General features: G+C 52.6%; 54 protein-coding genes. 24 read left to right on the top strand and 30 right to left on the bottom strand.

Features of this window, described 5'->3' with window-relative positions:
- Positions 1 to 19 precede the first annotated feature (19 nt).
- The 10 genes from J8X26_RS07315 to rhtA form a co-directional block, all read right to left on the bottom strand.
- Entirely contained in the window at positions 20 to 727 is a 708-nt protein-coding gene (locus J8X26_RS07315) for a hypothetical protein (RefSeq protein WP_280118824.1), read from the bottom strand.
- 49 nt (positions 728 to 776) lie between these two features.
- On the bottom strand, positions 777 to 1,073 hold the full coding sequence (locus J8X26_RS27885; RefSeq protein WP_208950547.1) for a glycosyltransferase: 297 nt from the start codon (positions 1,071 to 1,073) through the stop codon (positions 777 to 779).
- Complete coding sequence (locus tag J8X26_RS07305; protein ID WP_152324275.1) at positions 1,066 to 2,172, bottom strand: Stealth CR1 domain-containing protein; 1,107 nt, start codon at positions 2,170 to 2,172, stop codon at positions 1,066 to 1,068. Before J8X26_RS07305 ends, J8X26_RS27885 begins: the two co-directional genes overlap by 8 nt.
- A 108-nt stretch (positions 2,173 to 2,280) precedes the next feature.
- On the bottom strand, positions 2,281 to 2,946 hold the full coding sequence (locus J8X26_RS07300; protein ID WP_152324274.1) for an ABC transporter ATP-binding protein: 666 nt from the start codon (positions 2,944 to 2,946) through the stop codon (positions 2,281 to 2,283).
- Positions 2,943 to 3,719: an ABC transporter permease gene (locus tag J8X26_RS07295; protein WP_208950546.1), complete on the bottom strand. Its 777-nt coding sequence runs from the start codon at positions 3,717 to 3,719 to the stop codon at positions 2,943 to 2,945. The genes J8X26_RS07300 and J8X26_RS07295 overlap by 4 nt, the downstream gene beginning before the upstream one ends.
- Positions 3,720 to 4,359: 640 nt before the next feature.
- Positions 4,360 to 4,863 carry a DNA starvation/stationary phase protection protein Dps gene (gene dps / locus J8X26_RS07290; protein ID WP_015696542.1) on the bottom strand — a complete coding sequence of 168 codons (504 nt, stop codon included), beginning with the start codon at positions 4,861 to 4,863 and terminating at the stop codon, positions 4,360 to 4,362.
- A 415-nt stretch (positions 4,864 to 5,278) separates the two neighbouring features.
- Positions 5,279 to 5,956: an anti-sigma factor domain-containing protein gene (locus tag J8X26_RS07285; protein WP_152324272.1), complete on the bottom strand. Its 678-nt coding sequence runs from the start codon at positions 5,954 to 5,956 to the stop codon at positions 5,279 to 5,281.
- Entirely contained in the window at positions 5,953 to 6,534 is a 582-nt protein-coding gene (locus J8X26_RS07280) for a sigma-70 family RNA polymerase sigma factor (protein WP_208950545.1), read from the bottom strand. The genes J8X26_RS07285 and J8X26_RS07280 overlap by 4 nt, the downstream gene beginning before the upstream one ends.
- Positions 6,535 to 6,598: 64 nt before the next feature.
- Positions 6,599 to 7,162: a fasciclin domain-containing protein gene (locus tag J8X26_RS07275; protein WP_208950544.1), complete on the bottom strand. Its 564-nt coding sequence runs from the start codon at positions 7,160 to 7,162 to the stop codon at positions 6,599 to 6,601.
- A 189-nt stretch (positions 7,163 to 7,351) separates the two neighbouring features.
- Positions 7,352 to 8,326: a threonine/homoserine exporter RhtA gene (gene rhtA / locus J8X26_RS07270; protein ID WP_152324269.1), complete on the bottom strand. Its 975-nt coding sequence runs from the start codon at positions 8,324 to 8,326 to the stop codon at positions 7,352 to 7,354.
- A gap of 397 nt (positions 8,327 to 8,723) precedes the next feature.
- Between rhtA and ompX the strand changes: the two genes are divergently transcribed.
- A complete protein-coding gene (gene ompX / locus J8X26_RS07265; RefSeq protein ID WP_152324268.1) occupies positions 8,724 to 9,257 on the top strand; it encodes an outer membrane protein OmpX in 534 nt (177 codons plus the stop codon).
- Between the two features lie 99 nt (positions 9,258 to 9,356).
- On the opposite strand, the gene J8X26_RS07260 is transcribed toward ompX, so the two are convergent.
- The 6 genes from J8X26_RS07260 to J8X26_RS07235 all read right to left on the bottom strand — a co-directional run bounded on the left by J8X26_RS07260 (position 9,357) and on the right by J8X26_RS07235 (position 13,047).
- Positions 9,357 to 9,842 carry a type VI secretion system tube protein TssD gene (locus J8X26_RS07260; RefSeq protein ID WP_208950543.1) on the bottom strand — a complete coding sequence of 162 codons (486 nt, stop codon included), beginning with the start codon at positions 9,840 to 9,842 and terminating at the stop codon, positions 9,357 to 9,359.
- A gap of 18 nt (positions 9,843 to 9,860) precedes the next feature.
- Positions 9,861 to 10,190, bottom strand: coding sequence for a DUF1493 family protein (locus tag J8X26_RS07255; RefSeq protein ID WP_152324266.1), 330 nt, complete (start codon positions 10,188 to 10,190; stop codon positions 9,861 to 9,863).
- Entirely contained in the window at positions 10,184 to 10,648 is a 465-nt protein-coding gene (locus J8X26_RS07250; protein ID WP_152324265.1) for an STM2901 family protein, read from the bottom strand. The genes J8X26_RS07255 and J8X26_RS07250 overlap by 7 nt, the downstream gene beginning before the upstream one ends.
- Positions 10,649 to 10,998: 350 nt before the next feature.
- Positions 10,999 to 11,763, bottom strand: a complete 765-nt coding sequence (locus J8X26_RS07245) for a molybdopterin-dependent oxidoreductase (protein ID WP_152324264.1) — start codon at positions 11,761 to 11,763, stop codon at positions 10,999 to 11,001.
- Positions 11,756 to 12,397, bottom strand: coding sequence for a cytochrome b/b6 domain-containing protein (locus J8X26_RS07240; protein ID WP_165058161.1), 642 nt, complete (start codon positions 12,395 to 12,397; stop codon positions 11,756 to 11,758). Before J8X26_RS07240 ends, J8X26_RS07245 begins: the two co-directional genes overlap by 8 nt.
- Before the next feature lie 26 nt (positions 12,398 to 12,423).
- Complete coding sequence (locus J8X26_RS07235) at positions 12,424 to 13,047, bottom strand: hypothetical protein (protein WP_208950542.1); 624 nt, start codon at positions 13,045 to 13,047, stop codon at positions 12,424 to 12,426.
- A gap of 212 nt (positions 13,048 to 13,259) precedes the next feature.
- Between J8X26_RS07235 and J8X26_RS07230 the strand changes: the two genes are divergently transcribed.
- The 5 genes from J8X26_RS07230 (at position 13,260) to J8X26_RS07210 (ending at position 19,611) form a co-directional block, all read left to right on the top strand.
- Positions 13,260 to 13,934, top strand: coding sequence for a heavy metal response regulator transcription factor (locus tag J8X26_RS07230; RefSeq protein ID WP_152324261.1), 675 nt, complete (start codon positions 13,260 to 13,262; stop codon positions 13,932 to 13,934).
- Positions 13,927 to 15,384, top strand: a complete 1,458-nt coding sequence (locus tag J8X26_RS07225) for a heavy metal sensor histidine kinase (protein ID WP_244370412.1) — start codon at positions 13,927 to 13,929, stop codon at positions 15,382 to 15,384. The genes J8X26_RS07230 and J8X26_RS07225 overlap by 8 nt, the downstream gene beginning before the upstream one ends.
- A 235-nt stretch (positions 15,385 to 15,619) precedes the next feature.
- Positions 15,620 to 17,296 carry a kdo(2)-lipid A phosphoethanolamine 7''-transferase gene (gene eptB / locus J8X26_RS07220; RefSeq protein WP_208950541.1) on the top strand — a complete coding sequence of 559 codons (1,677 nt, stop codon included), beginning with the start codon at positions 15,620 to 15,622 and terminating at the stop codon, positions 17,294 to 17,296.
- Between the two features lie 256 nt (positions 17,297 to 17,552).
- A complete protein-coding gene (locus J8X26_RS07215) occupies positions 17,553 to 18,674 on the top strand; it encodes an endonuclease/exonuclease/phosphatase family protein (RefSeq protein ID WP_152324259.1) in 1,122 nt (373 codons plus the stop codon).
- Between the two features lie 22 nt (positions 18,675 to 18,696).
- A complete protein-coding gene (locus J8X26_RS07210) occupies positions 18,697 to 19,611 on the top strand; it encodes a LysR substrate-binding domain-containing protein (RefSeq protein ID WP_208950540.1) in 915 nt (304 codons plus the stop codon).
- Positions 19,612 to 19,616: 5 nt separating this feature from the next.
- Here J8X26_RS07210 and leuD read toward each other — a convergent pair whose 3' ends face one another.
- Both leuD and leuC read right to left on the bottom strand, forming a co-directional pair.
- Positions 19,617 to 20,225 carry a 3-isopropylmalate dehydratase small subunit gene (leuD, locus tag J8X26_RS07205; protein WP_152324257.1) on the bottom strand — a complete coding sequence of 203 codons (609 nt, stop codon included), beginning with the start codon at positions 20,223 to 20,225 and terminating at the stop codon, positions 19,617 to 19,619.
- 11 nt (positions 20,226 to 20,236) lie between these two features.
- A complete protein-coding gene (gene leuC, locus J8X26_RS07200) occupies positions 20,237 to 21,643 on the bottom strand; it encodes a 3-isopropylmalate dehydratase large subunit (RefSeq protein ID WP_208950539.1) in 1,407 nt (468 codons plus the stop codon).
- Between the two features lie 171 nt (positions 21,644 to 21,814).
- Here leuC and J8X26_RS07195 point away from each other — a divergent pair, with 171 nt between their 5' ends.
- Positions 21,815 to 22,690 carry an alpha/beta fold hydrolase gene (locus J8X26_RS07195; protein ID WP_208950538.1) on the top strand — a complete coding sequence of 292 codons (876 nt, stop codon included), beginning with the start codon at positions 21,815 to 21,817 and terminating at the stop codon, positions 22,688 to 22,690.
- A gap of 56 nt (positions 22,691 to 22,746) precedes the next feature.
- Here J8X26_RS07195 and J8X26_RS07190 read toward each other — a convergent pair whose 3' ends face one another.
- Positions 22,747 to 24,801 (bottom strand): choline transporter, encoded by a 2,055-nt coding sequence (locus J8X26_RS07190; protein ID WP_208950537.1) that lies wholly within the window; start codon positions 24,799 to 24,801, stop codon positions 22,747 to 22,749.
- A gap of 236 nt (positions 24,802 to 25,037) precedes the next feature.
- Between J8X26_RS07190 and betI the strand changes: the two genes are divergently transcribed.
- The 4 genes from betI to J8X26_RS07170 all read left to right on the top strand — a co-directional run bounded on the left by betI (position 25,038) and on the right by J8X26_RS07170 (position 29,388).
- Entirely contained in the window at positions 25,038 to 25,619 is a 582-nt protein-coding gene (gene betI, locus J8X26_RS07185; RefSeq protein WP_152324253.1) for a transcriptional regulator BetI, read from the top strand.
- A 44-nt stretch (positions 25,620 to 25,663) separates the two neighbouring features.
- Positions 25,664 to 27,133 carry a betaine-aldehyde dehydrogenase gene (betB, locus tag J8X26_RS07180; RefSeq protein ID WP_208950536.1) on the top strand — a complete coding sequence of 490 codons (1,470 nt, stop codon included), beginning with the start codon at positions 25,664 to 25,666 and terminating at the stop codon, positions 27,131 to 27,133.
- Between the two features lie 24 nt (positions 27,134 to 27,157).
- On the top strand, positions 27,158 to 28,843 hold the full coding sequence (betA, locus tag J8X26_RS07175) for a choline dehydrogenase (RefSeq protein ID WP_208950535.1): 1,686 nt from the start codon (positions 27,158 to 27,160) through the stop codon (positions 28,841 to 28,843).
- An 89-nt stretch (positions 28,844 to 28,932) separates the two neighbouring features.
- On the top strand, positions 28,933 to 29,388 hold the full coding sequence (locus tag J8X26_RS07170; RefSeq protein ID WP_152324250.1) for a GNAT family N-acetyltransferase: 456 nt from the start codon (positions 28,933 to 28,935) through the stop codon (positions 29,386 to 29,388).
- Between the two features lie 110 nt (positions 29,389 to 29,498).
- Here J8X26_RS07170 and J8X26_RS07165 read toward each other — a convergent pair whose 3' ends face one another.
- Positions 29,499 to 30,428 (bottom strand): LysR family transcriptional regulator, encoded by a 930-nt coding sequence (locus tag J8X26_RS07165; protein WP_208950534.1) that lies wholly within the window; start codon positions 30,426 to 30,428, stop codon positions 29,499 to 29,501.
- A gap of 116 nt (positions 30,429 to 30,544) precedes the next feature.
- On the opposite strand from J8X26_RS07165, the gene J8X26_RS07160 reads away from it, so the two are divergent.
- Positions 30,545 to 30,979, top strand: a complete 435-nt coding sequence (locus tag J8X26_RS07160) for a DMT family transporter (RefSeq protein ID WP_208950549.1) — start codon at positions 30,545 to 30,547, stop codon at positions 30,977 to 30,979.
- A gap of 3 nt (positions 30,980 to 30,982) precedes the next feature.
- Positions 30,983 to 31,435, top strand: coding sequence for a DMT family transporter (locus tag J8X26_RS07155; RefSeq protein ID WP_208950533.1), 453 nt, complete (start codon positions 30,983 to 30,985; stop codon positions 31,433 to 31,435).
- A gap of 37 nt (positions 31,436 to 31,472) precedes the next feature.
- Here the strand turns inward: J8X26_RS07155 and J8X26_RS07150 are convergent, their stop codons facing one another.
- Both J8X26_RS07150 and J8X26_RS07145 read right to left on the bottom strand, forming a co-directional pair.
- Positions 31,473 to 31,931: an RES family NAD+ phosphorylase gene (locus J8X26_RS07150; protein WP_152324248.1), complete on the bottom strand. Its 459-nt coding sequence runs from the start codon at positions 31,929 to 31,931 to the stop codon at positions 31,473 to 31,475.
- On the bottom strand, positions 31,928 to 32,389 hold the full coding sequence (locus J8X26_RS07145) for an antitoxin Xre/MbcA/ParS toxin-binding domain-containing protein (protein WP_152324247.1): 462 nt from the start codon (positions 32,387 to 32,389) through the stop codon (positions 31,928 to 31,930). Before J8X26_RS07145 ends, J8X26_RS07150 begins: the two co-directional genes overlap by 4 nt.
- A 351-nt stretch (positions 32,390 to 32,740) precedes the next feature.
- On the opposite strand from J8X26_RS07145, the gene J8X26_RS07140 reads away from it, so the two are divergent.
- Positions 32,741 to 33,628 (top strand): nucleoside-specific channel-forming protein Tsx, encoded by an 888-nt coding sequence (locus J8X26_RS07140; RefSeq protein WP_152324246.1) that lies wholly within the window; start codon positions 32,741 to 32,743, stop codon positions 33,626 to 33,628.
- Positions 33,629 to 33,816: 188 nt separating this feature from the next.
- Complete coding sequence (locus J8X26_RS07135) at positions 33,817 to 35,412, top strand: ABC-F family ATPase (protein ID WP_152324245.1); 1,596 nt, start codon at positions 33,817 to 33,819, stop codon at positions 35,410 to 35,412.
- A 75-nt stretch (positions 35,413 to 35,487) separates the two neighbouring features.
- On the opposite strand, the gene moeB is transcribed toward J8X26_RS07135, so the two are convergent.
- Together moeB and moeA are read right to left on the bottom strand one after the other, a co-directional pair.
- Positions 35,488 to 36,249 (bottom strand): molybdopterin-synthase adenylyltransferase MoeB, encoded by a 762-nt coding sequence (moeB, locus tag J8X26_RS07130; RefSeq protein WP_152324244.1) that lies wholly within the window; start codon positions 36,247 to 36,249, stop codon positions 35,488 to 35,490.
- A 2-nt stretch (positions 36,250 to 36,251) separates the two neighbouring features.
- Entirely contained in the window at positions 36,252 to 37,493 is a 1,242-nt protein-coding gene (gene moeA, locus J8X26_RS07125) for a molybdopterin molybdotransferase MoeA (protein WP_208950532.1), read from the bottom strand.
- A gap of 245 nt (positions 37,494 to 37,738) precedes the next feature.
- Here moeA and J8X26_RS07120 point away from each other — a divergent pair, with 245 nt between their 5' ends.
- Positions 37,739 to 37,972: a DeoR family transcriptional regulator gene (locus tag J8X26_RS07120; protein ID WP_101075987.1), complete on the top strand. Its 234-nt coding sequence runs from the start codon at positions 37,739 to 37,741 to the stop codon at positions 37,970 to 37,972.
- 72 nt (positions 37,973 to 38,044) lie between these two features.
- On the opposite strand, the gene tsgA (J8X26_RS07115) is transcribed toward J8X26_RS07120, so the two are convergent.
- Positions 38,045 to 39,241, bottom strand: coding sequence for an MFS transporter TsgA (tsgA, locus tag J8X26_RS07115; RefSeq protein ID WP_152324242.1), 1,197 nt, complete (start codon positions 39,239 to 39,241; stop codon positions 38,045 to 38,047).
- A 9-nt stretch (positions 39,242 to 39,250) separates the two neighbouring features.
- Positions 39,251 to 40,084, bottom strand: a complete 834-nt coding sequence (gene xapA / locus J8X26_RS07110) for a xanthosine phosphorylase (RefSeq protein ID WP_152324241.1) — start codon at positions 40,082 to 40,084, stop codon at positions 39,251 to 39,253.
- A 159-nt stretch (positions 40,085 to 40,243) separates the two neighbouring features.
- On the opposite strand from xapA, the gene J8X26_RS07105 reads away from it, so the two are divergent.
- A complete protein-coding gene (locus J8X26_RS07105) occupies positions 40,244 to 41,152 on the top strand; it encodes a LysR family transcriptional regulator (RefSeq protein WP_152324240.1) in 909 nt (302 codons plus the stop codon).
- Positions 41,153 to 41,242: 90 nt separating this feature from the next.
- Here the strand turns inward: J8X26_RS07105 and tsgA (J8X26_RS07100) are convergent, their stop codons facing one another.
- Positions 41,243 to 42,442 (bottom strand): MFS transporter TsgA, encoded by a 1,200-nt coding sequence (tsgA, locus tag J8X26_RS07100; RefSeq protein WP_152324239.1) that lies wholly within the window; start codon positions 42,440 to 42,442, stop codon positions 41,243 to 41,245.
- Positions 42,443 to 42,724: 282 nt separating this feature from the next.
- Between tsgA (J8X26_RS07100) and J8X26_RS07095 the strand changes: the two genes are divergently transcribed.
- The 5 genes from J8X26_RS07095 (at position 42,725) to gsiD (ending at position 49,173) form a co-directional block, all read left to right on the top strand.
- Positions 42,725 to 43,738 carry an isoaspartyl peptidase/L-asparaginase family protein gene (locus tag J8X26_RS07095; protein WP_152324238.1) on the top strand — a complete coding sequence of 338 codons (1,014 nt, stop codon included), beginning with the start codon at positions 42,725 to 42,727 and terminating at the stop codon, positions 43,736 to 43,738.
- Complete coding sequence (locus J8X26_RS07090) at positions 43,735 to 45,591, top strand: dipeptide ABC transporter ATP-binding protein (protein WP_208950531.1); 1,857 nt, start codon at positions 43,735 to 43,737, stop codon at positions 45,589 to 45,591. Before J8X26_RS07095 ends, J8X26_RS07090 begins: the two co-directional genes overlap by 4 nt.
- 73 nt (positions 45,592 to 45,664) lie before the next feature.
- Positions 45,665 to 47,221, top strand: coding sequence for a glutathione ABC transporter substrate-binding protein GsiB (gene gsiB, locus J8X26_RS07085; RefSeq protein WP_152324236.1), 1,557 nt, complete (start codon positions 45,665 to 45,667; stop codon positions 47,219 to 47,221).
- 108 nt (positions 47,222 to 47,329) lie between these two features.
- A complete protein-coding gene (gene gsiC, locus J8X26_RS07080; RefSeq protein ID WP_208950530.1) occupies positions 47,330 to 48,250 on the top strand; it encodes a glutathione ABC transporter permease GsiC in 921 nt (306 codons plus the stop codon).
- An 8-nt stretch (positions 48,251 to 48,258) separates the two neighbouring features.
- Complete coding sequence (gene gsiD / locus J8X26_RS07075; protein ID WP_152324234.1) at positions 48,259 to 49,173, top strand: glutathione ABC transporter permease GsiD; 915 nt, start codon at positions 48,259 to 48,261, stop codon at positions 49,171 to 49,173.
- Positions 49,174 to 49,385: 212 nt separating this feature from the next.
- On the opposite strand, the gene fghA is transcribed toward gsiD, so the two are convergent.
- From fghA to J8X26_RS07060, 3 genes are read right to left on the bottom strand one after another with little or no spacing between them, the layout of a single operon-like run.
- Complete coding sequence (gene fghA, locus J8X26_RS07070; protein ID WP_244370410.1) at positions 49,386 to 50,243, bottom strand: S-formylglutathione hydrolase; 858 nt, start codon at positions 50,241 to 50,243, stop codon at positions 49,386 to 49,388.
- Between the two features lie 12 nt (positions 50,244 to 50,255).
- The gene (locus J8X26_RS07065) at positions 50,256 to 51,380 is read right to left on the bottom strand and encodes an S-(hydroxymethyl)glutathione dehydrogenase/class III alcohol dehydrogenase (protein ID WP_152324232.1); all 1,125 of its coding nucleotides are present in this window, start codon (positions 51,378 to 51,380) and stop codon (positions 50,256 to 50,258) included.
- Positions 51,381 to 51,424: 44 nt separating this feature from the next.
- On the bottom strand, positions 51,425 to 52,354 hold the full coding sequence (locus tag J8X26_RS07060; protein WP_152324231.1) for a LysR family transcriptional regulator: 930 nt from the start codon (positions 52,352 to 52,354) through the stop codon (positions 51,425 to 51,427).
- Between the two features lie 199 nt (positions 52,355 to 52,553).
- Here J8X26_RS07060 and J8X26_RS07055 point away from each other — a divergent pair, with 199 nt between their 5' ends.
- A complete protein-coding gene (locus J8X26_RS07055; protein WP_208950529.1) occupies positions 52,554 to 53,681 on the top strand; it encodes a YbfB/YjiJ family MFS transporter in 1,128 nt (375 codons plus the stop codon).
- A 125-nt stretch (positions 53,682 to 53,806) separates the two neighbouring features.
- The gene (gene folE, locus J8X26_RS07050; protein ID WP_152324229.1) at positions 53,807 to 54,472 is read left to right on the top strand and encodes a GTP cyclohydrolase I FolE; all 666 of its coding nucleotides are present in this window, start codon (positions 53,807 to 53,809) and stop codon (positions 54,470 to 54,472) included.
- The last annotated feature ends 65 nt before the right edge of the window (positions 54,473 to 54,537 follow it).

The following is a 54,537-nucleotide window of genomic DNA, read 5'->3' as shown; positions in this document are numbered from 1 at the left end:
GTTGCCTGCCATACTTCCCTCAAAAATTGCCATTACTTATTAACTGACAATTCCTTTTGGGATAGGTTCTAAATCTTACTTGTTGTTTCTCAGTCAAAAAAGCAATCTTTTGTGGATGGTTCACAATTGATTTAATATACCAAATTAAATGATAAAGGATGGTAATTTGCACATTTTTTGGAATTTCGCTGGTCAAATCTCTATGTTTTTTTAATATGTCAAGGCATCCATGCTCCAGCACCGAGTCATATAATCCAGGGTGTTCCCAGGCACTATCTAAAGTAGACGTTCCGTCACCTCTTTTTCGGTAGAAGTATTTAGCAGATTTTAGAAATCCAATATTACTTTCTTTGCAATGTATTAAATATTGCGCTACAAAATGGGCATCTTCAAAACTTGGTTTTACCCTTGAGTCGAAGTTTATTTTATTATCCAAGATAACATTGGTTTTGAAAAATGCGGTGCTTGCAGATAATTGCAATTGGTTACCAAGGTTATTTGCAGGGAATAATTTATCACCTTGACTATACCTATATTTTAATGGATGAGTGTCTTTATACAATTTAACTTCGTCAAAATAGAAAATGAAATTGCAAGACACTAAATCAAGATTTTTCTTTTCATTAATTTTTGCAAAACTATCTACTGCTTTGAAATAATTAACATCTAAAAAGTCATCAGGATCAATGAATGTAACCCAATCAGTATTAACATACTGAAGCCCCATATTTCTTGCTGAAGCTTGTCCTCCGTTGCTTTTATAAAGATAGGTGATATTATTGGGATACTTTTTTCCACGATTTTATTATCTCCGCCGATTCATCAGTAGAGCCATCGTCTACTAGAATTAGATTAATATGTTTTTTAAAATCTAGACGTTGTTTAACCATGCTGTTGAAATATTCATCAAGATATCTTCCAACATTATAAACAGCTGTTACAACAGTATACTGATAATTGCCGTTGTATTCTTTAGGTTGTATGCTATTTATTTTTTTCTTCTGCTTCTTCACCATATCAGAGAAAAATAATTTAGGATCGCGAATTAGTTTTTTTACTTTTCTGTTAAGCATTTTCATTCTCTGATTCAAAGTGATATTTAAGTGCAGTACTTAAAAGGAGTTGATAATTGTCAAGCGTAGCTTTTTGCGTATTAAAATCATTTGCACAAAAGGAATGAGGCGAGGCATCGTCCTGTTTCGCTTTCATAAGTGCTTTGAAATAACTTCGCGCCGCTGTTGAACGGATATTAAAGTAGTAGCAAATGTCCCGTGATGGGGTTGCTTTACCTGTAATATAACTTAGCCAGGGTACAAAGAAAGTGGCTAAGTTTATATCCTGATTGGTGCGGAACTTATTAGGCAAAAAACATGTTATTTCAGACTCATATATGCGCCAGGCTTCTTCGAAAATACTTTTTCTGAGCGGTACATAAGTATGAACTAAGGGTGTATCAATAAGGGACTCAAAGTCATCTCTGAAAATCCTACAGGCCCTTTGAGATGCTGATAAGGTGGGGGTGTTGGTGCCCCGCGCCTGCATTGCCGTCAGGCTTTTCTGTGACAAGAACAAAGAAGAAATGCCATTACTTTTGAAGAAGTGTCCTGGTGGAAGTTCTCTTGCGACAAATACGTCATCATTAAAATAAATGAAATGCTCTGCAAGCCCGGATATCTTATGTAAGTTTGCTTCTATGACGTGTGAGTTAAAAGTTGGGAGGTACTTGTTATCGATGATCTCTTTGTGGTCAATGATTTTTATCTTGTCGTTCGACTCACACCAGTTGGGTTTTTGATTATCAGTGATAATAAAAATATTTCTTACCCAGGGGATATAGCGTTCGATGCTTTTTATTGAATAACGCAGTTCATCATGATTACTAAATCGGGCATCATCAGTAGCAAAATTGCCTAAGGTTTCTGCACCAATTTCAGCCTTGTAATGCAAATACTTTTTTTTCCACTGCGGATCTGAGTCATCTACCCATGTAAATACCACATCGATGGGAAAATTAATGTGCAGTAGCTTTTCAATTGCGAGATCATGCCTGATTAAAATATTTTCTTCTAACTCAGGGCACTGAATTTCATTTCTGATAATCGGATATTTTTTGTTAAAATAATCCCGGAAATAAATTCCAGGGCTTTTCATAAATTTTTTGATTTTTTTCATTCGATAAAAAATCCTTAGGGGTAAAGCCCTAACTATTTTCTGCAAGCAATATGCTGTGCAAGTTCGCTCTGACGGGGCTATAACTGGTGATGACAAATAAAACCGGATTCAGATCCCCTCATCATTCTTATAAGTTGTAATAGCTTCATCCACCGATTCGAAGTACTTAACTTTGTTATCCCTGCCTATAAACAAAGCCACATCACAAAACTCTTTTAGCGATCCCAGGCTATGCGATACCATCAAAAAGCTGGCTTCTTTGTGTCGTGCTTTAAACAAGTCAGCGCATTTCTGTTTAAATCTGGCATCACCGACGGCTGTGACTTCATCAACCAGGTAGTAATCAAATTTGAATGCCATGCTCAGGCCAAAACCGAGTCGGGATTTCATACCGGAAGAATAGGTTTTAATCGGCATATCAAAGTACTTGCCGAGTTCGGCAAACTCTTCGACAAAGGCCACTTTTTCACGAAGCTGGTCTGGTGTGGAATAGAGGCGGGCGACGAATTTCACATTCTCCCTTCCGGTCAGGCTCCCCTGAAACCCACCCGCTAAGCCGACAGGCCATGAAATGGTTTTGTCGGTGTGAATGTTGCCGGAATCAGGACGGTCAATTCCGCCGATGACGCGTAATAGCGTTGATTTACCTGCGCCGTTTCGCCCAATCAACGCCACGCTTTTACCGGAGGGCAGTTCAACGTTCAGATCTTTAAAAACGTAATGGCGGCCTTTGGGTGTGCGGTATGATTTTGTCAGGTTTTCAATTTTTATCATGATGTCAGCATTGCCTCTTCACGGTTGCGATAAAGGGCTAACCCAATAAATAAGACTACCAGAGTGCAACCTGCGAGATAATTCAAACTCACGCCTTCGCTGATATAACCCGGCACAACGGATTCACGGCAAAGTTCAACGACATGAACAATTGGGTTCCACAAGAGATATGGCCAGTACTCTTTCGGAATGTTGTGCAGTGAAAACATAATGCAGGAGATAAAATAGAGCGGCTTGATCAGGATAGGCAGGAATTTTTCTGTTTCAGGGAAGCTTTTACCCACGACCATAAAAATTAATCCGACGCCACAAGAGAAGAGGACTAACAAAATCCAGACAAGAACCAGTGTAATCAGTTTAGTCACTTCAAATTCTTCGCCAAGGAGGCCGACAATGGCCATCAGTAAAATATAAACAACGGCGTAGATAAGGGCTTCTAATATGGCACGGGCAATGATGGTATCGATCGGCTTAACAGGGCGGTAATTGAATAACCCCTGATTGGCTTCAATAGCGCCGATCGACCGGTTACTAATATTACTGAATACAAAGAACGGGATAATGCCGTTAATCAGGAATACAGGGAACGAAATATCAGGCATGGTGCGGTGCATGATGTAGCCAAAGATCCCCAGAAGAATCAGCATATGCGCCATCGGTTCCAGCGCTGCCCACAGATACCCTAAACGGTACTTACCAAAACGGGTTTTAATTTCCCTCAAAAAAAGCGCTTTAACGGCTGCTTTTTGTACTTCCAAGCCACTACGTGCCATCAGATTATTCCAGTATTTTTACGTTTTTCCACGCTACCGCCCCTGGCGTACAGCAGCCAATGTGCTTTGAAACTGAGCAGAATGTGAGAAAACAGCAATGCATTACACGTCAGTGATGCTGCCGCAGGGGAGAATCACTTTTGCGCGAGTTTTCGTATTGGGGGTTAACGCCGGATACCATCCCTGAAAACTATCTTCCTTTTAATTTTTAGTGAGTTAGCAAGAAATTATTTTTCACAAAAATGTAAAGGTTGCGAAAAAATATTTCAGCAAGTTTCAGGGGTGATCACAACTATGTAAAATTGCTTTGAACTATTAATTTGCATTAAATCATTCATCACGCCTATTGGTTTAGGATTTCTCTTAGGTAAAAATTAAAAACTCTATTTTTCAGTGAGATAGTGAAACCGGTTCCATCGGTGTAAGTTGCCAATATAGTTGAGCCTGTAACTATTCATTAGCGGCATTATTCAATTTTGATTAAAAGTTACAGAGATAGGGTGTTTTAAGTGAAATTGTCATAAGAGGGTGGGGGCAGGCGTTTGTTATTGCACAAAAAAAGCCAGCGACTCGCGTCACTGGCTTTCTCGCATTAATCACTCAAATCACCGCAGCCTGATCCAGCGGTGCCGGAATTTGATTATTCGATATTAGATTCGATAAACCACAGGAATTTATCCAGGTCGCGGGATGCGGCAGTGAAGATATCTGCGGTGTCTTCATCTTCCACTTCGCTGATGGCTTTGCGGGTATCGTTAGCCACAACAGCATAACGTTCAGCCAGCGCTTTCAGGTGTTCCTGAACGGTGTGGATATTGGTCGGGTAACTTTTCAGCGGGGTTTTATCGTTAACAACCTGCACGGTACCCAGCGCAACGCCACCTAACTGAACGACACGTTCCGCGATAGTGTCCTGATGGTCAATAATTGCGGTGCGGAAGCCGTCGAGCATTTCATGGACCGCAATAAAGTTTGCGCCACGCATGTTCCAGTGTGCCTGTTTGGTGATCAGCGACAAATCGATATATTCAGTCACCAGACGATTAAGCACTTTGATGGTATTGAGTTTAACACTCTCATCTAAATCGTTGCGTGTGTAGATAAGTTCAGAAGATTTCGTTTTGACCAGTTTAGCGGTACTCATATTCATATCTCCTTGTTTCATTAAAATAAACGCTAAATAATGTATTTCTTAACTGCATTCAGTATAGCAATAAATCGAAATTTTGCAGGACAGTCGTTCCTATCGTTCTGATAGCGTGTGTCTAAAAGGACTGTCTCGTCGACCTGTTTAACCTATCATACTGATTTCTCAGGTGCATAGGATTCATCCGTAATTGTATTTTTTATTCCGGCATTCATAAGCATTAATAGTGATAATTATTTTCATTTAAGCGTGATAAATATTTGTGAATGTAACTTCTGATGTGAATATATATTCATGATACTCATGTTTAATGGCTGAGAATAACAATCAGATCGGGTAATTATTTATTTTGAATAGAATTAGCAAAACGGCAGAGAAATATCTGCCGTTTTATATAAGTAACTTGAAAGGATTACAGTGCCAGCGTACCGCTATAAAGCACTGCGCCGGTAGGTTGTCCGGTTGGAGAGCCGCCGCGAGGTTCGAGGCTGATCGCCAGCGTATAACCCGGATCCGGCATTTTTGCGGCCAGCGTTAACTGCGTCGGTTGCTGAGTGTTGAGCAAGCCGAGCGAACGCGGTTTACCACCCGGTGGTATCGCCCACAGTTCCAGACTGCGGTCTGCCGCAAGATCCGGTGCGCTGAGCGGTGTCAGCAACAGGCTGCGCGTGCTCATATCGACGCTGACCACCCATTGCCCGTTTTGCTGCCCTGCGCTGCTGGCCAGAATGGCGACCGGCGTTGGCGCAGCGGGTTGTACCAGAAGGTGAGGGATCAGCAACAACGCGGCCAGCCCGGCGGCCAGCGCCCAGCCAATGTATCCGCGCACCGGTCTTTTCGCCGGAGCAGGGCGCTTATCGGGTTGTAACGTCAGATTGTGCTGAATGCGCTTCCAGACTGACGCGGGTGGGATCACCGGGATAATCTGGTTATCGAGTTGCGTAAACGCCTCCTGCCAGCGGGCGACTTCAGCCGCTAGCCCCGGGTCATCGTGCATCTTGCGCTCAAACTGAATCCGCGCCGCGCCGCGCAAGGTGCCGAGTGCATATTCGGCTGCGAGGGCAGCCTGATAATGGCTTCTGCTTTTCATAGTCCGACGCAGCTCTTAAGGTGATCCAGGGCGCGACGGATCCAACTTTTTATCGTCCCCAGGGGTTGTTGTAAATGTGAGGAAACCTCGCCGTGAGACAGGCCCTGATAATAGGCAAGGATCAGGCTCTGTCGTTGTTCTGCGGGAAGGTGCGCCAGGCAGGCCGCCAGAATTTTGGCATCGCTGTCCTGTTGCAGCCGTTGCAAAGGCTCATCAATGTCGCTGGCGTCGCTGTTCATGACGTCGTCATCCAGCTCATCGAGCTGATTGTCGCTCCCGCGCATCCAGTCGATGGCGCGGTTGCGGACAATGTGTGTCAGCCAGGTCATCGGGGAACTGAGCGCCGGATTATACGAACCGGCGCGGTTCCACGCGGTGATGTAGCTGTCGTGCAAAACTTCTTCTGCCCAGGCGTGCCGGCGCAACATGCGTAATGCGACGGCAAACAACCGGGGGGACGTCAGACGGTATAACTGCTCAAATGCCTGTCGATCGCCAACGGCCATGGCGCTCATCAGTTCACGCTGTACTTCCAGCGCATTCTCTGGTGTTGGCTTAACTAAAAAATTGTCATGCATTCGCCCGTCCTGACATGCTGAGGTGCTGTTTCATAAAGAAATCATGCCCTCAGTATAGTCGGTATTATTTTGGCATCAGGACGGTATCAATGACGTCGATCACACCGTTCTTCTGCTGGACGTCATAAGTGCTGATATTGGCGATATTCCCTTTGCCATCTTTAAGCTGAATATTGTGCGGGCCGTTATTGAGGATCCACAGTGGCTGGCCGTTTACGGTTTTAAGCTCTGCGGTGCCGTTGCCTTTTTTCAGCAGTTTTTCGAGATCTTTCATTTCATATTTACCTGCAACCACGTGATACGTAAGGATACTGGTCAGCGTGGCTTTGTTTTCCGGTTTTACCAGGTTATCAACGGTGCCTGCTGGTAATTTTGCGAAGGCGGCATTGGTTGGGGCAAACACGGTGAACGGGCCCTTGCCTTGTAAGGTATCGACCAGACCTGCGGCTTTGACGGCAGCCACCAGCGTGGTGTGATCTTTAGAGTTCAGGGCATTTTCTACGATATTTTTAGACGGATACATTTCAGCGCCACCGACCATGGTGGTGTTTTGAGACATCATTGCAGCCATTGACGCAGTGCTCAGCAGAAGAGAAGCACAGATAGCAGTACGGAGTAATGTTTTCATGATGGTGTCCTTCGCAGGTTAAGTAGGTAAGGTCTTGCCTCACATCTATACATACGAATGACCCCCTGCTTTTGGATGCAGGAAAAGATGAAATAAAATGAAAAAGGCGAAAGTATTTTTCAACATATTGATAGAAAAGAAAAAAGCCACATCGTGATGACGTGGCTTTTTTGAAGATTCGGGATGAATTTACTTCCCTGAAGGATTATTGCCCGGAATATCGACCGTTTCTATTTTGGCTTTGCGTTGGAGCGTCAGCGTTGAACCGGCAGATGCCGCAATAATCGCGGCCAGCCCCAGCCACTGCGAGGCCGTCAGGAACTCACCCAGGAAAATAATCCCGGAAAGTGCCGCCATGGCGGGTTCCATGCTCATCAGCGTGCCGAAGGTTTTCGCCGGAAGCCTGGTCAGCGCCATCATTTCCAGCGAATAAGGTATGGCCGAGGTCAGCAGGGCAATCAGCAAACCTAGCGGCAAAATCTCCCAGCTGAAAATTGAGGTATGCGCCTGAATCGCACCAATCGGGAAGAATATCAGTGCGGCAATCAGTGAACCCATCGCCGCCGTGCCCGGGCCATAACTGCTGCCGGCCCGCTGTCCTGCGAGGATATAAATCGCCCAGCAGGCACCGGCAATCAGCGCAAAACAGGCACCTTTCAGGTCCACACCGCCCGCGCTTTGCCCCAGCGGCAGCAGGAACAATAACCCGGCGACGGCCAGCACGACCCAGATGAAATCGACCGGACGGCGCGAGGAAAACATCGCAACGGCCAGCGGCCCGGTGAATTCGAGTGCAACAGCGATCCCTAACGGCACGGTACGTAGCGCCAGATAAAAGCTGTAGTTCATGCAACCGAGCGCGAGGCCGTACATCAGCAGCGCGCGGAAATTACCGCCGCGCATTTTAAGCCGCCACGGTCGGAAATAGAGAAGTAACAGAACAGAACCGATGCCCAGACGCAGTGCAGTCACCCCTTGCGGCCCGACGACCGGAAACAGCGTTTTGGCCAGCGACGCGCCACCCTGTAATGAGAGCATCGCCACGAGTAATAAAAGGATGGCGATCAGCGGTGAAGCTTTCCGGGGTAACGCGGGAAGTGGCGGGCCATTATTATGTGCCGCGTCCTGAGAGTCCTGCGGCTGATTTTGTTCTGACTGTGACATCCATTGCGCCTTTTGAGGTGATCCCATGAATCCAGAATCTTCAGATTTATAGTTTTGAAAAGAAAGGTAAAGCACAGTCAGTGTAGTGGGAAATCACGCGAGAAAAAATCCTCAAAAAAAGTTTTTTCAGAATGAGTTTCTTAAAAAATTGTCAAAAAGTGGCGTTTTTTTGCCCAAAAATTTAGGAATTATCTGCTAATTCCAAAAAGTTCAATAAGTTTATCTTATAGTTTTAGTGACGAAAATCTCAATAAATTTAGATAGATACTAAGCACTGGAAACTTCCTGTTACACCATATGATGCTTTGGACATCTTAATTGAGGCAGAGTTTCACACTGGTTTTTGTTATATTTTGGAACGTGAAGGTTACTTTGGTTTCTCTTTTTGAGGTGGTTTATGAAAAAAATTGCATGTCTTTCCGCATTAGCTTGCGTCGTAGCACTGGGTGTTTCCTCTAGCGCATTCGCTGGTACCAGCACCGTTTCTGCTGGCTACGCTCAGGGTGACGCACAAGGCGTTGTAAACAAAGCAAACGGCTTCAACCTGAAGTACCGTTACGAGCAAGATAACAACCCACTGGGCGTTATCGGCTCTTTCACTTACATTCAGGACGACAGCAACCCAACTTCTGGTGACTACCGTAAAGCAGAATACTACGGCATCACTGCGGGTCCTGCTTACCGCATCAACGACTGGGTTTCTGCTTACGGCGTGATCGGTGTGGGCTACGGTAAATTCCAGTACAACGAAAACGTGGCTTCTACTGCTAACCGTGAAAAATCAGACACCAGCGATTATGGTTTCTCTTACGGTGCTGGTCTGCAGTTCAACCCAATCCAGAACGTTGCTCTGGACGTTTCCTACGAACAGTCCCGCATCCGCAGTGTTGATGTTGGCACCTGGATCGCAGGCGTGGGTTACAGCTTCTAATTCTTCGCCCTGTGTAACGCTTGCCGTTACCCTATCGCGAAAACAAAAACCGCTCGAAAGAGCGGTTTTTTTATGTCTGTGATTCAACGTATTTTACTCTCACACGGTTGCACGTTCATTCCACGCGTCGGCGAACTGAATATTTCCATCTCTATACTTCCAGGTGATTTTTTCATAGCGCAGGGCAACGCTTTCCATGTGGCCCGTTCCCGTACATTCGCGGGTATCATGCATTAACGGTGAAATCGATATCACTTTGACTTCTTCAAGCAGGATATTGAAATATTCAACTTCTTGCCCCGCGTCGCTGATGCAGTACCATCTGATTTCTGCCGATTTTAACGTTTGGCCTGTTGCGGCAGCTTTGTACAAATAAGGAGATGCGCTATCAATTTCTTTTTCAAACTGAAATGGAGCATGTTGACGGGTGCCGGTCAGTTTTCCTGTTGTACCGTCGGTGGGAATGCTCAGGTTATGATGAATTCCTCTCAATTCTATGCTGCCTTCACGCCCCCTGACATCGGAAGAGCCGCGGATTGCCGCGCCGCCATCATCTTTAAGCCATAAGTGAACAGGTACAGCCATCGTTAAAACTCCTTTTTATTAATCGTATAACCAGCGGCCCGCTTTGGCCGATTCTATTAACATTCCGATAGTGAAATCAGGAGTGTCAACCACATGTTTTTTAAATGGATTCCATGAAAAAATTACATCTGGGTAATAGGTTTCAATTTTAAACTCGCCTCTTTCAACGTTGAATTCTGAAAAGTAATCCTCCATCAACTCTTCAACATCATCCTGATCAAGCTTTACATCAAACTGAATGTTTGAGTCTGCTGTGTAAGTGTCATACTTTTTTTTCTTAAAAAGATAAACTCCACTTTTTCGAGTCACTAGTGCGATTATGCGTTGTTCAATGTTGTCAGTTACCATATTTTATCATTGCCTCTGGCTATGATGTTATAGTCGCGTATCGACCGGTAAAGGATTTGGGAAATATCAGAGAGAATAATAAGTTCACCGATTAATGGTATGGTTCGACCTACAAATGTTCCAATTTTAGCTACCATCCTCCTTTGTACAGTCCAGGGGGTATAGCCTCCAATCCAGGTAGGGAGTTGTATACCAAAAGGGAACTTTACTTGATTGAACACTTCTCTTACTTTTTTCGAAGCGCGAGACGTACCTTCAATCGCAGTTCGGGGTTTCCCTCTCGTTGTCTGGTTATTCATTCCACTGTATAACGCGACGACAGCACCAAAATCTGCGATACCCAAGCCAAATTGATCTACCGTGTTCTCACAAAAAATCATAAACAGGAGTTCACCCGCAGTCAGGTTGGACTTCCCTGCATAGAAGTAGGTTCCTTTTAGCTCTTCAACCGTATCCATACTTTCTCTTAATGGCGTGTTTATGAATCCTTGTATATTACGCGGGCCGAAATTCAGCAATATAGAGGAAGTGGACTCTGTCGTTAAAAAGCCTGTTTGTTGATCTGGGTTATATATTATGTGTTATTTTGCAGGGTTTTAAAAATATAATGGATGAGCCGTTAACTATTTCACTAATCAGTCTGGCTTAAATGAAGGGAGAGCTTTTTAAGACGAGTAATTTAAATAATGAAGTTGAAATTATGCCTTTCCGGCAGGGATGACTGGAAATGCCCTTTATTATTGATCCGGATAATGAATTCTACTTATTGAATTTTAGCCGGAATATAGAATAAAGGGCTAAGGTATTATCAAATCCCGCTAAACCAGTTATAACCCTGGTCTTCCCAGTAACCGCCCGGATTAGTATTGGTGACGAAAATCGCGCCGATATGTTTGGCGTTTTTGAAACCTAGCTTCGTAGGCATTCTCAGCCGCAGCGGGTATCCGAAATCCGGAGGCAGTGGTTTGCCGCCAAAATCCAGTGCCAGAATGGTTTGCGGATGCAGCGCGGTGGCCATATCGATGCTTGAGTAATAGCGATCATCGCATTTAAACCCGACATATTTAGCCGTCAGATCGGCTCCGACGTGTTGAAGAAATGTTTTGAGCGGCACGCCTTTCCACTGCCCGATAGCGCTCCAGCCTTCAATGCAAATCAGCCGGGTGATCTGGCTTTCCTGCGGCAGGCGCTGAAGTTGTTCCAGCGTCCACGAGGCTTTCTTTTGCACAAGTCCGGACACTTCCAGCCGGTAGTTCGGGATGTCGATTTCCGGCACATTGTATTCGGGGTAATACGCGTTGAAGCGAAACGGTGTTGTAATCTGGTCGGCGCGGTAAGTTTGCGCCAGTTTCTGCCCGCCAAATAACCAGCCCTGAACGCGATCATTCCAGCGCGACATCGCCCACAGCACTTTGTCGACTTCGTCGCCGTCCTGCAAATTACAGCCGGTCAGCATGGAAACGGCACCGAGCGTTAATCCTGAGCGCAGCAGTAGACGGCGCTGGATATTCACCAGCTGCTTGCGCTGATCGGGCTCCAGAATGATTTTTGGCCGTTGCGATTTTTCACTCATCGGCACTTTCCTCTTTATTCATTACCTTGCCGCCGGTAATCATCGCCACAAATGTTTTCGGCACCAGCAGCACCATCAGGACATGAATGACCACAAACAGCATCACGCCACTCATCGCAAAAAAGTGTACATATCGGGCAATATCAAACCCGCCGAACAGCCATACCAGCCCGCTGAACTGCACCGGTTTCCAGATGGATAAGCCGGAAAGCACCAGCAATACGCCGAGCAGCAAAACGCCGCTGTACATCAGTTTTTGCACGGCGTTGTACTGGCCGAGTTTATGGGGCAGATGGAAGGTCAGGGCACGAACGGTATCGCGCCAGACGCTGCGGGCTGAAAACGGGAAAAAGTCCCGTTTAAAATGGCCGCTGAAAACGCCCCACAGCAGATAAAAGAGAGCGTTAGCCGCCAGCAGCCACATCACGGCGAGATGCCAGGCGATGTTGCCGCCCAGCCAGCCGCCGAGTGTGGTGTTTTGCGGAAACGTAAAGGTAAACAGGGGATCCGCGTTATAAATCCCCCAGCCGCTCATCACCATACCAATCATTGCCAGAAGATTAATCCAGTGGCTGATACGCACCGGCCAGGAATGGATCCTGCGTTTTCGAACTGAAGAGGGCTGAGGTTTCACGGTAAATCTCCTGTTAAACAGCCTGATTACATCGGTGGCGCGACGCCGTCTTTACCGGCGGCGATGCCACGGGCAACCAGCGCACCTTTGTCATCTTTCATGGCGAACAGCACGATTTTAGTGCCCGGTTTCAGCAGGCTGCGGTCGCCCGGTGCCAGCAGAACCACAGGAACGTCGTCAGGAACAACAACTGTTTTCTCAGCATCGTGATACTTCACGGTCAGCGTGCGGCCATTGCTGTTGACCAGTTTGCCAACGGTACCGTTGGTCATGGTATTGATTTTCCCGTCAGCAGATTCAAACGGGTTGAAGCCTTCACCGCTGCCGCGCAGGCTTGGTGCGAAGACGTGGACTTCCAGCGCTTTCAGCGTGCCGTTAGCCTGCGGAACTGCGGCGGTACCGATGAAACTGTCGGGTTTGATATCACTGATCTGGCCTTTGGTAACGGCGTTGATCTTGGTCTGGTCAGTCAGCTTCACATCGAGCTTTTCACCCTGACGTGTGGTGATTTGCACCGATGAGTCATTAACTGAATCAATGGTTCCGCGCGTCGGTTTAATCACGTTATCGGCCGCAAAGGCGGATGTCATTCCGCTGCACATCAGCAGGGAACCCAGTAATAAACCGGCAAGGCGTGTAGGTGTGTTCATGATTAACTCTCCATTTTCTAGCGTTATTTCATTCTGTTAGATGAATCACTGAACCGGCCAGTGATGAATAACTTCATTAAGAGTGGACGATAAACCGGGATTGGTTGATGACAAGTTGATGACAAAATTGTCATCAAAGGTGTCTGATGAAACTGATAAACTTCCTCTGAATCATTCTTTGGGAGAATGATCTTGCGGCGCCGAGGGCCTGAATGCGGATACTGGTGATAGAAGATGATGTCAGCACAGGCGACTACCTGAAAAAAGGGCTGACGGAGGCGGGTTACAGCGTGGATCTGGCGCGCAACGGCGCAGACGGTCTGTTTCTGGCGCTGGAAGAGGGTTATGACACCGTGATCCTCGACGTCATGCTGCCCGGCCTTGATGGCTGGCAGGTGATGGAAGTGCTGCGTAAAAAAAGTGACGTGCCGGTGCTGTTTCTGACGGCGCGTGACGAAGTGCAGGATCGCATTCACGGGCTGGAACTCGGCGCGGATGATTATCTGATTAAACCGTTTTCATTTACCGAGCTGGTGCTGCGGATCCGCACCTTACTGCGCCGCCCGACGGCACGCGAGCCGGACACGTTTTCAGTCGCCGATCTGAATCTCGATGTGCTGCGCCGCCGCGTCACCCGACAGGATCAGACCATCGCGCTGACCAATAAAGAGTTTATGTTGCTGGAGCTGCTGATGCGCCGGGAAGGCGAAGTGCTGTCGCGCACCATGATCGCCTCGCAGGTCTGGGACATGAATTTTGACAGTGATACCAACGTTGTGGATGTGGCGATTAAGCGCCTGCGCGCCAAGGTGGATCGCGCCTTTGAGGTGAAACTGATCCATACCGTGCGTGGCATTGGCTACGTTTGTGAAGTGCGCAATGACTAACGTGATGAAAGAAACTGCCCGTCCGTCCGCCTCAAAACGAGCGATGTCGCTGACCTTGCGGGCGACATTACTGTTTGCGCTGATTGCCTCGCTGGTGGTCAGCGCTGTCGGTTTTTATCTCTATTATTCGATGGATAAAGAGCTGGTGCGCCGTGCGGATTATCAGGTCAGCGGGCGCGTGCAGTATTTCCGCCATCTGCTGGCGAATGAATTTCCGTTATCACAGCTGAGCCGTAATCCCGGTTTGTTTGAAAATATGCTCGGCAACGAGCGCGATATTCTGACTTTTCGTCTCGAAGGCGAGCCGCCACTGATTAACGTTAATCCCTCGCAGCTGATCTTACCGCCGGTTGCGCCCGTGCCCGACGGCCAGCCGCTCACCCTGGAGACCGTGCATCACCTGATGGCACCGGACGGAACGCCGGTGCGCTTTGCCCGTGCAAGTGTGCAGATTGAGGATGGCAGAACGGTAGAAATTACCGGCGCGCATTTCATGACGGAAGAATCGCGTCTGCTGGAGACATTTCGCTGGGAAATCATTGGCGCCGTGCTGTTCGCCTATTTGCTGATTGCCGCACTCGGTTATGTTGTGATCCGCAGAGGCTTAAAACCTTTACGCAACATGGCACAGGAGGCGACGCAAATTCATCCGTCCAGCCTCTCGACCCGGCTAAGCACGGAGAATGCGCCGCAGGAATTGCAGCAACTTATCTATTCTTTCAACGACATGCTGGAAAGGCTTTCGGAGGGCTATCAGCGCCTGACCCAGTTTTCAGCCGATCTGGCGCATGAGATCCGCACGCCGGTGGGCGCCCTGATGGGGCATTGCCAGGTGGCGTTGTACCAGCCGCGCACGGTGGAAGAGTATGAAACGCTGCTGGCAAACAATATGGAAGAGCTGGAACGTATTTCCCGCATGGTGGAAAACATCCTTTTTCTTGCCCGCGCCACCGACGCGCGGTCTGTTTTAACCATCACCGGTATTGATGTTTCCTCTGAAATTACCCGTATTCAGGAATATTTTGAAGGGCTGGCGGAAGAGCGTGAAATGGAGTTGTACGGCGAAGGGCAGGGGATTTTGTACGCGGACGCTATCTTGTTTCAGCGCGCGATCAGCAATCTTGTCGCCAACGCCGTGCGTTACGGTCATGACGGCAGCACCATCACGATCAGCGCACAACCGCAGGGTAAAGGCATGGAGATTCATGTGACCAGCCAGGGCAATCCGATCCCGCCGGAAAAACTGGGCAAACTCTTTGACCGTTTCTACCGGGCCGATGCATCACGCAGTGAAGGCGGCAGCTCCAGCGGTCTCGGTTTATCGATAGTTCAGGCGATTATGGCGCTGCATCAGGGAAGCGTTCGGGTAACGAGTTCGCCGCAGGGCGAAACCCGGTTCACGCTGTCATTTCCGGGGCCATTATCCGATCCGGATCACAGGCTTTCTTAATAATTCTTCAACAGCTCGGAAAAATTTCAGAAAATCTTAAAGAAAATTCATTTTTTACTTATTGAAAAGTAAGGGTTTGGTTAATTTGGTTACATTATCACAATGGCAGAAACCTTTGCATTTGAACAAAAATGCTTGTCCCGGGGTCTGAATAGTCCTAAGGAGTGGGTTCCATCCTCCGGTTCGAACGGTCAGTACGACGTAAACAGACTCACAAAAGAGCCATTTATTACTAATGCATAAAATACGTTCACTTTCGCTGCAGAGCATTTCTGTTTTCATTGCGCTTTATCTTGGGATCCTGTTAAACCTTCCGATTTTCATCCGCCGTTACAGCCAGCTGCATTATGACAATATGCTGTCGATCGTGGTCGAGATGGTGGCGTGTGTTGCCCTGGTTTACTTCCTTTGTATGCTGCTCTCCTATACCGGCAAAACGGTTTTCCGTGTGCTGATGACTGCCATTGTGATTTCCTCGGCGGCGGCAAGTTATTACATGATCCTGTTCAACGTCGATATCGGCTACGGGATTTTGGCGGCAGCGCTGGCCTCAGACTCCATTGATTTATCGAAAGAATCTGTCGGTACGCATTTTGTGGCCTGGACGGCGCTCGTCAGCCTGATCCCGGTATTTTTGATGTGGCTCAGCACCCTGCCGGGCGCGGCACTCAAACAAACCACCTTCAAAAAAGTGGCGGTGAAAACCGGCCTGCTGGTGATCTCCGGTCTGCTTTGTTACATGCCGCTCCGCCTGATGGGCAAAGTGCAGGATCGTCATGACAAAGAAAGTAACCGCATGATGGCAAGCTACGGCGGCGTCGTGGCAGGAACTTATTCTCCGTCCAACTGGTTGTCCGCGCTGGGCTTGTACTCCTACAGCAGCTACAGCCAGGCCGAAGACACCAAAAATCTTTACGATCCGGCGAAACATTTCACCTACACCGCACCGGCAGATGCCAAAGATATGTACGTGGTATTCGTTATCGGTGAGAGTGCACGTCGTGACCACATGGGCCTTTACGGCTATGACCGCGATAACACGCCGAACCTCGACAAAGAGAAAAATCTGGTCGCGTTGCAGGGCTATTCCTGCGATACCGCCACCAAACTTTCCCTGCGCTGCATGTTTGTGCGTGAGGGCGGCGCTTCGGAAGCGCCACAGCGTACCCTGAAAGAGATGAACGTTTTTTCCGTGCTGAAAAGCAACGGCTGGAGCTCTGAGCTGTATTCCATGCAAAGTGAAGCCTGGTTCTACAACAAAACCCGCGCCGATGATTATTCATTGCGTGAAAACATCGCCTCTGAAAAACGTAACGCAGGCAAGCCGGTCGATGACATGCTGCTGGTCGATGAAATGAAAGATTCGATGGCTAATCATCCGCAGGGAAAACACCTGATTATTCTGCATACCAAGGGTTCGCATTACCTGTATTCAGACCGTTATCCACGTTCATTTGCCAAATATCAGCCGGAATGTATGGGCATCGATGACTCCTGTTCAACGCAGGAAATGATCAACGCTTACGACAACACGCTGCTCTATACCGATTACTTCCTGTCGCAGGTGTTTGATCAGCTGCGCGATAAAAACGCTATTGTTTTCTACGCATCCGATCACGGCGAATCGATTTCCAAAAGCATGCATTTCCACGGTACGCCACGTGATCATGCGCCAGTTGAGCAACGCACTGTGCCGATCATGGTCTGGGCGTCGGACAAGTTCCTGTCTAACGATCAGAACAAGGCAAGCTTTGCACAGTTGCAAAAAATGGCCGCTGAGAAGAAACCGGCATTTCATGAAAAACTGTACGACACCCTTCTCGGCTGTATCGGATACACCTCGCCAAACGGCGGGATTGTAGAGCAGCACAACTGGTGCCATACGCCTGATCCGGCAGCACCGGCGAAGTAACACCGCTAAAATCGCCGTCTTTTTCTGATGAATGAAAAAGGCGGCGACATCCTTCTGGTCGCTCCACCCTTTTTGAGTCACAATCGGCTAACAAAATTCCCGTCATACTTCACGTTGCATGTGCGCTGGCTACGCTTACTCACCCGAATCACTGACTTATGTCAGTGATTCGGGATCCCTCAGCTTGCCGCCTTCCTGCAATGCGAATTATCCAGGGTATTACAAATTGATTTCTCTTTATCAGGGCTGATAACCGATGCAAGCACTCCGAATTATCGTCTGCGTTCTGACGGTCATCATGACCTTACTGACGCTGCTTCCTCTTTCCAAAAATCAGCGCTGGTGGGTGCGTGTGTGGGATTTCCCTCGCCTGCAAATGGTTTCCCTGTGCCTGCTTTTTCTTCTGACTGAACTGCTGATTTTACCGTTTGACGGTGTGCTGACCGGCATTGTGATTATCCTGACGGTCGCCTGCATGGCGTATCAGGGCTGGTGGATCCTGCCTTACACCCGTTTATACCGCGTGCAGGTGAAGAAGACGGTGCCCAACGGCCATTCGCGTATCAAAATCATGAACAGCAATGTGCTCACTACCAACCGGGAGAGCGCGCAGTTACTCAGTCAGATTCAGGAACACAAACCGGACATTATCGTGCTGCTGGAAACCGACCAGTGGTGGGAAGACCAGATGGCTCCGCTGGAGGCCGACTACCCGCACAGCCTTCGCTGCCCGCTGGATAACCTCTACGGCATGCACGTCTATTCGCGTCTGCCAATGCACGGCGAGCAAATTCAGTTTCTGGTGGCGAAAGATATTCCTTCCATGCATTTTCGAGCAGAACTGCCGTCGGGCGAACAGGTGGTGCTTCACTGTCTGCACCCGAGGCCGCCAAGCCCGACCGAAGCGGATGAATCAACCGCCCGTGACGGTGAGCTGATCGCCGTCGGGCATACCGCCGCGAAAGCGCATTTCCCGACCATTGTGACCGGTGATCTGAATGACGTCGCGTGGTCGCGTACCACCCGTTTATTTATGAAAATCAGCGGATTGCTTGACCCGCGCCGCGGTCGGGGAATGTACAATACTTTTCATGCGAGCTATCCGTTTCTGCGCTGGCCGCTGGATCACGTTTTCCACAGCAAAGATTTCACGCTGATTGATCTGAAACGACTGGATTTCATGGGCTCCGATCACTTCCCGATCCTGGTCGAACTGGCGCTGACGCCTTGTCAGGGGAAAGATCAGGAACCGCTGGAAATCGAAAATGACGATCTTGAAGAAGCCAGAGAAAAACTTGAGCTGGCGGGTGTAAAACTCACGGATATCTATCCTGCTAATAAAAAACAGGCCAATAATGAACCGGCCAATAACAAATAACGTGAGGGCCAGGGCGTAATCCATGACAACTGAACGTGACCGCTTGCCGCTGGCTGAAGACTTACGGGTTTTTCTGGCGGTGGTGAACAAGCAAAGCTTTGCCGCGGCGGCGACCGAACTCGGGCAGTCTCCGGCCTATGTCAGTAAGCGTATTCAGATCCTCGAAGAGTCCCTGAACACCCGTTTGCTGCATCGTTCAACCCGCGGCGTTCGCCTGACTGAAGATGGCGAACGGGCGCAACGCTGGGCGCTGCAAATTCTCGACACGTTCGACCAGTTTATTGGTGATGTTTCAGACTCCCGCAGTGAGGTTCGCGGCAACGTGCATATTTGCAGTTCGTTCGGTTTCGGACGTTGCCACGTTGCGCCCGCTGTTGCAGAACTTGCCGAACGTTATCCGCAGCTGAACCTGCGCCTCGACCTGTTCGACAGGGTTGTTGATCTGGTCGCCGAAGGCATTGATCTCGAAATTCTGGTCGGCGATGACATTCCCGAACAACACATCGGTAAAAAGCTGGCGCAGCATCAGCGTATTCTCTGTGCTTCTGCACAGTATCTGGCCACGCACGGCGAACCCGGTTCGCCGGACGACCTGACGCGACATCAGTGTCTGGTGCTCAAAGAGCGCGACAACCCGTTTGGCATCTGGTCGCTGACCGGAGAAGGGCAGGAACAGCGCGTACGGGTCAAAGGCGTGTTGTCATCCAACAGCGGCGAAGTGGTATTGCAGTGGGCGCTGAAACACCACGGAATTATTTTGCGCTCTGAGTGGGATGTCCGGCCTTATATCGACCGCGGTGAACTGGTGCAGGTTTTACCGCAGTTTTCCCAGCCAGCCAGCGTCTGGGCGGTTTACCCCACACGGCTGGCAGATTCTGCAAAACTGCGGGTTTGCGTTGAATTCCTGCATCAGCGCTTTAGCCAGTTACTGCAATAAGGCTTTCACGCCAGCCACGGGTTACGCTGCAAATACGCCTGCTGAAATTCAAGGATTTCATCGCTATATCGCAGCGTATTCCCCACCGCATCCAGCCCGTTGAGCAATGACAGTTTGCTCAGTTCGTCGATGTTGAAAACGATCTCTTTGCCATTGTGCAAACTTATTGTCTGCGCCGGTAAATCGACGGTAATTTCGTTGCTTTCCGCCTGCGTAACCTGTTCAGCCAGCTGTGCCCATTGGTTCGGGGCGAGCTGTACGGTGAGCACGCCGTTGCGCTGGCAGTTGTCGAAAAAGATCCCCGCAAACGTGGTGCCGATTAGCGCCCGTATCCCCAGCAGTTTCAGCCCCCACACCGCATGTTCGCGACTGGAGCCGCAGCCAAAGTTCGGCCCGACCAGCAGGAATTTGGCGTTTTTCCATTCAGGCTGATTGAGGATAAAAGCCGGATCGGGTGAACCGTCTGCCAGAAAGCGCAAATCGAAAAATACCCCGCGGTCTAGCCCGTTGCGGTCGATGCCTTTTAAAAATTGCTTCGGCATGATCACATCGGTATCGACGTTGGCCGCCGGGAAGGGCGCGGCTGCGCCGCTTAACACAGTAAATGCTTGCATGTTTTTTCTCCTCACACTTCGCGAACATCGGTCAGATGACCGCAAATTGCGGCGGCGGCCACCATCGCCGGACTCATCAGATGGGTGCGCGCTCCGGCGCCCTGACGGCCTTCAAAATTACGGTTGGTGCTCGACGCACACCGGTCGCCTGGCGACAGCACGTCGTCGTTCATCGCCAGACACATTGAACAGCCGGACTGCCGCCATTCAAAACCGGCTTCGATGAAAATCTCCGCCAGCCCTTCGGCTTCGGCCTGGGAGCGCACCTGACTCGAGCCGGGAACGATCATTGCGCGTACGGTCGGTGCAACGGTTTTTCCGCGAACCACGTCGGCGGCAGCGCGTAAATCTTCGATGCGCGCATTGGTGCAGGAGCCAATAAAGGCGTGGCTGATGGCGATACTGTTAAGCGGTTGCCCGGCGCGTAATCCCATATAGCTGAGTGCGCGTTGCAGGTCTTTTTGCCGTGCGGGATCCGCTTCGTATTCCGGATCGGGTACGTGTCCGCCAATGGCCACCGCCTGATCCGGGCTGGTTCCCCAGCTCACCATTGGCGCGATTTCTGTGGCGCTCAGTTCGACTTCGCGGTCGAAAACGGCGTCCGCATCGCTGTGTAATTCACGCCAGACATTCACGGCATCCGCCCATTGCTGGCCTTGCGGCGCGCGCGGTTTGTCTTTCAGATAATCAAAAACTTTGTCGTCAGGTGCCATAAATGCACCGCGCGCACCGGCTTCCACCGCCATATTACAAATCGTCATACGGCCTTCCACACTCAGCGCGCCGATGCCTTCACCGCAAAACTCAATGGCGTAGCCGGTGGCACCTGCTGCACCGATTTTTGCCACCAGCGCCATCACCACGTCTTTGGCAGTGATCCCGTTCGCCAGCGCGCCGTTTACGGTGACGCGCATTGTTTTCAGACGTTTATAAATCAGCGTCTGGGTCGCCAGAAGATGCTCGATTTCAGAGGTGCCGATACCAAATCCGAATGCGCCGAGCGCGCCATAAGTGGTGGTGTGGCTGTCACCGGCGGCAATCACCATGCCCGGCAAGATAAAGCCCTGCTCCGGCGCGACAACGTGCTCAATCCCCTGACGACCGTCGAGAATATCAAACAGCTCGATGCCAAATTCTGCGCAGTTCTCGGCCAGATACGAAACCTGGCGCGCGCCACCGGCGTCCCGCATCTGGCGTGTGCGCAAAGGCGCAGTCGGATTGACGTGATCGACCACCGCCAGCGAGGTTTCCGGTCGCCATACCCGGCGGTTCGCTTCACGCAATCCGCTGAAAGCCTGCGGGCTGGTGTACTCGTTAATTACCTGCCGGTCGATGTACAGCAACACGTGCCCTTTGTCGTCCAGCGTGCGGACTGTGTGGCTATCAATGTGCTTTTCATACAGCGTTTTTGGCTTCATTTCATTGCCCTGATGAACGTAATGGATAATGCCAGCGTCGCAAACTTACCCGTTATCGGGCAACGGCCTGAGTGTGGTGTCTCAAAACACAGATCGTGAAGCGGCAATCTTCATTTGTGACCTTGTTGCTCAAAAGCCAGCGACTAAGATGGGTAAAAAAGGAGAAAATCCATGTTTGAACATTTTATCCAAGGCCGGATGGACGTGAACGGCACAGAGATTGCTTACCGGATTGCCGGTCAGGGCGAACCACTGTTATTGCTGCACGGACACCCGCAGACTCAGGCGATCTGGCATAAAGTCGCGCCGTTTCTGACGTCTCAGTTCACCGTCGTTCTGGCTGATTTGCGTGGCTATGGCGACAGCGGCAAACCCGAACCCGACACGGAACATCTGCGCTACAGCAAACGCGAAATGGCGCAAGACCAGCGGGAGTTAATGGCGGCGCTCGGCTTCAGCCGGTTCAGCGTTGTTGCCCATGACCGGGGCGCTCGCGTGGCGCACCGGCTGGCACTGGATCATCCGCAGGCCGTTAAACGCCTGGTGCTGATGGATATCGCGCCGACGCTTTCGATGTATCAGCAAACCAATGAAGCTTTTGCCCGCGCTTACTGGCACTGGTTTTTCCTGATCCGTCCGGCACCGCTGCCGGAAACGCTCATCACCGCCGATCCGGATCAGTATCTGCACAGTGTGATGGGCAGCCGCAGCGCCGGTATGCAGCCTTTCACCGCCGAAGCTTACGCAGATTATTTGCGCTGTCTGCAACAAAATGGAACGGCGCGCGGGATTTGCGAGGACTATCGGGCGTCGGCAAGTATCGACCTGCAACACGACAAAGAAGATCTGGATGCAGCCCGCAAACTGACTTGTCCGTTGCTGGTGCTTTGGGGCGAGAAAGGCACGGTCGGACAATGTTTTGCGCCGCTTGAGGAGTGGAGAAAAGTCGCTGAAGACGTACAGGGTGAAGCGCTGCCTTGCGGGCATTACATCGCCGAAGAGCAACCGGAATTGCTGCTGGAAAAAGTCCTGCCGTTTTTAGGTTAGGCGCACGTTTCTGGACATTAAAAAACCCGCATTACGCGGGTTTTTGTTAATCAGTGTTAAACCGGTTGTTCCGGGAAGGTCAGGGTATTCCCCGGCGCTTCGCGGTTGATGTGCAGGAAGTTAAGATGACGTTCGTACTGGTCCAGAATGTCATTGATCAGCTGATGTTTGGTGAAGTCCATCAGGTCATTGCCTTGCGTGCCTTCGAGCAGGAAGGTTTCCAGCCGGTAATAATGCGATTTCCCGGCGCGGGCGCGGTAGGTAAAAGCAGGAACGGCATAACGCACCGGCCAGATCTGATACACAAAGTTCTGCTCTTCGCCCAGTGCCACCTGTAATTCCAGTGGCCCGATTTTTTCATCTTCCTGCGGCTCATGTTCGTTGAACGTGACTTTTGCACCGCGCAATTCCAGTTCCTGCGCCACTTCCTGCATCGCCGGACGGCACACGGTATCCATCATTTTTTGCGTATGGCGCGTGCCAGGATAATTCATGACCCGTGAAAGCCGCTGCTTCCAGTTTAGCGCAGCATCGCTCGTCGCCGGCAGCGGTGCCAGCGTTTGCTGGGTGCTGGCGCGGCGGTAATCTTCCAGACGCAGGGATTTATACAGCCCGGCCATGATGAAGAAAATCACAAAACTGAACGGCAGCCCCATGATTACCGTGGTGTTTTGCAGCGCAGAAACGCCCTCGGTCATCAGCATGCCGAGCGTCAGCACGCCGATGGTAACTGACCAGAAAATCCGCAGCCAGTTCGGCGCATCGTTGTTAATGTCCGCGAGCTTCGAGGTGAAATTCCCCAGCACCAGCGAACCGGAATCTGCCGAGGTGACGTAAAACAGTAAACCGGTGATGGTCGCGACAGACGCACTGAGCGTAAAGCCCGGATACTGCGCCAGCAGGCTGTAAACGCCGCGTTCAGGGTGCGCGATCACTTCGTTCGCGAAATCCAGATTGCCGTGCAGGATTTGATACAGCGCGCTGTTACCGAAAATCGACAGCCACAGCAGGGTGAAGACGAACGGGATGATCAGCGTACCCAGCACAAACTGGCGGATCGTGCGGCCACGGGAAATACGGGCCAGGAACAGGCCGACAAATGGCGACCACGCTACCCACCAGGCCCAGAAGAACAGGGTCCAGCTGTTCATCCATTCAGTCGGGCGATCAAAGGCAAAGGTATTGAGCGTCATGCCCATAAAGCGGTTGATGTAGTCGCCGATATTGAGCACCAGCGCGTTGAGCAGGAATTCGGTGTTACCAAAGAACAGCAGGAACAGAATCAGCCCCAGCGCCAGCAGCACATTGAGTTCCGACAGAATACGGATGCCTTTATTCACACCGGACGTCACCGAGACGGTTGCCATAATGACCGACAGCAGGATCAGCGCCGCCTGAACAGTCAGGTTCTCCGGAATATGGAACAGCACTTTCAGCCCGTAATTGAGCTGCACCACACCGATACCCAGCGTGGTCGCGATACCAAAGATAGTACCGACCACTGCTGCGATATCTACGCTGTGGCCGATCGGGCCATTAATGCGCTTACCGAAAATCGGGTACAGCGCCGAACGGATGGTCAGCGGCAGGTTATAACGGTAACTGAAATACCCGAGCGCGATACCCATCAGCGCATACATCGCCCAGCCGGTCAGCCCGTAGTGGAACAGCGTCCAGGTCATCGCCTGTCGCGCGGCTTCCAGCGTCTGGCCGTTGCCTTCCGGCGGCAACATGTATTGCGTGACCGGTTCGGCGACCGAGAAGAACATCAGGTCGATGCCGATCCCGGCAGCAAATAACATTGCCGCCCAGCTCATCATGCTGAATTCGGGTTTGGATTGTTCAGGACCAAGTTTGATCGAGCCGAAGCGCGAACAGGCTATGAACACTACAAACACGATGTACAGCGTCGCCGCCAGCATGTAATACCAGCCGAAAGTGGCGGACACCCAGTTGAGGGTCAGGCTGATCCATTTTCCCGATAAATCTGTGAAGAAAATGGTCATCAAAGTGAAGGCTAAAATCAGACCGGCGGAGGTGAAAAATACCACCTTGTTGAGCTGGTCCCGTGGTTTCTCAGGTAATTTTTCTTTCGTATCGGCAATTGCCATCTTTTCCCCTGTCTTGTTAATTATTCACTGTTTTTCAATAAATTGGCGCAAAATTCATCTCAATAATCATACAAAATACTAACGTATTGGTAATAAAATATATGCATTTTTAATTGAACGTTCAATCAAAAAAAAGTTAAATAGGTGACGTCAGAGCGTTAACAAGGTTGGACGAAAGCGTAAAAAAACGGGTTTTTAAGCGCGTCTCAACCCGCTCATTTTCAGGAGCCGGATCCATGCCCAAAGTAGGAATGCAGCCCATCAGACGGCAGCAATTGATTGAGGCAACGCTGGCCGCAGTGAACGAAGTCGGGATGCACGATGCCTCGATTTCGCAAATTGCGCGCCGCGCAGGCGTCTCCAACGGCATCATCAGTCACTATTTTCGTGACAAGAATGGGCTGCTGGAAGCGACTATGCGCTATCTGCTCAGTCATCTGGGGGAAGGGGTGCAGTTGCGGTTAGCGCAGCTGACGGATACCGCACCGACAGCGCGGCTGCATGCGATTGCAGAAGCCAATTTTGACGACAGTCAGACCAACAGCGCGGCGATGAAAACCTGGCTGGCCTTCTGGGCAAGCAGCATGCATCACCCGCAGTTGTACCGGCTGCAACAGGTCAACAGCCGCCGGCTCTATTCAAATTTATGTTCTGAATTCAGGCGTTTTCTGCCCAAAGGTGAAGCGCGGCTCGCGGCGCAAAGTACCGCTGCACTGATTGACGGCCTGTGGCTGCGCGGTGCGCTGAGCGGTAAGGAATTTAACCGCGCCGAGGCGATGCAAATTACCCGCCGCCACATTGAGTCGCAGCTCACCTGAGCGCAGCAGAAAACCTTCAGACCGCACAGACCGAGGAGAGATTTATGTCCCGCTACGGCACGCAAAAACTTTATATCAACGGACGTTTTCAGGACAGCACCGGTGATGAAACCTTCGACGCAGTTAATCCGGCCAATGGCGACGTGATTGCGCATTTGCAATCCGCCACGCACACAGACGTGGATCTGGCGGTGAAAGCCGCGCAAAAAGGTCAGAAAGTTTGGGCGGCGATGACAGCCATGAGCCGTTCGCGCATCCTGCGCCGTGCGGTAGATATCTTGCGCGACCGCAACGATGAGCTGGCCGCGATAGAAACTGCCGATACCGGCAAACCGCTGTCGGAAACGCTGGCAGTCGATATTGTCACCGGCGCAGACGTGCTGGAATATTACGCCGGTCTTATCCCTGCCATTGAAGGCCAGCAAATACCGCTGCGCGATTCTTCCTTCGTTTATACCCGCCGCGAACCGCTGGGCGTGGTGGCCGGTATCGGCGCGTGGAACTACCCGATTCAGATTGCCCTGTGGAAATCCGCACCTGCGCTGGCAGCCGGTAATGCGATGATCTTTAAACCAAGCGAAAACACCTCGCTCACCGCCCTGAAACTGGCTGAAATCTACACCGAAGCGGGCGTGCCGGACGGCGTGTTCAGTGTGGTGACCGGCGCGGCCAGTGTCGGGCAGGCGTTAACCGATCATCCGGATATCGCTAAAGTCTCGTTCACCGGCGGCATCAAAACCGGTAAGAAAGTGATGGCCAGCGCGTCAGCATCCACATTGAAAGAAGTCACCATGGAACTCGGCGGCAAATCACCGCTGATCGTCTTTGAAGACGCGGATCTCGATAAAGCCGCGGACATCGCCATGATGGCGAACTTCTACAGTTCCGGTCAGGTATGCACCAACGGCACCCGCGTGTTTATTCCCAAAGCACTGCATAAAGCGTTTGAAGCCAAAGTGCTGGAACGTGTGAAGCGTATCCGTCTGGGCGATCCGACTGACGAAAACGTAAATTTTGGCCCGCTTGTCAGCTTCGCGCACATGGAATCTGTGCTGCGTTACATTGAAAGCGGCAAGCGTGAAGGCGCAACATTGCTGACCGGCGGCGAGCGCGTCACCACCGGCGAATACGCAAAAGGCGCTTATGTGGCACCGACCGTGTTTACTGACTGCCGCGATGACATGCTGATCGTTCGCGAAGAAATCTTCGGACCGGTGATGAGCATTCTGACCTATGAAAGTGAAGAGGAAGTGATCCGCCGCGCCAACGATACCGAATACGGTCTGGCGGCCGGGCTGGTGACGCAGGATCTCAACCGGGCACATCGCGTTATTCACAAACTCGAAGCCGGGATTTGCTGGGTCAATACCTGGGGCGAATCAGCGGCTGAAATGCCGGTCGGCGGCTATAAACATTCCGGTGTTGGCCGCGAAAACGGCGTCAGCACACTCGAGCATTACACCCAAATCAAATCCGTGCAGGTCGAACTGGGCGAATTCAGCTCAGTCTTTTAATCCGCGGCATCAGAGGAGATTTTAATGGATTACGATTACATCATTATTGGTGCCGGTTCTGCCGGCAACGTACTCGCCACCCGACTGACTGAAGACAGCGCCATCAATGTGCTGCTGCTCGAAGCCGGTGGCCCGGATTATCGTCTGGATTTCCGCACGCAGATGCCTGCCGCGCTGGCTTTCCCGTTGCAGGGACGCCGTTACAACTGGGCGTATGAAACCGACCCCGAGCCACACATGAATAACCGCCGTATGGAATGCGGACGAGGTAAAGGTCTGGGCGGTTCGTCGCTGATCAATGGCATGTGTTACATCCGCGGTAACGCGATGGATTTCGATAACTGGGCGAAAGCGCCGGGTCTGGAAGACTGGACTTATCTGGACTGCCTGCCGTATTTCCGCAAGGCAGAAACCCGCGATATAGGCCCGAATGATTTCCACGGTGGCGATGGCCCGGTGAGCGTCACGACGCCTAAAAAAGGCAATAATCCGCTGTTCCACGCGATGATTGAAGCGGGCGTTCAGGCCGGTTATCCGCGCACTGACGATCTGAACGGGTATCAGCAGGAAGGTTTTGGCCCGATGGACCGGACCGTTACGCCGAAAGGTCGCCGCGCCAGTACCGCTCGCGGTTATCTGGATCAGGCAAAACCGCGCGCGAATCTGACCATCGTCACGCACGCCATGACTGACAAAATCCTCTTTGAGGGCAAGCGCGCCGTGGGCGTCAGCTATTTCAAAGGTGACGGCGATAAAGCGGTAAAGGCCAAAGCGAAGCGGGAAGTGTTGTTGTGCAGCGGCGCGATTGCCTCTCCGCAAATTCTGCAACGTTCGGGCGTTGGCCCGGCAGAATTGCTCAATAAGCTGGATATTCCGGTGGTGCATAATTTGCCGGGCGTTGGCGAGAATTTGCAGGATCATCTGGAAATGTATCTGCAATACAGCTGTACCCAGCCGGTTTCGTTGTATCCGGCGTTGCAGATGCACAATCAGCCCGCGATCGGCGCGGAATGGCTGTTCAAAGGCACCGGCGTCGGCGCGAGCAATCAGTTCGAAGCGGGCGGTTTTATCCGCAGCCGTGAAGAATTTGCGTGGCCAAATATTCAGTATCACTTCCTGCCGGTGGCGATTAATTACAACGGCAGTAACGCGGTGAAAGAGCATGGTTTCCAGGCGCACGTAGGCTCGATGCGTTCGCCAAGCCGCGGACGCGTGCAGGTGAAATCGAAAGATCCGCATCAGCATCCGAGCATTCTGTTTAACTATATGTCGACGGAACAGGACTGGCAGGAATTCCGCGATGCCATTCGTCTCACGCGTGAAATCATGAATCAGCCGGCGCTGGATCCTTATCGTGGCCGCGAAATCAGTCCGGGTGAAAACGTGCAAACGGATGAAGAGCTGGATGCCTTTATCCGCGAACACGCGGAAACGGCTTTCCACCCGTCCTGTTCGTGCAAAATGGGCACCGACGAAATGGCGGTAGTGGACGGAGAAGGGCGCGTTCACGGCTTGCAAAGCCTGCGCGTGGTGGATGCCTCCATCATGCCGCAGATCATAACCGGTAACCTGAACGCGACAACAATTATGATCGCCGAAAAGATTGCCGATAAAATCCGTGGTCGCCAGCCGTTACCGCGCAGCACGGCGGATTACTACACCGCAGGCGATGCGCCGGTTCGCACATCACCGCTGAAAAAATCTGCCTGACAAATTGGCTGTAAAACGTATGTTAAAAAGAGATATTCTCAGGAATATCTCTTTTTTTTGGCTTACAGACGCAGGCAGGGCACTTATTCATGACTGAAAAATCATCACTTCACTGGCAGGATTATCATCACAGCGAACTGAACACGGCGCAGATTTACGCCATTCTGGCACTGCGCAACGAAGTCTTTGTGGTCGAGCAAAACTGCGTGTATCAGGATATCGACGGGCAGGATCTGAGCGGAGAAAATCGTCATATCGTCGCCTGGCTGGACGGGAAACCGGCGGCGTACGCGCGTATTTTGCGGCATGAAGATGACGTCGCCATCGGACGTGTGATCGTCGCGCCTTCCGCCCGCGGCCTGAAACTGGGGTATCAGCTGATGGAACAGGCGCTGGCCGCCTGCCAGAAACACTGGCCGGGCGAGCGGATTGCGATTTCCGCGCAGGCGCACTTACAACAGTTTTACGGCAGACTGGGATTTGTGGCGTATACGGAGATTTATGATGAAGACGGGATCGCGCATGTCGGGATGGAGTTGAGGTAAAGGGTTAGCCTTTAGCGTCAACGTCAAAACCATGGGTGGCAAACCAAGGCTTTGAACCGGGAATCCGAAATTTTCCCGGACTAATCGAAAGAGCCCTCAGTGCAACTGACTCACTCCCAGTATGCCGGGCTCCCGAATTTCTCCACCAGATAATCAATCACCACCCGCACCTTAACTGAAGCCTTGCGGACATTTGGATACAACGCCGAGATAGTCTGTGGTTCCGGCGACGTGGAAACCTGGTACTCAGGCAACACGCTCACCAGCGTTCCGGCGCGCAATGCATCGCCAATCAGCCAGGTTGGAAAAACCACTAACCCCATTCCGCCGATGGCTGCCTGCGTCAGGGTTTCTGCATTATTGCTGGTCAGAACGCCGCGCAGATTCCAGGAGCGCCATTCCTTTTCCGGCTGGCGGAAGTACCAGCGCTGGGAACCGGCAAACCCTTTAAAAACCAGGCAACTGTGATTAGAAAGATCGTCCGGCGTGGCCGGTTTGCCTGCGCGGGTAAGATACGCCGGGCTGGCGGCGAGACGGAAGTTCTGGTGGCCGAGCGTTCGTGCCTGAAGGGTGGAATCGGCCATGACGCCAATCCGGATCAGCAGATCGACGCTGTCCTGCAACGGATCGATAAAATCATCGGTCTGCATCAGTTCAATATTCAGCCGGGGAAAACGCGTACTCAGTTCCGGTAGCCAGGGCGCAACATGACGCTGACCAAAAACCACCGGTGCATTAATTCGTACCAGTCCGCCCGGTTCACTGCTTTGTTCCTGCAAATCCTGCTCGGCGAGATCCAGCTGTGTCAGCACCTGACGCGCATGCTCCGCCAGTAACTTTCCGGATTCAGTCGGGCTGACCGCCCGCGTGTTGCGGTACAGCAATTGCGTTTGTAATGCCTGCTCCAGTTGAGCAATAACGCGCGAAACCGTTGAAGGGGACATCGCTTCGCGCCGCGCCACTTCGGAGAAATTCCCCTGATCGAGTACCGCCACAAACAGGCGCAAAGACTGAATGTTGATCTGATTGAAGCTTTTCATCTGTGCGATTCCTGCAAAGGTATTTTCCTGATTGTGCTGTTTTTCGCATAGCGTTGTCACGCTATAGTCGCCGCTTCTTAAGTACCGGCAGTAAAAATAATGAGAACAGGGCAATGATGAATCTGATGTTAATTCCGCTGGTCGTTCTGGCGGGGATGGGGCTTTCACTGGAGGCGGGGCTTATCGGCCCGCTGGGAACAGAAGTCGGGCACTTGTGGGCGACGCTCAGCATTTTTGGCGTCGGCGCGGTGCTGACCGGTTTACTGGTACTGTTTTTCAGCCCGCGGAATGCGCCTTCTTATACTGAGCAACCCGGCTGGCAACTGCTCGGCGGTGTGCTGGGGCCGGTGTATGTCGTGGTGCTGACTATTGCGACGCCAGTGATTGGTATCGGGATGACGATGATTGCAATTTTGTCCGGGCAGGTAGCGAAAAGTGTTCTGATTGACCATTTCGGCTGGTTTGGTACGCCGCATAAAAAAGTGGGCAGTGAACGCCTGCTGGCGCTGGTGTTTATTGTTGCTGCACTTGTTCTGATTGCCTGGGGTTAACCAATGACTGAAATGATTATGATTGTCCTGGCTATCGTGGCCGGTGCGGCGCTGAGTATGCAGGCGGCGGTAAACGGGCAACTGGGCGAAAAGGTTGGCGTACTGAAAAGCGCATTTCTGACGTTCAGCGTCGGCGCGGCCATCACGGCAGTGCTGATTCTGTTTTTGCAAACACCGCAGCAGGCAACGCTGCTCACCGTACCCAAATGGCAGCTGATGGGCGCGTTATTTGGTGTGCCTTACATCATTGTGATGGTGACAGCCGTGCCGCGGGTAGGGACGGCGGTCGCTACAGTCGCCGTGATTTTAGGGCAACTGACGATGGGAATGCTCATCGACAATTTCGGCTGGCTGGATAATCCGCAAATCGCGCTGTCATGGCACCGTCTTGCGGCGATCCCTTGTCTGATTATCGCGCTGGCGCTGATTTACCGGAGCAACCGGAAAGCAGCATAAGTGAGGGCTGTTTGCTTCATGCCATAGGGCGGGAAAATTATTGCAGACGCGGGTCAAACATCATGGGCTCGCGTTCTACGGAATCCAGCAACTGCGCGAAATCCGGATGCTGCGGGTTGAGCAGCACATTATATTCCGTCGGGACAATCACCGACGGAACCCTCAGCCCGACATGTTCACCTTCTGCCAGCCACGCTTCGCCCTGACGCTGCGTGCTGTCCGGCGGGGAAGGGCTGCGCCAGTCCGCTGCCAGCTCATCGACCTCGAGCGTATCGAGCAGCGCATCGGACACCTCAATACTGAGCAGTGTGTATGAGCGCATCAGCATGCTGTTTTGCAAATGCACCAGCATCTCGAGGATCGCCAGCGAGATGCTGGTAGTCACATACACGACCGGCCTGCCGGGCGGGTTCCAGCGGCCACCGTAAATCTGGGCTCCGGCACCCGTCCATGCGGTGGCTAAATGTTGGGTCTGAATAATGCGAAACAGCTTCAACTGAATACCCCGTGCTGAAGACGGCCAATCAGCCGGTTCACTTCCACCGCACCCGCTTCTGAAGACAACAACTCCAGCGGCCTTGAACCTGCCAGCGCCGGAGCAGGGCGGGTTATCCAGTCCAGCGCCGCGATGCGGTCGCCTTCAAACAGATCCGTCGCCGCATCGATGGTGCGCACCAGCCGCGCCACGCGCTCGCTTTCATCGCTTTTCAGTAATCCGTTTCCGGCTTTACGCCGCGCATAATTGCGCTCGTTAATTCCCATTATTTCCAGCAAAACCATTTTCGGCCACCCCAGCTCTGTGTTCAGGCGGTTGATGCTATCAACCGGAAAACCTTTCTGTATGGCATTTAACAAACTGATTCCGCTGCCTGCGGGAAGCCCCGCAGATTCCCACAGCGGCGTTACAGGCTCTTTCATTTGTCTGGAAGACAGCCCGGTAATTTTTGAAGTCATGATGTCGGTCTCCGCACCGTTAATTGTCATAACTATAGCATGACAATTAACGGTGCGGTGAATTTGTGTACACCCTTTGTTTTGCCCGGATGACATGCGGATGAAATCGCCATGAAACATAAGTGTGATCAATGTCACGTTGAGCATGTATCAGGATGAAACAGAAATTGACAAACCTTGACCAAATCTATTTATTAGCTAAGAAAAGTTAACTCTTGTAGGAAGTGACTGGAAATTGCATGTTTATTGCACTATGTGCAGCAATCGGTTGCGGATCACAGTTTTAGGGTTCTATTTATGCAACGTCTGAAAGTGGCAAGGCGTTGTCCCACCCCCGCTTCTGGTAAAAATATGAAAAATAAAATTATTGCAGCAGGCGCTTTGATGGCTTTGTCCTACAGCGCGACCGTGCTCGCTGATGATAGCAAGGGCGAATTTGTTTCTGACTGGTGGCACCAGAGTGTTAACGTTGTTGGCAGCGCCGACACCCGCTTCGGGCCTACTCTGCGTAACGATGTTTATCTTGAATATGAAGCGTTTGCGCACAAAGACTGGTTTGATTTCTACGGCTATATCGATATTCCTAAAACCTTCGGTGCGGGTAACGGCAACGATACCGGTATCTGGGATAAGAACGGTTCTCCGCTGTTTATGGAAATCGAACCACGTTTCTCTATCGATAAGCTGACCGGCACTGACCTGAGCTTTGGTCCGTTCAAAGAATGGTACTTCGCGAACAACTATATCTACGATATGGGCCCGGACAGCGATAACCGTCAGAACACCTGGTATATGGGTCTGGGTACCGACATTGATACCCATCTGCCGATGAGCCTGTCTCTGAACGTGTATGCAAAATACCAGTGGGAAAACTACGGTGCAGCGAACGAAAACAGCTGGGACGGCTACCGTTTCAAAGTGAAATACTTCGTTCCTCTGACGCAGCTGTGGGGCGGTAACCTGAGCTACATCGGGTTCACCAACTTTGACTGGGGCTCAACACTGGGCGATGACGATTTCCGTGACCTGAACGGCAACAAAGCGCGTTCTAATAACTCGATTGCGTCCAGCCACATCCTCTCGCTGAACTACACACACTGGCATTACTCGTTCGTGGCACGTTATTTCCACAACGGCGGCCAGTGGGCCGACGGCGCTGAGCTGAACTTCGGTAACGGTAATTTCGACGTGAAATCTACCGGCTGGGGTTACTACGGCGTGATCGGTTACAACTTCTGATTTCAGTGGTTAACCTAAAAAAACCCGGCTGATGCCGGGTTTTTTGCATTTCTGACCCTCTGATAATCCTGCGCATAACACACTTTTTTAGCTATTGAGTGAAAAATGAACACAACTACAGGCGATCCCATCGCGCCGTTGTGGCATAATGCGCGCCAAATCACATTTCCCAATGAAGAGCGAGCGTTGTGCTAAGTACTTACAACATCACCATGCAATTCGGCAGCAAGCCGTTATTTGAAAACATTAACGTCAAATTTGGCGGCGGTAACCGCTATGGCCTGATTGGCGCGAACGGTTGTGGTAAATCCACTTTCATGAAAATCCTCGGTGGCGATTTAGTGCCATCAGGCGGCAACGTGGTCCTCGACCCGAACGAGCGTCTGGGTAAACTGCGCCAGGATCAGTTCGCATTCGAACAGTTCAGCGTGCTGGACACCGTGATCATGGGCCACACCGAATTGTGGGAAGTGAAGGAAGAGCGCGACCGCATTTATGCAATGGCAGAAATGAGCGAAGAAGACGGCTACAAAGTGGCTGATCTGGAAGTCGCTTACGGCGAAATGGACGGCTACAGCGCCGAATCCCGCGCCGGTGAACTGCTGCTGGGCGTTGGTATTCCCGTTGAGCAACATTACGGCCCGATGAGCGAAATCGCACCGGGCTTTAAACTGCGCGTATTGCTGGCTCAGGCGCTGTTCTCTGACCCGGAAATTCTGCTGCTCGATGAACCGACGAACAACCTGGACATCGATACAATTCGCTGGCTGGAACAGGTGCTGAACGAGCGTAACAGCACCATGATCATCATTTCGCATGACCGTCACTTCCTGAACATGGTCTGTACGCACATGGCGGATCTGGACTACGGCGAGCTGCGCGTTTATCCGGGCAACTACGACGAATACATGACGGCGGCAACGCAGGCTCGTGAACTTCTGAGTGCCAATAACGCCAAGAAAAAAGCGCAAATAGCCGAGCTGCAATCGTTCGTCAGCCGCTTCAGCGCCAACGCCTCCAAATCTAAACAGGCAACTTCCCGTGCCCGTCAGATTGATAAAATTCAGCTCGACGAAATCAAAGCGTCCAGCCGCCAGAACCCATACATGCGTTTTGAGCAGGACAAGAAATTGTTCCGTAATGCGCTGGAAGTGGAAAAAATCACTAAAGGTTTCGACAACGGTCCGCTGTTTAAAAACCTGGGTCTGATGCTGGAAGTCGGCGAGAAAGTCGCGATTCTGGGCGCCAACGGTATCGGTAAATCCACCCTGCTGAAAACGCTGGTGGGTGAGCATGAGCCGGAAAGCGGTTCAGTTAAATGGTCTGAAAACTCAAAAATCGGTTACTACGCGCAGGATCACGAATACGAATTCGACGATACCCTGAACGTTTTCGACTGGATGAGTCAGTGGAAATCCGAGAAAGACGACGAGCAGGCTGTGCGCGGTGTTCTCGGGCGTCTGCTGTTCGGTCAGGACGACATCAAGAAGAAAGTGAAAGTGCTTTCCGGTGGTGAGAAAGGTCGTATGTTATTCGGGAAACTGATGATGCAGCGTCCGAACATCCTGATCATGGATGAACCAACCAACCACCTGGATATGGAATCTATCGAGTCACTGAACATGGCGCTGGAAATGTACGAAGGCACGCTGATCTTTGTTTCCCACGACCGTGAATTCGTCAGCTCGCTGGCGACGCGTATTCTGGAAATGACACCGACCCGTGTCATCGACTTCTCCGGTAACTATGAAGATTACCTACGTAGTCAGGGTATCAATACGTAATCGTTGATTCTGATAAAAAAGTCCGCAAATTTGCGGACTTTTTTTTACCTGAATTTCAGCGACAGACTCTGAGAATCAGCAATCCCCGCATACCTCGCAACCCGGATCTTTCATCAGGTTCATCTGGCGAAATTGCAGCGTCATGGCGTCGTACATCAGCAGTTTTCCGCGTGGCGTTTCGCCGAAGTGCGTCAGCAGCTTGATGGTTTCCATGGCCTGCAAACTGCCGATGGTGCCGACCAGCGGTGACATGACGCCGGCTTCGACGCACGTCAGCGCGTTTTCACCAAACAGACGGCTGAGGCAGCGATAGCACGGCTCGCCGGGCTGCCATGTAAACACGCTGAGCTGGCCTTCCATGCGGATGGCAGCACCCGAGACCAGCGGTTTTTTCTGCGTAAAACATTGCTGATTGAGCTGATTTCGCGTCGTGACGTTGTCAGTGCAATCGACCACCACGTCGCAGGCGGCAATCAGTTCGTGCAGCATTTCGTCATCCGCCTGAGCATCAACCTGATTCAGCTGAATGTGCGGGTTAATTGCCGCCAGCGCCAGCGCGGCGGATCCCACTTTCGACATGCCGATTCTGGCATCGGTGTGCAGCGTCTGACGTTGCAGGTTTGAGAGCGAAACCGTATCGAAATCCAGCAAGGTCAGCGTGCCTGTTCCGGCGGCTGCCAGATATTGCGCCGCCGCACAGCCCAGACCACCCAGACCGACAATCAGCGCGTGGCTGGCTTTCAGCTTTTCCTGCGCATCAAAATCAAACCCTTTCAGCACGATCTGGCGGTTATAACGCAGGGTTTCAGCATCCGTCAGTTCCGGCAGCGTCGCCATGATCAGCTCCTAAGCAGGGCGTTGAAAGGTTCGATTTCTACGATTTCGCCTGCGGCGACGTTTTCGCGCTCACGTTCAAGCACCACAAAACAGTTTGCGAGACTGAACGAACTAAAGACGTGCGAGCCCTGATGGCCGGTGGTGCGTACTTCGAGCTGGCCTTCGGCATTTGTGCTGAAAATACCGCGCTGGAAATCCAGGCGTCCGGCGGATTTCTTTAGCGGTGTCACGGCTTTAGCTTTCAGGCGCGGCGGGAACTTCCAGGCGGTGTGGCCGGAAAGCTGAGCGATAAACGGTTGCACCAGTTGATAAAACGTCAGTGCAGCAGAAACCGGATTACCCGGCAGACCGCAGAACCAGCTGTTTTTCAGTTTTCCGAATGCAAACGGTTTACCCGGTTTCATCGCCAGTTTCCAGAAACCAATTTCGCCCAGTTCATCGAGCATTTGCTTGGTGTAATCCGCTTCGCCCACGGACACGCCACCGCTGGAAATCACCAGATCGGCAAAGGCATTGGCTTCTTCAAAGGCTGTGCGCAGCGCCTGCGGATTATCGCGGATTATCCCTAAATCCAGTACGGTGCAGCCGAGCTGTTCGAGCATCAGACGCACGGCGAAACGGTTGGTGTCGTAAATCTGGCCTTCCTCTAACGGCGTCCCGACGGGTTGCAGTTCGTCCCCGGTCGAAAACACCGCGACTTTCAGCGCCTTCCAGACGTTAACTTCCGTCACGCCTAGAGAAGCCAGCAGTGGCAATTCAGCTGCGCCGAGACGCACACCGGCAGGCAGCACGCTGTCGCCTTGTTTGATGTCGTCGCCGGTCAGACGGATATTCTGGCCTTTATGCACTTCTGCGGTAAACCGCACGCCCGCTTCTGACACGTCGGCCTGTTCCTGCATGATCACCGCGTCGGCACCTTGCGGAACCGGCGCGCCGGTCATGATGCGGATACAGGTTCCGGCAGGCCATTCACCGTGGAAAGGCGCACCGGCAAAGGCTTTACCTGCCACAGGCAGAACGGCGTCTGTGTGCAAATCGGCGCAGCGCACGGCGTAACCGTCCATCGCGGAATTATCAAAAGGCGGGACGAAAACCGGGGATTTCACCGGCGTGGCGGTAATGCGGCCTGCGGCGGCAGCGAGCGGGAGAGATTCGGTATCTTTCGCTGTTTTGGACGGGACATAAGCGCGCATTTTTTCCAGCGCTTCTTCCAGCGAGATCAGACCGGCAGTATTGAATTCCATGAAAATTCCTTTGAGGTTCATCCCGGCGGGACGGGTGTTTTCACCGGAACCGGGCGGGGATTTGGAGCATGCGCATAGTATGACAGAGAAACGCGGCGAACCAAAAATTGCGGAAGGCGTAAAAACTTCGTGGGGATTCCTGAAAAATTGAGATCGATCCCAAAATTAACAATGTAACGCAGGTATGATGGTTTCCGTTATTTGTGACATGGGTCACACAACTGTCAAATATACAGGAATAACCGGTGCTTAAAAAAAATCGCCATCAGGCCATCCTTCAGTTGGTAGAACAGCATGAAGTGTTACAGGTAAGCGAACTGGCACAATCGCTGGATGTAAGTCTTGAAACCATTCGTCGTGACCTGAGTGAAATGCAGGATAAAGGATTGATTCTGCGACGTCACGGTCGAGCCCGTCGTCTGGTTGCTCAGCCTGAAACATCCTGGCTCAACAGTTTGCAGCGCTGCCCCCAGCTTTAATCGTGGCAGTGAAATAAGAAAAGGGAAGGCTCCGCAGAGTCTTCCCTTTTTTATGCACAATATTTAAGAAAATCAGTGCGACGGTTGTTGCTCCAGCGCTTCGGCTTTGCTGTTGACCGAGGCAAAAATCAGCGCCGCCAGCAGGAAGACGTAAGCGATGGTCGCAGTATTCAGTGCCCAGAATAACCCGTACTGGCTGTACACCAGCGACGACAACGTGGAGAAGATCAGCGTCCCGATGGTGCCGATAGTCAGCAAGGCTGACGTCAGCGTTGGCGGCGAATTTCTGACCTGCAAACTGCCGTAGCTCATGATGCCTGAGAACAGGCCGGAATTGCAGAAGCCAAACAGACCAGCGCAAATCAGGATAAGCATCGGGTTCCCGCTGTTGGCCGCCACGGCCAGGCTCACCAGCCCGACACCCGCTGAAATCAGCAGATACGTGCGCAGTTTCACGAAGCGAACGGTGAACTGATTCACAAACAGGCCGATGGATTTCACGGTCCAGTAGGTCGTGATGTAGAACGCCGCGCGGTCAGCCGCCATCCCGAAATGCTCTTTCAGCCAGCTTGGCAGCCACATGGTGAACACCGGTTCCGCCAGCAGGAAAGCAAACAGCGCGAAGCACAACACCCACACCGAAACGCCCCAGCGGTCGTGCTGCTGGCCGGTTGATGATTCTTTCTCAACAGCCTGCGGAATCGACGGGAATTTCTGCCCGGCGCACAGCACGATCATCATCAGGCTCAGCACCGCCATGACGCCGTACATCGCCAGCCAGCTTGCGCCATGCTGGAACAAATATCCCAGCAGCAGCGACAGAATCACCCCCGCCAGTGCAAAGAAGAAATCGGTGAGAATCAGGTTCGCCGAGCGTTTCTTCGGATCTTCATTGATGCGTACGACCAGATAGCTGCCGATGGACATCATGATGCCGGACGCCGCGCCAATCAGGAAAACGCCGATACCGAACATGGTGATGGTCGGCATCAGGAACAGCGCGATGCAGGTCAGTACAGAGACGGTTGAGCCGGTAATCAGCTGTTTGCCCAGATTGAATTTGCGCATCAGCACGCCGCTTATCATGATCGGCAGGAACAGGCCGATGTTCATCAGCGTAAACATCTGTCCGATAAATCCGGGGTCTTTGCCAAACGCCTGCGACACCGGGCCGATTACGATCCCGAGCGTTGAAACCAGCGCACCGGTGAAGAAATAACTCAGCCAGGAAATCATATTGATCCGCTGGCGGTTGAATGCCTGTTCCATAGAAGTCCCTTATTTCCCAGCCGCTGACAGGTCGGCGAAGAACGCGCGGATCAGTCGGGTGAAATCACCCACCGCCAGTTTTGCGCAGCTCAGGGTTTGTTCGTGGGAAAGCGGGGTGTCGGATAGACCTTCGGCAAAGTTAGTCATGGCAGAAACCGCCAGCACTTTGAGGCCGCAGTGTCGCGCGGAAATTACTTCCGGCACGATAGACATGCCGACGACGTCGCAGCCGAGGGTTTGCATCATGCGGATTTCCGCAGGCGTTTCGAAGTTCGGGCCGGTGTAGGCGGCGAATACGCCTTCTGCCACGTCGATATCCAGTTTGCCGGCGACAGCGTGAAGCTGCGCGCGCAGATCTTTGTCATAGGCGTTCGCGAGGCTGAAGAAGCGCGGGCCGAAACGGTCGTCATTCGGGCCAGCCAGCGGGGATTCCGGCATAAAGCTGACGTGGTCGGTGAGCGCAACCAAACGACCCGGCGCGACTTCTTTGCGCATGGATCCGGCGGCGTTAGTCGCCAGCAGGAATTCACAGCCCAACAGTTTGAAAGTGCGGACGGCGCTGGTCATTACCGACATACCGTGGCCTTCATACATATGGCCGCGGCCTTTCATGCACATTACCGGTACACCTTCGAGATGGCCCAGAACCAGTTCACCGGCGTGGCCGACGACGCTGCTTTGAGGGAACCCCGGCAGGTCGTGATAAGGAATGGTAATCGCACCGGACATATCGTCACACAGCGTGCCGAGGCCGGAACCTAAAATAAGCGCGGCGCGTGGGATAAAGCCCGGGGCACGCTGGCGGATAATTGCTGCACAGTCAAACGCGTTGTTATTGAGCATGATCACTTCTCTCATTATTGACAGTAGGGTTGAGTTGAAGGCAATGCTAGGGTGAGCGGCCTGTGGCGTCTAATACCGTTCGCCGCCGGGATTTATAGTCAAAATCTATAAATCCAATACGCTAATATTTAAGGGAAAATAAATGTTGCTGGAGAAAATGTGACGCGACCATTCACCGATTCAGTTTTCGATCTCGGCCAGATTAATCTCCGCCTGCTGCACTACTTTCGCGTCGTGGCCGAGGAACTGAGTTTCAGCAAAGCGGCGGTGCGGCTCAATATGTCGCAGCCGCCGCTGAGCCTGCATATCAAAGAGCTGGAACATCTTCTCGGTACTCCGCTATTTCTGCGTACCACCCGTTCCGTGTCGCTGACACCGGCGGGCGCGGCGCTGATGCGTGAAGCAGGGCTGATGCTCGACAGCATCAACCGTTCCTTGCATCAGGTACGTAAGATTGGCCGGGGGGAAATCGGGCATATTCAGTTTGGTACGGTGGGCACTGCCGCCTGGGGGCCGCTGATGCCCGTGCTGAACAATTTCGGCAGGCATGCGCCGGAAATCAGCTGGTCGATTACCGAACTTACGCCGGTTCAGCAAATCGACGCGTTGCAGCTGCAAAGGATTGATATCGGTATCTGGCGAGAGGCCAAGCTGGCGCTGCCGCAGGGGTTATCGAGCAAGCTGATGGGGCGTGAGAACGTGGCCGTGGCGCTGTCAGAGAATCATCCGCTGGCGATCAGAAACAGTGTGGCGTTCAGCCAGCTGGCGAATGAGGATTTTATTCTGATGCCGATGAACACGTCGAGTCTGGGCAGTTATTTATATTCGATGTGCCGTCAGCACGGTTTTCTGCCGCAGGTGAAACAGCAGGTGAATGAGCCGCAGACTGCGCTGGCACTGGTGGCGAACGGTTACGGAATTACGTTATTGCCGGAAAGTTATGCACGGATCCACTGGCCGGGTGTGCGATTTTGCGCGCTGACGGAAATGCTGCCTGCCGATCTCTACGCAATTTATCAGGCGGATTCGGTGACACCGGCGACGGCGCGGTTTCTTGATCTGCTCTGATTCATTTTGCTTCTGACAATTCTCAGCCAAAAAATAAAGCCGCAGGAACTTTGAACTTTCCCGCGGCTTTTTCACCACTCAGTCTGTCATTCAGCCGACAGACATTTCGCGATGAATCTTTTCTGCTTTACTGCGGATACCGGCAATGATCACCGCCAGCACCAGAAGCACGTAAGAAACGGTGGCGATATTCAGCGCCCAGAACAGGCCGTATTCGCGGTAAATGAACGAAGAGAATGACGCGAAAATCAGCGTGCCGACTGACGCGGTGGTCAGCAGGGCAGAGGTCAGCGTTGGCGGTGAGTTTTTCACCTGCAGGCTGCCGTAGCTCATCAGGCCGGAGAACATCCCTGAGTTACAGAACCCGAACACGCCCACCGCAGCCATTACCAGCGCCGTGTTTTCGCTGTGCGTCACGACGCACAGGCTGATTAAGCCGACAATCGCGGAGGCAAAAAGGAACGTACGCAGTTTGACGAAACGCACGGTGAACTGGTTAAGGAACAGGCCAATCGCTTTCACCATCCAGTAGGTGGTGATGTAAATCGCTGCGCGGTCAGTGTCCAGACCAAAGTGTTCATGCAACCAGCTTGGCATCCACAGGGTGAACACCAGTTCGCTGAAGACGAAGGCAAACAGTGCAAAACACAGCACATACGCGGCAAAGCCCCACGGCTCTTTCGCTTCACGATCTTGTTTTGCCACGGCGTCCGGTTTAGCGACAACCGGAAATTTCTGGCCCACGCACAGCAAAATCATCAGCACGCTCAGGGTGCCCATAATGCCGTACATCGCCAGCCAGCTTGCGCCGTGTTTGAACAGGAAACCGAGCACCAGCGACAGCGTCATGCCAGAAAGCGCAAAGAAGAAGTCGGTGAAAATCAGGTTAGCAGAACGCTTTTTCGGGTCATCGTTGATGCGCACAACCAGATAGCTGCCGATAGACATCATCAGGCCCGCTGTCGCACCAATCAGGAATACCCCAACGCCGAACAGTGTGATGGACGGCATCACGAACAGCGCGATACAGGTCAGAATAGTGATAATTGAACCAGTAATCAGCTGCTTACCGAGATCGAACTTACGCATCAGAATGCCGCTTATCATGATCGGCAGGAACAAACCGATGTTCATCAGCGAGAACATCAGGCCGATAAATGCAGGCTCTTTATTGAAAGCGGTCGCCACCGGGCCGATGACAATCCCTAAAGTGGAAACCAGCCCACCGGTAAAGAAGTAACTTAGCCACGAGATCACGTTGATCCGACGGCGGTTATAAACAGTTTCCATAACTGATTTCCTAAAAATAAAAAATATAAGAAGGCCACAGTAAGCTTTGCCAGAGGTGCTTATATCTGCGGTTAGGACGATTATTATTCCTGTTCTTTTACGGTTTGTCTTGGACGTTTATTCAATCTTCGTATTTGATTTTCTTAAACAATCTAAGCAATTAGCGCGTTTTTGTAGTTTTACATTTCTGCTTTACATACTGTAGCGGGCTAAATATAGTCAAAAAACAGGGCAACATCACTTTCTGTATACATAAATACAACAACTCAGGGTGCAGTTCTAATGAGTTCTTCTACTGATAATTCAGCGAGTTCCGTTTCGGACAAGAAGCGTCCGGTCATTGCCATTCACGGCGGTGCCGGGGCGATTACCCGCGCAGCAATGAGTCGTGAAAAAGAACAACATTATTTAGCCGAGCTGGAACGTATTGTTGCCAGCGGGCAGGCCATTCTGGCGGCGGGCGGCAGCGCACTGGATGCGGTGACTGAAGCGGTGCGTTTACTGGAAGAATGCCCGTTATTTAATGCCGGAAAAGGTGCCGTTTTCACGCATCAGGGCACGCATGAGCTGGATGCCTGCATCATGGATGGCCGTACGCTGGAGGCCGGTGCCATCAGCTGCGTTAATCATATCCGCAACCCGATTCTGACCGCGCGCAAGGTGCTGGAAAACAGCCCGCATGTCATGTTTACCGGCGCGGGTGCGGAAGCGTTTGCCCGCGAGCACGGGCAGGAAATGGTAGAGCCGGAATTCTTCTACACCCAGGAACGTTTCGAACAGTTGCAGCGCGCGATTGCGGCAGACGGCGGCGTGATGCTCGATCACGACGGGGCGTCCCTGAATGCTCAGCCGTCTGGCGACCCGATCGATCCGGAACATAAATTTGGCACCGTCGGCGCGGTGGCGATGGACGGGCAGGGCAACCTGGCGGCGGCGACGTCCACCGGCGGCATGACCAACAAACAGGCCGGACGCGTCGGCGACAGCCCGATTATTGGTGCAGGCTGCTACGCCAGCAATAACACCGTGGCGATTTCCAGCACCGGCACCGGCGAAGTCTTTATGCGCACGGTCGCGGCGTATGACGTTGCGGCATTGATTGAATACGCCGGTTTAACGCTCGAAGAGGCCACGCACAAAGTGGTGCAGGAAAAACTGCTGCCGATGGGCGGGAGCGGAGGAATGATTGCTGTGGATAAATTTGGCAACGTCGAACTGCCTTTCAACAGTGAAGGCATGTACCGCGGATTTGCCCGCGTGGGCGACGCGCCGGTCGTCAGTATTTACCGCTCATGAACCGTTCCCTGACCCTGCCTCCCGACCACGTTCTGGCCGTCAGCCAGCTCAGCGTGCAGTTTTCGCATGAAGGGCAAATTATTCCGGCTGTGAATAATCTCAGTTTTCAGGTCAGGCGTGGCGAAACGCTGGCGATAGTCGGCGAATCCGGCTCAGGTAAATCCGTGACGTCGCTGGCGCTGATGCGTCTGGTGGAACAAGGCGGCGGGCAGATAACGCAGGGCGAAATGCAGTTTCGCCGTCGAAATGGCGAAGTGGTCGATCTCATCGCAGCGACGCAACCCGCCATGCGCAGTTTACGCGGTGCGGATATGGCGATGATATTTCAGGAACCGATGACCTCGCTCAATCCGGTGTTTCCGGTGGGCGAGCAGATCGCCGAGTCAATCCGTCTGCATCAGGATAAAGACCACCGCGCCGCCCGTGCCGAAGCGTTGCGCATGCTGGATCTGGTGCGTATTCCTGAAGCCCGCAATATTCTCGACAGCTATCCGCATCAGCTTTCCGGCGGTATGCGCCAGCGGGTGATGATCGCGATGGCGCTCTCCTGCAAGCCTGCGTTACTGATAGCCGATGAACCGACGACGGCGCTGGATGTGACGATTCAGGCGCAGATTTTACAACTGATCCGTGTGCTGCAAAAAGAGATGCATATGGGCGTGATTTTTATCACCCACGATATGGGTGTGGTGGCTGAAATTGCCGACCGCGTGCTGGTGATGCATCAGGGCAACAGCGTGGAAACCGGCGACGTGGGCGCGATTTTCCGTGCGCCGCAACAGTCCTATACCCGCTCGCTGCTGGCGGCGGTACCCAAATTAGGCTCGATGGCCGGTAAACCATTGCCCGCGCGTTTCCCTGTGCAGGAGCAAAAAGAAAGTGACCCGGAACTGGTGCAGGACACCCTGACGCCGGGTGCGGCGCCGGTTTTGGAGGTTCGCGATCTCGTCACGCGTTTTGATTTGCACAGTGGAATTTTCAACCGTGTGACGCGCCGCGTACATGCCGTGGAAAAAGTCAGCTTTGACTTACATCCGGGTGAAACGCTGGCGCTGGTGGGCGAATCCGGTTGCGGAAAATCCACCACTGGCCGTTCGCTGCTGAAACTGGTGAAAAGCCAGGGCGGAACAATTACGTTTAACGGCCAGGTGCTGACCGATGTCACCGGCAGTGCGCTGCAACACCTGCGCCGCGATATTCAGTTTATTTTTCAGGATCCGTACGCCTCGCTCGATCCGCGGCTGACGGTCGGGTATTCGATTATGGAGTCTTTGCTGGTGCACAATCTGGCGAAAGGCGCAGAGGCCGAGGCGCGCGTCGCCTGGCTGCTGGAAAAAGTCGGGCTTCTGCCGGAACACGCGCAGCGCTATCCTCACGAATTTTCCGGCGGCCAGCGGCAGCGAATTTGTATCGCGCGGGCACTGGCGCTCAATCCCAAAGTGGTGATTGCGGATGAATCCGTTTCTGCCCTCGATGTGTCGATCCGTGCGCAAATCATTAATTTGCTGATGGATTTACAGAAAGAGTTCGGGCTGGCGTTTTTGTTTATTTCGCACGACATGGCGGTCGTCGAGCGTATCAGCCATCGCGTGGCGGTGATGTATCTCGGGCAAATCGTTGAAATCGGCACGCGGCGTGCGGTGTTTGAAAATCCGCAGCACGCGTATACCCGCAAACTGATGGCGGCGGTGCCGGTGGCCGATCCGGCGCATAAAAGAAAAGAACAGGCCTTGCTGGTGGATGAAATCCCCAGCCCGATCCGTGCGCTCAACGACGAGCCGCTGGTCGCCCCGCTGGTTCAGGTGGGCGAAGGGCACTTTGTCGCCCGGCATGCTATCGCGGGGCTTTACTGATTTTTGTGGTGGCTTGTTTTTTAAGCGCCAATTCTTTGTAAGACAAACGGGTAAGACAGGAAAAGGAACTGACATGAATCAGCAGAAACGTAAAGGTAAGAACGTGATCCGCCAGGCGGTGCTCGCTGCCGCTATTTTCGGTTCTCTGGCTTCAGCTTCAGCATGGGCTGCCAAAGACGTTGTGATCGCCGTAGGCTCTAACTTCACCTCGCTTGATCCTTATGATGCGAATGACACCTTGTCGCAGGCGGTGGCAAAATCCTTCTATCAGGGGCTGTTTGGCTTCGATAAAAACATGAAGTTGGAAAACGTGCTGGCGGACAGCTACACGGTCAGCAAGGACGGGCTGGTTTACACCATCAAGCTGCATCCGGGCGTGAAATTCCAGGACGGCACCGATTTCAACGCGGCGGCGGTAAAAGTTAACTTTGATCGCGCCAGCAATCCTGACAATCATCTCAAGCGCTACAACCTGTTTAAAAATATCGCCAGCACGGAAGCGGTGGATGACACGACCGTGAAAATTACGCTCAAAGAACCGTTCTCGGCGTTCATCAATATTCTGGCACACCCATCGGCTGTGATTATTTCCCCGGCGGCGCTGACCAAATACGGCAAGGAGATCGGTTTCCATCCGGTGGGCACCGGCCCGTATACGCTGGATCAGTGGAACCAAACCGACTTCGTGAAAGTGAAGAAATTCGACGGTTACTGGAAAAAAGGCGAGCCTAAACTCGATACCATCACCTGGCGTCCGGTTGTAGATAACAACACCCGCGCCGCGATGCTGCAAACCGGTGAAGCTGATCTGGCGTTCCCGGTGCCTTACGAGCAGGCCGCGCTGCTGGAGAAAAACCCGAAACTGGATCTGGTGGCCGCGCCGTCAATTTTGCATCGTTACATCAGCTTTAACGTGACGCAAAAACCGTTCGATAACGTGAAAGTGCGTGAGGCGATCAACTACGCCATCAACAAACAGGCGCTGATTAAAGTCGCGTTTGCCGGTTACGCTGTGCCTTCCGAAGGGCCATTGCCGCAGGGAATTGAGTACGCCGCGAAATTCAAACCGTGGCCATACGATCCGGCAAAAGCCAAACAACTTCTGAAAGAAGCGGGTTATCCGGACGGCTTTACCACCACGCTGTGGTCTTCACATAACAACAGCACCGCGCAAAAAGTGTTGCAGTTCACGCAACAGCAGCTGGCGCAGGTCGGTATCAAAGTGACGGTCACTGCGATGGATGCCGCACAGCGTGCCGCTCAGGTGGAGAACGTCGGGCAGAAAGAAGCAGGTATCCGCATGTTCTATACCGGCTGGTCGGCATCAACGGGCGAAGCTGACTGGGCGCTGTCGCCGCTGTTCTCAACCCAGGCTGCGCCACCGAAACAATTCAATACGGCGTTCTACAGCAATGCGCAGGTGGATAAAGATTTGTCCGACGCGCTGAAAACCACTGACAAAGCGGAGAAAGCCAAACTGTACGCCGATGCCCAGAAACAAATCTGGACCGACGCGCCGTGGGCATTCCTGGTGACTGAACGTCTGGTTTCTGCCAACAACAAACGTCTGACAGGTTTCTATGTGATGCCGGATACGGCATTCAGCTTTGATGATGCCGATGTGAAATAATATGCGGTGAAGCTTTCAGGGTGCGGGTTCAAAGTTTCCGCGCCCTGAACTTACGTGTTCCGCAGACGGAATAGGGATGTCATACCGTGAAATCACAGACAGCGAATCATGCTTAATTATTTTCTGAAACGATTACTGGGACTGATTCCGACATTGCTGATTGTGGCAGTGCTGGTCTTTTTATTTGTACATCTTTTGCCGGGCGATCCGGCGCGTCTGATGGCCGGACAGGACGCAGACGCCAGCGTCGTGGCGCTGGTCCGTCAGGATTTAGGGCTGGATAAGCCGCTCTATCAGCAATTCCTCACCTTCTTCGGCAACGCGCTGACCGGTGATTTCGGGCACTCGATGGTGTCCAAACGCCCGGTCATTGATGAAATCAGCTCCCGCTTTATGCCGACCTTCTGGCTGACGCTGACCAGCATGCTGTGGTCGGTGATTATCGGGCTGCTCATTGGCGTAGTCTCCGCCGTCTGGCGCAACCGCTGGCCGGATCGTCTGGGCATGGCGCTCGCTGTTTCCGGTATCTCTTTCCCGGCCTTTGCGCTGGGTATGCTGCTGATGCAGGTTTTCTCCGTTGAACTGGGCTGGTTGCCGACCGTCGGGGCTGACGGCTGGCAGCATTATATTCTGCCGTCCATCGCGCTGGGCGCGGCGGTGGCGGCCATTATGGCGCGCTTTACCCGGGCGTCTTTTGTCGAAGTTATGCAGGAAGATTACATGCGCACGGCGCGGGCGAAGGGCGTTCATGAAGCCGTTGTGGTGGTAAAACACGGGCTACGCAACGCCATGATCCCGGTTGTGACCATGATGGGATTACAGTTTGGGTTCCTGCTGGGGGGCTCGATTGTGGTCGAGAAAGTCTTCAACTGGCCGGGGTTAGGGCGGTTGCTGGTAGATTCCGTGGAGATGCGTGATTATCCGGTGATCCAGGCCGAGGTACTGCTCTTCTCTCTCGAATTCATCCTCATCAATCTGCTGGTGGACATGCTGTACGCCGTGATTAACCCTTCTATCCGATACAAGTGAGCAGTCGCATGAAAAACTGGCGGAGAAATGCCGTACTGGCGAGCTTGCCGATAATCACATCCGAAACTTCGCAGGCGGTAAGAACGCCGTGGAAAGCGTTCTGGCGGCGTTTTCGCCGGCAACATATCGCGATGATTGCGGGCGTTTTCATTCTTTTACTGATTGCCGCTGCGATCTTTGCGCCGTGGCTGGTGCCCTTTGATCCGGAAAATTACTTCGATTACGACCGTCTGAACGAAGGTCCGTCGGTGATGCACTGGCTCGGTGTGGATTCACTCGGGCGGGATATTTTCAGCCGTATCCTGATGGGCGCGCGGATATCACTCACCGCCGGCGTAATGTCTGTGGTACTCGGCGCAGTTATCGGCACTGTGTTCGGATTACTGGCCGGATACTACGAGGGCTGGTGGGATCGCATCACCATGCGCGTTTGCGACGTGCTGTTTGCTTTCCCCGGTATCCTGCTGGCGATTGCCGTGGTTGCCGTGATGGGTAACGGCATGTCGAATGTGATTATCGCGGTTGCTATCTTCAGCATCCCGGCGTTCGCACGTCTGGTGCGTGGTAATACGCTGGTGCTGAAACAGCAAACTTATATTGAATCGGCACGCAGCATCGGGGCATCCGACGCCACGATTTTGTTCCGTCATATCCTGCCGGGCACGTTGTCGTCGATAGTGGTGTATTTCACCATGCGCATTGGTACATCTATTATCACCGCTGCCAGCCTGTCGTTCCTGGGAATGGGCGCGCAACCCCCGACGCCGGAGTGGGGCGCCATGCTCAACGAGGCCCGTGCCGACATGGTCATGGCACCGCACGTGGCCATATTCCCAAGTCTGGCGATATTCCTCACCGTTCTGGCATTTAATTTACTGGGCGATGGATTACGGGACGCGCTGGATCCGAAATTGAAGAGCTGAGATCTTGGGGTTCCCCAAAGCCCCCCTTTTTATCTGAATCTCGAAGATTTCCGTTTCTCATAAACAGCCTTCACAGAACCTACGGTATTCGAAACCGCCCAAGAGCGGGAAGTGCTTTCCCTCTCTTGGGCGGTTTCGGCACAGTGCGTTGAGTGACCACTGCAAGTGAGAAACCGAAATTCTCTCATTCAGCATTGAAAGGCATTACGCCCTCATGCCCTGGAGTGCAAAAACTCCGCATGGAATTGCAGGTGATCTTCCACAAACGAGGCAATCGTAAAGTAGCTGTGATCGTACCCCGGCTGGACGCGAAGCTGTAACGGCCAGCCGCGCTGGCGGGCGATTTCGGCCAGTTTTGCCGGTTGCAGCTGATCTGCGAGAAACTGATCGCCATCACCCTGATCGACTAAAATCGGGAATGGCTTCTGATCTGCCGGCAATGCACTCATCAGATGGCAACTGTCATATTGCAGCCACTGACTTTCGTCGTCACCCAGATACGCACAGAAGGCTTTGCGTCCCCACGGAACCTGCGCCGGATTCACAATGGGTGCAAACGCCGAAACTGAACAGAAACGGTGCGGATTACGTAACGCCAGCATCAGCGCACCGTGGCCGCCCATGGAGTGACCGAAAATCGACTGACGATCGCTGACGTTGAAATGCCCGCTGATAAGCGCAGGCAATTCGTCGAGCAGGTAATCGTACATCCGGTAATGCGCGGCCCACGGCGACCGGGTGGCGTTCAGATAAAATCCTGCGCCCTGACCGAGATCGTAGCCTTCGTCGTTGGCGACACCTTCGCCGCGCGGGCTGGTATCCGGCATCACCAGAATCAGCCCAAGCTCAGCCGCGACGCGCTGCGCCCCGGCTTTCAGCGTGAAGTTTTCATCATTACAGGTCAGGCCCGACAGCCAGTACAGCACCGGCGGGGGCGTGTCATCTTTTGCCGGTGGCAGATAGATGCTGAACGTCATGCCACAATTCAGGCTGGCCGAAGTATGGCGGTAGCGCTGCTGCCAGCCGCCAAACATCCGGTGTTCTTCGAGTAGTTCAATCGAGCTGCTCATCGAAAACTTTCCTTACTTGTTAAAATGAATAACCGTACGGATAGACTTACCTTCGTGCATCAAATCGAACGCTTCGTTGATTTCTTCCAGCGGCATGGTGTGAGTGATGAAATCGTTCAGGGCGAATTCGCCGTCCAGATAACGCTCTACAATGCCCGGCAGCTGGCTGCGGCCTTTGACGCCACCGAATGCGGAACCACGCCATACTCGGCCGGTTACCAGCTGGAACGGACGGGTGGAGATTTCTTCACCGGCACCGGCAACGCCGATAATGACCGACTCGCCCCAGCCTTTATGACAGCATTCCAGCGCGGAACGCATCACGTTCACGTTGCCGATACATTCGAAGGAGAAGTCCACGCCGCCGTCGGTCATTTCGACGATCACGTCCTGAATCGGCTTATCAAAATCTTTCGGGTTGATCAGATCGGTTGCGCCGAGTTTACGGGCCAGATCGAACTTGCTGGTGTTCAGATCGATACCGATGATGCGGCCTGCGCCCGCCATCACTGCGCCGATAATCGCCGAAAGGCCGATGCCGCCGAGGCCGAAGATCGCCACAGTATCGCCTTTTTTCACTTTGGCGGTGTTAATCACAGCACCCATACCGGTGGTCACGCCGCAACCGAGCAGACACACTTCTTCCAGCGGCGCTTCTTTATTGATTTTCGCCAGTGAAATTTCAGGAACCACGGTGTATTCGGAGAAGGTCGAGGTGCCCATGTAATGGAAAATTGGCTGGCCGTCTTTGAAGAAACGTGTGGTGCCGTCCGGCATCAGGCCTTTACCCTGCGTGGTGCGGATCGCCTGACACAGGTTAGTTTTGCCGGACTTACAAAACTTACATTCGCCACATTCCGGGGTGTACAGCGGGATCACGTGGTCGCCAACGGCCACGCTGGTGACGCCTTCGCCGACAGCTTCTACTACACCACCGCCTTCATGGCCGAGGATTGCGGGGAAAACGCCTTCCGGATCTTTGCCTGAAAGGGTATAGGCGTCGGTGTGGCATACGCCGCTGGCAACGATACGCACCAGCACTTCGCCTTTTTGTGGTGGCATCAAATCCACTTCTTCGATGGACAGAGGTTGATTCGGGCCCCAGGCGACGGCCGCACGTGTTTTAATCATTTCCATTATGTTGCTCCAGTCAGGTGTTTTTAGCTTAATCAGATTTCAGGTTAATAAGTCGGATGCAGTGCCGGGTCATGTTCGCCGGCCAGAGGGTGTTTCAGTAACGGGATCACACCGTCATTCTGTTCGATAATCAGTTCTTTCAGCGCCCGGACATTCGGGCTGAAAGCGTCCCTGCGCCAGATAAGCCAGGTGGCGGTATCGGCGAATTCATCCGGAATTTCGTGAATTTCTACGCGTTCGTGGCCGGGCAATTGTTCCAGCACCGAACGCGGGATCATCGCGATACCCGCACCGCTGGCAACGCAGGCCATCATTGAATGATAGGACTGAATTTCCATCGTATTGGCAACCGGCACATTCATTTCCTTAATCCAGCCCTGCAAACGCTGGCGATAGGAACAGCTCGGGCGGAAGGCAAATACGGTATGACCGCTGCGACCGGCAGGTACGACGAGTGGCGATTCACCCAGCGGGCTGATTACCACCATGCGTTCGCGAAATGAGATACAGCCGTTGATGTCGTCAAAATCTATCGGACCATCAACCAGCGCCGCAGCGAGACGTCCGGCACGTACGCTGTCAATGGTTTCGCCGGAAGTGGCGGTCACCAGCGACAATGCCACCTGGGGAAATTTCTGATGATAAGCCGCCAGCAACGAAGGCAGACGCGTTGCTGCGGTGCTTTCCATCGAGCCCAGCGCGAAATTCCCGGCAGGTTCTCCGGCATGGGTGATGCTCATCGCTTCATCGCTCAGCGCAAGAATGCGCTCGGCGTAGTTAAGGAAGTTGTGGCCCATCGCGGAAAGGCGGATACGCTGTTTTTCGCGGATGAACAAATCGGTGCCCAGTTCGAGTTCGAGCTGGCGCAGGCGGGTGGTCAGGTTTGAAGGCACGCGGTGGAGTTGCTCTGCCGCACGCGCCAGCGAACCGGTTTCCGCTACGCAGCAAAACATCCGTAACTGAGTCAGATCCATGATGGATTCCTGTGTTCTCTAATCGTAAACAACTTGGTTTGTATTATTCAGTTTTCGTGATTGTACTCATAAGGCATCATAGCCACAACTTCCAATTAACTTTCTTTTAAGAAATCTGCTGTTTTCGGCAACAGGCTTTGAGTATGTTTATTCATTGTTTCTGACATGTTGCATTGCGGTTTCTTCTGACGGAGCAGTTATGGCTTTTCGTATTGCGCTTAGTGGTTTTCTGGCTTTTGTGGTCGCGATGGGTATCGGGCGCTTCGCCTTCACGCCGCAGGTTCCTTTAATGATAGCTGAACATCAGTTCACGCTGACCGGCGCGGGTTTAGTCGCCGCCTTCAACTATCTCGGTTATCTGTGTGGCGCGTTTGACGGAATGCGTGCGGCCAAACACCTCGAACGCCGGTTATGGCTGGGTGTGTGGGGCGGCGTAGTACTGACATTACTGTCGGCGGTGATTTCCGGCGAAGTGCTGCACAGCATCGTGCGCTTCCTGATCGGCTGGACCAGCGGCTGGGCGATGGTGATGGTCTCCGCATGGTGTAACGAACGGCTGGCGCATTTTGGCCGTCCGGCGATGAGCGCGGCGGTATTCGCCGGTCCGGGTGCCGGGATTTTCCTGAGCGGCATGTTAGCCGTAGGTATCCACAGTTTACAGCTGTCCTCGGCACAGGCCTGGTGCGTTTACGGTGTGCTGGCGCTGATTTTTGTGGCAATTATCACGCCGAATCTGCCCCGTAAAGGTGATTTACATCGTTCCCATGTGGCGGCGGAACCGCTGGTCATGACACCGGCGCTGAAACGTCTGGTGTGGAGTTACAGTCTGGCGGGCTTTGGGTACATCCTTCCCGCGACATTTTTATCGCAGATGGCGACGGCACGTTTTCCTGACAGCCTGTTTGCACAGTTTGTCTGGCCGGTGTTCGGCGGCGCGGCGGTTGTCGGCATCGTGATAGGTATTCTGACCCGCCATTGCCTGACGACGCATAAACGTCTGGCGCTGACATTATGGGCGCAGGGACTGGGGATTTTGTGTGCGGAAGTCGTGCCGGGCGTGACCGGGCTGGTGCTCGGGGCATTGCTGACCGGCGGCGGTTTCCTCAGCGTGGTACAGCTGGCGTTGCAATGCAGCCGCGAACTGGCGCCGAATCACAGCCGTTATATGGCCGGATTGCTCACCACCGGTTATGCCGTCGGGCAGCTGTTCGGGCCAATTTTATCTGCGATTTCGACTGCGCTGACGCATCATCTGGAACCGGCCCTGTATGTCGCGCTGGCCGGTTTTGTGATTGCCGGCGCGCTGGTCTTCCGGCAGAACCGATAAGTTGCAGCTATTTCATCCATCATGAAACACTATCACTGGATTCTGAACCGGCTCTCCACTACAGTAAGCCACCTCACTTTGGCGTGATCTGCGTCAAAGTGATTACACCTGCCGGAGAAGAATGAATGCCAACCCTGAGTAAAGAAGCCATTTTAGTCCATGAGGCATTGTTAGCCCGTGGTCTGGAAACCCCTCTGCGTGAAGCCCTGCCGATCGACAACGAAACGCGCAAACAGCGGATCCAGGAACATATGACTGGCATCATGCAATTGCTCAATCTGGATCTCTCCGATGACAGTCTGGTGGAAACGCCGCGTCGTATCGCGAAGATGTACGTTGATGAAATTTTCTCCGGGTTGGATTACGCGAACTTCCCGAAAATCACTGTTATCGAAAACAAGATGAAAGTGGATGAGATGGTGACGGTGCGTGATATCACCCTGACCAGCACCTGCGAACATCATTTCGTGACCATCGACGGGAAAGCCACCGTGGCGTATCTGCCAAAAGATACCGTGATCGGTTTGTCGAAAATCAACCGCATCGTGCAGTTCTTCTCGCAGCGTCCGCAGGTTCAGGAACGTCTGACCCAGCAGATTCTGGTGGCGTTACAGACGCTGCTCGGCACGCCAAATGTGGCAGTGTCGATTGATGCCGTGCATTACTGCGTGAAAGCCCGCGGCGTGCGTGACGCAACCAGCGCGACAACCACCACGTCTCTGGGCGGTCTGTTCAAGTCCAGCCAGAATACACGTCAGGAATTCCTGCGTACCGTCCGCCATTCTTCGTAAATAAAGCTGCAGCTGCGTTCGCCGCGTTCGGAGACCCGAATCACTGACTTGTGTCAGCTCATCGG

Source organism: Rahnella sp. ChDrAdgB13, from assembly GCF_017655185.1.
GTDB lineage: Bacteria > Pseudomonadota > Gammaproteobacteria > Enterobacterales > Enterobacteriaceae > Rahnella > Rahnella contaminans.
This window is presented reverse-complemented; position numbering and strand designations above follow the sequence as displayed.

Coding starts and splice junctions, on each gene's coding strand:
- J8X26_RS07315 (WP_280118824.1), bottom strand. CDS start 727: ATGGGGCTTCAGTATGTTAATACTGATTGGGTTACATTCATTGATCCT.
- J8X26_RS27885 (WP_208950547.1), bottom strand. CDS start 1,073: ATGCTTAACAGAAAAGTAAAAAAACTAATTCGCGATCCTAAATTATTT.
- J8X26_RS07305 (WP_152324275.1), bottom strand. CDS start 2,172: ATGAAAAAAATCAAAAAATTTATGAAAAGCCCTGGAATTTATTTCCGG.
- J8X26_RS07300 (WP_152324274.1), bottom strand. CDS start 2,946: ATGATAAAAATTGAAAACCTGACAAAATCATACCGCACACCCAAAGGC.
- J8X26_RS07295 (WP_208950546.1), bottom strand. CDS start 3,719: ATGGCACGTAGTGGCTTGGAAGTACAAAAAGCAGCCGTTAAAGCGCTT.
- dps (WP_015696542.1), bottom strand. CDS start 4,863: ATGAGTACCGCTAAACTGGTCAAAACGAAATCTTCTGAACTTATCTAC.
- J8X26_RS07285 (WP_152324272.1), bottom strand. CDS start 5,956: ATGAAAAGCAGAAGCCATTATCAGGCTGCCCTCGCAGCCGAATATGCA.
- J8X26_RS07280 (WP_208950545.1), bottom strand. CDS start 6,534: ATGCATGACAATTTTTTAGTTAAGCCAACACCAGAGAATGCGCTGGAA.
- J8X26_RS07275 (WP_208950544.1), bottom strand. CDS start 7,162: ATGAAAACATTACTCCGTACTGCTATCTGTGCTTCTCTTCTGCTGAGC.
- rhtA (WP_152324269.1), bottom strand. CDS start 8,326: ATGTCACAGTCAGAACAAAATCAGCCGCAGGACTCTCAGGACGCGGCA.
- ompX (WP_152324268.1), top strand. CDS start 8,724: ATGAAAAAAATTGCATGTCTTTCCGCATTAGCTTGCGTCGTAGCACTG.
- J8X26_RS07260 (WP_208950543.1), bottom strand. CDS start 9,842: ATGGCTGTACCTGTTCACTTATGGCTTAAAGATGATGGCGGCGCGGCA.
- J8X26_RS07255 (WP_152324266.1), bottom strand. CDS start 10,190: ATGGTAACTGACAACATTGAACAACGCATAATCGCACTAGTGACTCGA.
- J8X26_RS07250 (WP_152324265.1), bottom strand. CDS start 10,648: ATGGATACGGTTGAAGAGCTAAAAGGAACCTACTTCTATGCAGGGAAG.
- J8X26_RS07245 (WP_152324264.1), bottom strand. CDS start 11,763: ATGAGTGAAAAATCGCAACGGCCAAAAATCATTCTGGAGCCCGATCAG.
- J8X26_RS07235 (WP_208950542.1), bottom strand. CDS start 13,047: ATGAACACACCTACACGCCTTGCCGGTTTATTACTGGGTTCCCTGCTG.
- J8X26_RS07230 (WP_152324261.1), top strand. CDS start 13,260: ATGCGGATACTGGTGATAGAAGATGATGTCAGCACAGGCGACTACCTG.
- J8X26_RS07225 (WP_244370412.1), top strand. CDS start 13,927: ATGACTAACGTGATGAAAGAAACTGCCCGTCCGTCCGCCTCAAAACGA.
- eptB (WP_208950541.1), top strand. CDS start 15,620: ATGCATAAAATACGTTCACTTTCGCTGCAGAGCATTTCTGTTTTCATT.
- J8X26_RS07215 (WP_152324259.1), top strand. CDS start 17,553: ATGCAAGCACTCCGAATTATCGTCTGCGTTCTGACGGTCATCATGACC.
- J8X26_RS07210 (WP_208950540.1), top strand. CDS start 18,697: ATGACAACTGAACGTGACCGCTTGCCGCTGGCTGAAGACTTACGGGTT.
- leuD (WP_152324257.1), bottom strand. CDS start 20,225: ATGCAAGCATTTACTGTGTTAAGCGGCGCAGCCGCGCCCTTCCCGGCG.
- leuC (WP_208950539.1), bottom strand. CDS start 21,643: ATGAAGCCAAAAACGCTGTATGAAAAGCACATTGATAGCCACACAGTC.
- J8X26_RS07195 (WP_208950538.1), top strand. CDS start 21,815: ATGTTTGAACATTTTATCCAAGGCCGGATGGACGTGAACGGCACAGAG.
- J8X26_RS07190 (WP_208950537.1), bottom strand. CDS start 24,801: ATGGCAATTGCCGATACGAAAGAAAAATTACCTGAGAAACCACGGGAC.
- betI (WP_152324253.1), top strand. CDS start 25,038: ATGCCCAAAGTAGGAATGCAGCCCATCAGACGGCAGCAATTGATTGAG.
- betB (WP_208950536.1), top strand. CDS start 25,664: ATGTCCCGCTACGGCACGCAAAAACTTTATATCAACGGACGTTTTCAG.
- betA (WP_208950535.1), top strand. CDS start 27,158: ATGGATTACGATTACATCATTATTGGTGCCGGTTCTGCCGGCAACGTA.
- J8X26_RS07170 (WP_152324250.1), top strand. CDS start 28,933: ATGACTGAAAAATCATCACTTCACTGGCAGGATTATCATCACAGCGAA.
- J8X26_RS07165 (WP_208950534.1), bottom strand. CDS start 30,428: ATGAAAAGCTTCAATCAGATCAACATTCAGTCTTTGCGCCTGTTTGTG.
- J8X26_RS07160 (WP_208950549.1), top strand. CDS start 30,545: ATGAATCTGATGTTAATTCCGCTGGTCGTTCTGGCGGGGATGGGGCTT.
- J8X26_RS07155 (WP_208950533.1), top strand. CDS start 30,983: ATGACTGAAATGATTATGATTGTCCTGGCTATCGTGGCCGGTGCGGCG.
- J8X26_RS07145 (WP_152324247.1), bottom strand. CDS start 32,389: ATGACTTCAAAAATTACCGGGCTGTCTTCCAGACAAATGAAAGAGCCT.
- J8X26_RS07140 (WP_152324246.1), top strand. CDS start 32,741: ATGAAAAATAAAATTATTGCAGCAGGCGCTTTGATGGCTTTGTCCTAC.
- moeB (WP_152324244.1), bottom strand. CDS start 36,249: ATGGCGACGCTGCCGGAACTGACGGATGCTGAAACCCTGCGTTATAAC.
- moeA (WP_208950532.1), bottom strand. CDS start 37,493: ATGGAATTCAATACTGCCGGTCTGATCTCGCTGGAAGAAGCGCTGGAA.
- tsgA (WP_152324242.1), bottom strand. CDS start 39,241: ATGGAACAGGCATTCAACCGCCAGCGGATCAATATGATTTCCTGGCTG.
- xapA (WP_152324241.1), bottom strand. CDS start 40,084: ATGCTCAATAACAACGCGTTTGACTGTGCAGCAATTATCCGCCAGCGT.
- tsgA (WP_152324239.1), bottom strand. CDS start 42,442: ATGGAAACTGTTTATAACCGCCGTCGGATCAACGTGATCTCGTGGCTA.
- J8X26_RS07095 (WP_152324238.1), top strand. CDS start 42,725: ATGAGTTCTTCTACTGATAATTCAGCGAGTTCCGTTTCGGACAAGAAG.
- J8X26_RS07090 (WP_208950531.1), top strand. CDS start 43,735: ATGAACCGTTCCCTGACCCTGCCTCCCGACCACGTTCTGGCCGTCAGC.
- gsiB (WP_152324236.1), top strand. CDS start 45,665: ATGAATCAGCAGAAACGTAAAGGTAAGAACGTGATCCGCCAGGCGGTG.
- gsiC (WP_208950530.1), top strand. CDS start 47,330: ATGCTTAATTATTTTCTGAAACGATTACTGGGACTGATTCCGACATTG.
- gsiD (WP_152324234.1), top strand. CDS start 48,259: ATGAAAAACTGGCGGAGAAATGCCGTACTGGCGAGCTTGCCGATAATC.
- fghA (WP_244370410.1), bottom strand. CDS start 50,243: ATGAGCAGCTCGATTGAACTACTCGAAGAACACCGGATGTTTGGCGGC.
- J8X26_RS07065 (WP_152324232.1), bottom strand. CDS start 51,380: ATGGAAATGATTAAAACACGTGCGGCCGTCGCCTGGGGCCCGAATCAA.
- J8X26_RS07060 (WP_152324231.1), bottom strand. CDS start 52,354: ATGGATCTGACTCAGTTACGGATGTTTTGCTGCGTAGCGGAAACCGGT.
- J8X26_RS07055 (WP_208950529.1), top strand. CDS start 52,554: ATGGCTTTTCGTATTGCGCTTAGTGGTTTTCTGGCTTTTGTGGTCGCG.
- folE (WP_152324229.1), top strand. CDS start 53,807: ATGCCAACCCTGAGTAAAGAAGCCATTTTAGTCCATGAGGCATTGTTA.